The sequence below is a fragment of the Alicyclobacillus tolerans genome, from assembly GCF_900142255.1.
GTDB classification, from domain to species: Bacteria; Bacillota; Bacilli; order Alicyclobacillales; family Alicyclobacillaceae; genus Alicyclobacillus_I; species Alicyclobacillus_I tolerans.
The window spans coordinates 1-57,671 of the sequence record NZ_FRAF01000004.1 but is presented as its reverse complement, the minus strand read 5'-3'; the positions used below and the strand labels follow the sequence as shown (position 1 = coordinate 57,671).

The window sequence follows — 57,671 nt, the reverse complement described above, 5'->3', positions numbered from 1 at the left end:
CCAGACACCGTGCTCAAATGATTGAAATCCGAATCAGGGATTTCCAAATCAAATTCATCTTCAAAAGCGATAGCCAACTCGGTTAAATCCAAAGAATCCGCGCCGAGATCGTCCACATAATGATTTTCTGGGCGAATGGACTCCACATCCACCTGTAATTGATTCGCTGTTACCTGCTTGACACGACGAGTGATTTCTTCCACTGTCCACTGTTCTGCCATATTGAAAACATCCTTTCTTTGTATCAAATGAATATTTTCTGTCTATCTTCAAAAACTTTCAAATCCACCAGTGAGAAGCGTCAAACCGCCGTCAATGCGGATAGTTTGTCCAGTGATAAAACGAGATGCGTCACTCGCCAAGAAAACGGCTGCATCGGCTACATCCCTTGGATTGGCCAACCTTCTTAGTGGAGTGTGACGAATCACATCTTTGCGATACGCTTCGTAATGATTGCCGCCATAATAACGAGCTGAATCTGTGTCCACAACGCCCGGATTCAAAGCGTTGCAAGTAATGTTTTGCGATCCATACTCAGCAGCAATATATCGAACAAGCGATTCCAGCGCAGCTTTGGCGCTTCCTAAAACTGCGTAACGCGGTAAGGTAAAGTCACTGCCCATACTGGACATGGCAATGATTCTGCCATATGAGCCTGTCATGAGCGGCACAGCCTGCTGCACGCAGATGACTAAACTATGTAACACCATTTTATAGGTGCGCTCCAAATGATAATCCTTTAATTCTGCAATGGATTTAAAGGCACTGGCGGCTGCGTTTGCTACAAACACATCCAAACGTCCCCAACGTTGGCGAATCTCTTGAAACATTTGCTCAATCTCTTCTTGCGATTCCATCTCTGCCCGCAAAACCAGACAATCTCTGCCCATTTGACGAATTTCTTCAGCAGTCTCATGAGCGGCAGCTTCATCACGACGATAATGCACTGCCACGTCTGCTCCAGCCATTGCCATAGCTAAAGCAGTCGATCTGCCAATTCCCCGGCCGCTACCCGTGATAAGAATTTTTTTCCCGGATAGTCCAAAAGTTTGCATATACTTTTCTGACCCTGGATTCATGAAAAGTCCCACCCTTCCTACTCTTGATTTACAAAGCGTACGCCGCTTCAAAAGCTTCACGCATCGCTCGAACTGCATTCAATTGACTGGCGTCCTTGGCACCACCCACTCGAAAAATGGGTATGCGTTTAGCTAATACTTCGACATCGAAAGAAGATGTTTCCTGGCCTGTGCAGAGAATAATTTGATCGGCTTCGAGAAGTTTTTCTCCTTCAGGAGTCTGGCCCCATAAACCTGTTTCGCGAATTTCTAGCGGTTGAAATTGCTTAACCAACTTGAGTTCTGGACGATTTAATTCTCTGCGCACAATCCAGCGTGTCGTTTTGCCAATGCCTGTTGCCCATTTGTCCGATCGCGACACAAGCGTAATGGTTCTTTGTACAGGAACACTTACTTCCGTTACGTCATACTGCTTTGCAAAGCGACTCACTTCGGCAGGAGGTGCGGCGGTTTCCAGTAAATACTTGGTTACATCACAACCGATTCCTCCCGTTCCTAGCACCAAAAGACGCTTGCCAAGGATGACTTGTCCAGTCAAAACTTCAGGATAAGTGACCACGTGCGGCAATTCAACCCCTGGAATGGAAGGAATGCGCGGATGGACTCCTGTAGCCACAATCACTGCATCAAACGAGGTCAATTCGCTCGCATGGACATTGTGCGACAAACGCACTTCCACATGCAATTGCTGCAACACATGCTCAAAATAACGCAGTGTTTCATAAAACTCCTCTTTGCCAGGGACACGTGCCGCTAAGCGGAACTGTCCACCAAGTTGCGCTTGACGTTCAAAAAGCACCACCTGATGTCCACGAGAAGCAGCGGCTCTTGCAGCTTCTAAACCAGCAGGACCTCCGCCTATCACGGCAATCTTTTTCTTTTTTTGAGCAAAAATAATTGGATAAAGACTCTCTGCGCCAGTACGCGGATTCACCATGCAACTGACTGGCTGTGGAGGTTGAGCCATTGTGTGATCCAGGCATGCTTGATTACAAGCCACACAGACGTTTAAAAGCTGCCGTTGCTGTGACAATGCTTTGTTAGCAAATTCTGCATCAGCAAGCCAGGGTCTAGCTGGTGCAATAAAATCTGCCCAACCTTGAGAGAGAATGTGTTCAGCTACTTCTGGTGTATTCACGCGATTCGCAACAAGAATTGGGATATTTACCACTTCTTTTATACTTGCTGCTACCGTTGAAAATGCTGCTCGAGGCACTACAGCAGCCACCGTAGGAACCTGAGATTCATGCCAACCTATGCCAATATTCAAAGCATCTACGCCAGCCATTTCTAAACATTTGGCAAATTCCAAAGTTTCATCAGGGTTCGTGCTTCCCGGCATACAATCTAGGCCAGACATTCGAAAAATCAGCGGAAAATTTTCTCCCACCTGTTCACGAATGGCTCTCACAACCTCCAAGCTGATACGCATTCTGCCAGCTAACGAACCGCCATATTCATCCTTACGGTGGTTTGTCAACGGAGAAAGAAATTCGTTCAGCAAATATCCTTCAGACCCCATCACTTCAATGGCGTCATAACCCCACTTTTTCGCTTTCAGAGCTCCACTAGCAAATGCCTGGATGGTTCGTTGAATATCATCGATTGACATTTCCACAGGTGTCTCACGTGTCCAATTGGATGCTATAGCGCTTGGGGCATAGGACGGCATACCTGTCTCTTTAGAAAAAGCATAGCGTCCAGAATGAAATAGTTGCATGGCTACTTTGCCGCCAACTTGATGGATTCGTTGAACCAATTCAGCAAGAAAAAAATCGTGTTCCGAATCGGTGAGACAAAACATATGGTCCCCACCGCCTTCAGGCAACACAGCGACTCCGCCAGTGATCATCAATGCAGCGCCTCCCTTGGCGCGCTCTTCGTAAAAAGCAACGAGACGTTGAAAGACTTCAGGCTCTGCCTCTAACCCTAGATGCATAGAACCCATCAATACACGATGTGGCAAATGAAGTGTGCCAATCTTCCCAGGATTTTTCAAATTTGAAAACTCATTGATCTGCTCTGCAGAATATGACATGGCGGCCCTCCTGCAATTGAAAATAGCAAATATAGGGTGTAAGATATTTTTCGATTTACAAAATATCTGATTCTCAATCTCGACGATCCTCTCTATGAAAAGGACTATACTATATTTTGGCGTAATTTTATAATCAGGTCATAAATTTTTGCCCTAAAATTATCATCAGGTACTAAAAATCTGTGGTTATTCATAGGAGTAGAACAAGGGGGATAGGTCAGATGATGGAAAACCTCTTCCACCATTCCGGATTTCTTGAATCTATAAAGCAGCACGTGAGAAAATTCCCTACCAAAACTGCTGTAGTGGATATCAGCAACCCTCAATCGATAACTATGAGTTATCAAGAATTGCAAGAGACTGCTGAAACGATTGCTGCTAATCTGCTGGCCAAAGGTCTGCAAAAAGGCGAAGCGGTTGCCTACCAATTGCCAAGCGGATGGCAATTTATCGTGATCACCATGGGAATTTGGTATGCTGGCGGCGTGCCATGCCCACTTTTGCCCTCACTTCGCGAACGTGAGGTTCGGTTTATTCTGGATCGTTCCCAAGCTCGCATTTACATTTACCCGGATACATACAGAAACTTTGATTACAGCCAATTGGCGCATTCCTTAGAGGACAAATTTGCGGATCTGCAATTCTTCTGCATTCCTCAGTCAGAACAAATTCCTGCGCTCTCTTCACTAGCTGGACTCGCTGATCCACTTGATCACGAGTACCATTTGCAACCACACGCCCCTACCCTGGACTCTATTGCTCAATTGTTATTTACATCGGGTACAACAGGAGAACCCAAGGGAGCTTTGCATACTTTTTCCACATTGTCTTATGCTTTGTTTCGCCATACGCAAACTTTACGCCTTTCTTACCAAGACGTTATTTGGGTTCCTTCGCCGCTGGCTCATCAAACCGGTTTTCTCTACGGCATGATGCTTTCACTCTTCCTTGGCGCCACTGGCGTGTATCACGCTGCATGGCATGTGGAGAAAGCCAAACAGGCCATTGAGAAGGAAGGAGCCACATTTGTCCAAGCGGCCATGCCCTTCCTCTCAGATATCACACATATGTCAGAGCCACCACAGGGATTGCGCATTTTTGTGGCAACGGGCGCCGCTATACCAAGACAATTAGCTGATTTAGCCAAACAAAAGCTCGCTTGCAAAATTGTTGGCGCATGGGGTTCAACAGAAACCTGCTTAGTTACGGTTGGTCATCCGGACGATCCGGTTGAAAAACTCTGGGGCACGGATGGACGAGTCATGGAAGGAATGTCTATTCGCGTAGTCGACGAGAATGGACAAGTTCTCCCCCCTGGTACAGAAGGTAATTTCCAAGTCAAAACACCCGCTATGTTCATTGGTTATCTGCATCGCCCCGATCTTTATGAGGCTGCTTTGACGAAAGATGGTTATTTTGACACAGGCGATTTAGCCATTGTGGATGAAGACGGATTTATCAAAATCAGTGGTAGAAAAAAAGACATCATCAATCGTGGTGGAGAAAAAATTCCGGTAGCCGAAATTGAAAATCTGCTTTATACGCACCCTTCTATCGCTGATGCAGCTTTGGTCGCCATGCCAGATCTTCGTCTTGGTGAACGTGCTTGTCTCTTTGTCGTTGGCAAAGAAGACAGCCAGCCGTTGAAACTGGAGGATATTACAGGATTCTTACAACAACAGGGTGTTGCTAAAATTTATTGGCCAGAACGTCTCGAATGGATTGCTGAGATGCCTCGCACAGCCAGTGGAAAAATCCAAAAATATTTGCTTCGTCAGCGGCTTCAAGAAAAGTCACTCGACGCATAAAAAAACTGGTTAAAAGTGGACAACGCCTTGGAAAGGATGAAATCAGATTGCATGATGAGATCTCTTTTCAACAAAAACTCCAAGAAGTACAGGATTTTGTTGCCACACGCGGCCGCCTCTTCAGTGAACAAATTGAGGCTTCTGGACATGTTGATAAAAACGTCATTGAAGAATTGCGCCAGCGAGGCTACTTTCGCTTAACTGCTCCAGAAAATCTAGGTGGTCTGGGTTTCAGTATGCATCAATACCTCGAGATGCTCTTTTATTTTGCTCAGCTGCACGGTTCATTGCGGGTGCTTATTCACGTGACCAACAGTTTATGGCGATCACTTGCATCTAAAGCAAGCCAACAACAGTTAGAAAACTTTGTCCGACCTTTTGTCAACAGTGAAAAGTGGATTACTTTTACTCTCACGGAGCCCCATTCCGGATCGGGAGCGGACTTAAAAACAACTGCCCGGCGCGATGGAGATGACTACCTTCTGAACGGGGAAAAATGGATGATTATTTTTTCCGATTTAGCAGATTACTTTTTACTTTTCTGCCGTTTGGAAGATAGCCAGGGTAGCGAAGGTACGCTTGCCTTTCTGGTCCCCCGTGACTCGCAAGGATTAACCATCGAACTGATGCAAGATGCTATGGGAGTTACTGGAACACGTCACGGACATCTATACTTACGTGAATGTCGTGTTTCTGCCAGTATGCGACTTGGAGAAGAAGGCGACGGACTAACCGTAGCTTTTCAAGGTTTTCTAGACCCTAGCCGTTTAGCAATTGGCATGACTTGTGTGGGACTTGCAGATCGAGCCTTGCAATTAGCTGTGCAGCATGCTTCAAAGCGAGTAACATTTGGCAAAACGCTTTTGGAGCGCCCCACCATTCAAATGTGGATTGCGGAAATGGCTACGGATATTGAGGCTGCTAAACAATTGGTGTTTAAAGCTGCCGCAGATTTTGAATCTGGCTTAACCATTGCTCGACAAGCCTCTATGGCCAAACTTTTTGCATCCGAAATGTTGCAACGCGTGACTGATTTGGCCCTGCAAATTCATGGTGGAATTGGGTATTTCAAAGGAGAGATGGAGCGCATCTACCGCGATGCTCGAATGTTACGCTTTGAAGAAGGTACCTCAGAAACACAGAAAATGACAATTGCTCGCAGCGTTATTCGACAGTACCGTCAAAACCAGTCATAAAACTGATTCGCCACAGTAATTCAACTTGAATGGAAGAGAGGCAGAACACATATGTCAAAAATCCCCTACCCATTAGCAAGCCGTGAGAACCATCCTGAGAATAGTGTGGTACAAGTGGGTGATATCCAGATTGGCGGAAAATCTGCAACTATTATAGCTGGTCCATGCTCTGTAGAATCTAGAGACAGCTATGTGGAAATCGCTATTGAATTGCAAAAGGCAGGCGCACAAATTTTGCGTGGAGGTGCTTACAAACCACGTACTTCTCCGTATTCTTTCCAGGGTATGGGTGAAGAAGGTCTGCGAATTATGGCCGAGGCAAGCGATATTACAGGATTACCAACCATTTCAGAAGTTATGGATGTAGAAACGCTGCCCCTCGTTGCACATTATGTTGACATACTGCAAATCGGCGCAAGAAATATGCAAAATTATCCTTTATTAAAAGCTGTCGGAAAAACCAAAAAGCCAGTCATGCTCAAACGAGGTCTAGCGAATACCATTGAAGAATGGCTAATGTCCGCAGAATATATTTTATCAGCAGGAAATCCTTCTGTGATTCTCTGTGAACGGGGAATTCGCACGTTTGAAACAGCTACTCGTTTTACACTGGATTTAAACGCCGTTCCAGTCATAAGAAAACTCTCTCACTTGCCTATTTTAATCGATCCGAGTCATGGAACAGGACATTCTGGATATGTGCCTGCACTTTCTCGGGCTGCTATTGCTGTTGGCGCAGATGGCATTATGGTGGAGGTACATTCCAATCCTGCCGAAGCTCTTTCTGATGGTCCCCAGTCGCTTACAGTTGAAGAATTTCGCAGACTTGCTCCGCACATTCATCAGCTATCCGACTTTTGCCAACCCTTCTTCGAAGAGGCGAAGAATGCGCGGACTGCGAAAATCAGCGTCTCATGACGCAACATTAACGTTTAAAGGAAGCTGCTCCATCATCCACGTAAAATTCGTGACCGTTGACAAATGAGGCTTCATCGCTAGCAAGAAATGCGACAACTTGGGCAACCTGCTCCGCAGTGCCAAACTGTTGTCGCATTTGCGCTTTACGCACATAATTCCATACGCGTTCGTCTTCACGCCACCTGTCAACGAGTGGCGTATCTATCATACTCGGAGCTATAGCCACTACTCGGATATTGTATTTAGCCAAATCGAGTGCAGCCGCCTTTGTCATGCCGACTACTGCCGCTTTCGTTGCGTGATATGGCAACTGTCTACGATCAGCCAAGAAAGCGTAGATAGAGGCTGTATTGATAATTACTCCGCCACGCTCCTTCATAACCGCCGCCGCCGCTCGAATGCCGTAAAAAACTCCATTTTGATTGATGGCTACTGTACGAAGATATTCTTCCAACGGCATCTCCAATAAGTCCAGTTTACCTTCCCCAAATATTCCAGCATTGTTAAACATAATATCAAGTTGCCCATAGTGTTTTACAGTGGTTTCAACTAGTAACTGAACGCTTTCATAGGAAGAGACATCTACCGGAACAAATATAGCTTTACCGCCTTTAGCAAGAATCTCATCAGCGATTTTTTTTCCTCGTTCTTCTTGAATATCTGCTACCGCAAGTGAAGCCCCTTGTTGAGCAAGCAATTTAGCACTGGCCGATCCGATTCCACCGGCAGCACCAGTGACAATGGCAACTTTCCCAGCAAATCTTTGCATATTCATGAGCTACTCCTTATCTTTAACCATATTTTCAAATAACTGAATACGCGTTCTCCATTCCTCGGGTATAGGTAGAGGTTTCTGCGTTTCCAGATCCATATGCACATAGACAGTATGAGCACGGACGAGCACATCTTGATGGCGTTTAATTTCAAAATCTACTTGCAGGCTTGTCCTTCCCATCGATACGGTGCGAACGCCAATAGCCAGTTCTTCATCGTAACGTGCAGAAGAGAAAAACTCTAATTCCGTTTTGACTATGACTGTATTGCGCATTTCTCCTTGGTGAACGGCGACTCCTCGCCTTATGTATTCTGCAAATGCTACGTCAAGATAAGTTAAATAATGCGCGTTGAAGACCACGCGCTGAGCGTCTACTTCATCCCAACGCACGCGCAATCGATGATGAAAACGATAATGATTCAAGATAGGTCACTTGCCCCCTGCCTGGTAAGTTTATTCCTCTGTTATCTTACACGATTCTTTGCGTTGCAACGACATGGATTTTTTCGGCTGGGGGCTTTTATCAAGAATGATCCCCTACAGATGGTTGTAGGGGGTCAAGAGTTCAAATTGATAATTCTCCCATACGTACAAGTTCCACAACCGCTTGCGAACGACCCTTTACATTCAATTTTTTCATCACATTAGAGATGTGATTTCTCACTGTTTTTTCGCTCACGAATAGTTGGGACGCGATTTCTTTTGTCGTTTTGTCCTGTACTAATAATTCAAAAACTTCTCGTTCGCGATTGGTGAGCAATGACTTGGCACTCGCCTCTTTGCCCGAAGACATTTCGCTTATCCCTCCCTGCCGCATCGAGTACAAGAGCGGGATACAGTCAGGGTATAGTATGTGAGACTCGATTTCTCTGTGCATGCCCTCATCAACATAGGCGGAACTGACATATTGTAAGATAAGAAGGGTTTTATACACATGCGAGGAAATGTAATACTCTAGAAAGTAAAATCCATTTGACTTCAGTAATACAGGACGAAGCAAGAGCTTCTATTAAACGTGTGTATAGGAATGCAAATAAGGGGGAACATGCATGACAATGCCGATTTCACGTCGGCCTTTGGGTAATTCTGATACTTTTCTGTCGGCCATTGGCCTTGGATGTTGGCAATTTAGTCTTGGCAAAGGACTGGTGGGAAAGTTTTGGGATGTTCTAGACAAAGAATGCATTCAAGAAATTGTGGATGAAAGCCTTCAGAATGGCATCAACTGGTTTGATACAGCAGAAATATACGGACGAGGAGAATCAGAACGCGCACTTTCACAAGCACTCCTAGCCAACGGGTGTCAACCGGGAGAAGTCTTTATTGCTAGCAAATGGTGGCCGATAGGTCGTCGCGCCAGCCATATTCTATCATCTATTCAAGAACGTCAAGAATGTTTGGCGCCTTATCCTATCGATTTATACCAAATTCACCAACCGTATGCTTTTTCAAGCATTCGAAGTCAAATGGATGCTATGGCTAAATTAGTCGAAAAAGGAGCCATCCGATATGTCGGCGTAAGCAATTTTAACGCCAAGCAAATGCGAATAGCTCATCAAATATTAAGTAAATATGGTATCAAGCTAGTTTCCAATCAGGTAAAATATAGCTTACTCGATAGAAGAATAGAGCGTAATGGCATTATGGACGTTGCAAAGGAATTGAAAATAAGCATTATTGCCTATTCGCCCCTTGAACAAGGACTCTTAACTGGAAGATTTCACGAAAATCCTAGTGCGTCAACAACGCTATCCGGTCCACGCAAATTTCAGGGCAAGTTTAAACGTCAAAATCTGTTAACCACCAAACCTCTGATTGACGTTTTACGATCACTTACTGAAAAATATCAAGCTACTGTCAGCCAGTTGGCACTCAATTGGCTCATTACGGCTCATGGAGAAACTGTACTGGCTATTCCTGGTGCTTCAAAAGTCAAGCAAGCCCGTGACAATGCTGGTAGCCTTCAGTTTCAATTAGAACCGGATGATATAGAGAAAATTGATAAAATCAGTAAATCTATCCAAAACAGATAGAGAATTTTTCTCTGTTTTTCTCTCAGGTTACAACCGTTTGAAAAGATAAGAAGCCCTTAACTTTCGAGGGCTTTTCATCTTTTTCAAATTAAGTATTCAACGCCTGCCTTCTCTACTTTTCAAACTGCGGAAAATAGGACTCTTGTATCTAATTTATCGAGCCGTTGTACCACCATCTACAGCTAGAATTTGTCCAGTGACATAATCGGAAGCTTGACTGGCTAGAAAAAGAGCTGCCCCTTGCAAATCGCGATCGGTCCCATAACGACGAAGTGGAATACCTTGCAAAATAAAATCCCCCCGATGAGCAAGCACATCTTTTGTCATTTTGGTTGGGAAAAATCCGGGTGCTATGGCATTGACATAAATTCCATAGCGAGCCCATTTGACTGCCAAATCTTTCGTCAGTGTAACAATACCACCCTTACTGGCGTTATAAGGTACTGCGTCAAGTCCTTCAGGATCCGTTCCGCGCAATCCAGCAACTGACGCAATATTGATAATTTTTCCCCTGCCCTGTTGCTTCATTTGTCGGCCCGCAAATTGTGACATCAGAAATGTACCCGTTAAATTGGTATCAATGACTTTCTTCCATGCATCCAGAGGAATATCAAGAGCGGGAGCCCCCCAAGAAGCACCAGAATTATTCACCAAAATATCTAGACGGCCAAATTTTTCAAGAGTAGCTTCGACAACTCGCTGAATGGACGCTGATTCAAGTATGTCAAGCTCCATCCCTTCAGCCTGAAATCCTTTTTCCGTAAGTTCCCGAGCAGCCTGAAGGCAATTTTCAACTCGTCGAGAGCAGAGCACAACCGTTGCTCCTGCTTCCGCATAAGCTTCTGCAATTTGCAATCCGAGTCCACGTCCACCTCCGGTGACTATGGCAACTTGACCATCCAATCGAAATAAATTCAATACGCTCATTCACGAGCCCTCCCGACCGTTAGTTAGAAATCGTTCTAAACGCTTTCATTGTGCCATAGACAACAAGCTGCTGGGAAGTCAGACAAGAACAAATTTTATTCTCCTCTTCCTAATTCATCGACAAGAGAATATAATAAAATCGCGTTTCAACTTGTAGTGATGTTATATCGTTATGATATTTCCATACATCAACAAGTCAAGAAACCAAAATGATTTGAAACGAATCTTGAAAATCTAAAAAATGACTCTTCATGAGGAGGTGAATTGGTATTGCGTGGTGGCGTACCCATGTATCAAAAAATTAAACGCCAATTGATTGAACCCATTGAACGTGGCGAATGGCCAGTGGGCCATCCTCTGCCATCAGAAGCCGAATTATCTCAACAATTTCAGGTCAGCCGAACGACGATTCGACAAGCTATTGGAGATTTGGTCTCGATGGGCTATGTCACTCGGCAGCAAGGGAAAGGCACGTTTGTCTCGCAAGCACGGCCGCATATTACGGCAACCAAACTGTATGGCTTTGCAGAAGAATTGAGACAGCGTGGTGAAGAGGTTCAAATTCAAATTCTTTTTATGCGTGCATTTCATTTCATAGACAAAAGTGAAATTGTCCTTCCTTGGACATTGGATGGTCAAACATGGGAACTACAACGGATTGCTCACATTGATGGGCAGCCTGTTTTTTGGGAAACCTCATATCTGCGGTTGCCAAATGACTTAAGCGTAGCTTCTTGGGAAGAAGACAATACTTCATTTGAAAATGTTTATGGATATTTTGAACGTTGTGGCGTTAGAATTGCTTCCGGGTTGCAGACGATTCACGCCGAAACAGCCATGGAAGAGACTGCCGCCCTATTACAGGTAGCAATTGGCTCTCCCTTGCTCGTAGTAGAGCGCATCACGCAAGATGATACGGGTGATCCTGTTGAGTACTCTATTGTCAAATACCCTGCCGCTCTCTATCGATACGAAGTGAAATTGTTGCGCCAGGAGGATAACTTTTCCATATCCTGAGATATTCAGAAGCTTCTTTACAGACCCATTCGTTTATTCGTCTCTTTGACAGAAAGGAATGTGAAGGTTGATGCATACCCCGCCAAGCGTTACAACAGAACCCAATTCGCCTCACAGAAAAAGTTTTTTCGATCATTTACCGCTTCCATCAGTCCGTAACCGTAAAGGATACCACTGGTTTGTGGTTGGAACTGTTTGTATAGGCGCTTTCATGGCTGCGCTAGATGCAAGTATTATTAATATTGCCTTGCCCACCATGCAAAAAAGTTTTCAAGTAACCATGGGCGCTGTCGAATGGGTAAGTTTGACCTATCTTTTAACGCTTGCTGCACTCATCATACCGCTCGGAAGAATGGCCGATATTTTTGGACGACGCTGGATGTATGCCATTGGTTTTAGTGTTTTTATCGTTGGTTCATTTCTTTGCGGCATTTCTCCAACGCTCGCCATCATGAACGGAGCGCGAGTTCTCCAAGCCATTGGCGCCGCTATGCTACAGGCCAATAGTGTAGCCATCATTACTGCCGCTACTCCTTTGTCCGATCGCGGTAAAGCCATCGGTATTCAGGGGAGTGCGCAAGGAATTGGTTTATCGTTAGGTCCTGCCATAGGTGGAGCCATCCTCTCCACCATTGGTTGGCGTTGGATCTTTTTTGTCAATGTACCTGTAGGTATTATTGGTACATTGTTGGGTATTTTGCTCCTGCCAAGAGATGAAGAACGCAAGGAGAAACGAGAACCTTTTGATATCTGGGGAGCTATTGTTCTCGCCCCTACCCTGGTTGGCATCATTTATTTTGTCAAAGAAGGCCAAAGCGCCGGATGGACGTCTCCAATTGAACTGGTTGCACTGATTGTTGGCGTTCTGGGACTGATTCTTTTTATTGCAATGGAATTGAAGAAAAAAACTCCTCTATTGGATTTGAAACTGTTTAAATTCCCGCAAATCACGATTGGAAATATTACTGGCGTGCTGTCTTTTGCGAGTATGTATTCCGTCACCTTGCTCGGACCTTTCTTTCTCGATCGCGTTATGCATCTTGAACCATACCAAGCTGGACTTCTGATGATGATCGTTCCGATTGGTATGACCATTTTTACACCCATATCTGGAATTTTAGCCGACCGCTATGGAGCTCGTATATTGACCGTTTCTGGAATGGCAGCAACGATGTTGGGCGGGCTAGCATTATTTTTAGCGAGTGGAACGCTCACCTATCCAATGCTGGTTGTGGGACTGTTTTTAGTCGGTTCTGGGCTTGGCCTCTTCACCCCGCCCAATAATGCGAGTGTTATGAATGCATCTCCCAGAAATCGATTAGGAGTAACTGGCGGCATTCTCAATATGGCAAGAACACTTGGCATGAGTCTTGGCGTTACACTCGGTGGTGTTTCCTATGAGGTAATGCTCTCTTTGCAAGGCATTCATAATGAATCGACAGCTACCCTGTCCGAAATGAACATTGCCTACCACCAAGCCTTTTTGATCACTGGTGCTGTGGCACTCATTGCTATGTTCTTGTCTTTCAGTAAACGAGCCGCCAAAAAAGTAGAAGAAGCGGCGTAAAGATTTCCTGAATTCCCCTTCTCCTCATGAGGATATTCGACCTGGTACATGCACATGATGAACATGTCAAGGAGATATTGAAATGGAGGAGGGGAAACGTTGAACGTCGATCCAGAATTGGTATGGTATATAGGTATATTCCTCTTCATTTTTTTACTGCTCGGTGTACTCCGAATGGTAATGACCAAATATGACTGGTGGAGCTTTACCAAAGATGAGTTTGCTGTCGCCAATGTACCGGAAGGCGGTATGGCTCATGGAAACGATGAAGCGTACCATATCGCACGTATCACTCAAAAAGCAAGCGGCCATCGTCAAGATACACCAGAGAATATGGCCATACAACTTTTTCGTTGGATGCAGCCCGTTGCCCCCTATTTACCCGCTACTTTAGCTGAACCTGATGTGGTCAATCGAGAATACGCTATTTTGCAAGCTTTTTGTTTTGTAAACGAAATGCGTCAACAAGTGAAAGATGAAAACATCCAAAAGCAAATTGAAAATAAATTCTGGGAACTTTTTCGTGACGCAACTCCTTATACACATGACATTTCGGACAAAATGGACACTTACCACCAAGCAGTCCATACTACAGAATCCAGTAAAGAACAATCTATACTCGTGGGGAAAAAATTTTCCTCCTTTTGTCATCAACCAGAAGATAAACGTCTTCAGCATATGGGCAGTGAAACCTATGAACGTTTAACTCATCGAGTCAAACACCTATTTTCGCTGAAGCAAGTCGTTGCTGTTTAGAAGAGTTTCAAAAAATTGCGAGCAAGCTTGCTTTAAACATACATGACCTCCAAGTCCATCAAAAAGATATCGACTTAGAGGTCATGTAGGGCTTTGAATAATAATGATTAAGCCTAACACAAAACAGGCTATGGTTAGCGAGCCGCAGAGATGGTTTGTTCCAAAACAGGTCTTGCAGCAGGGACTCTTGGATCGACTCGATTCTCTTCAAGTGCGTGTTGCCTGCAAGCTTCCGAACAAAAACCTTGCAATTTCTCTTGACAAGAAGGACAACTCAAATGGCGTCGATGACAATCCAAATAAGCACAATTCACGTGGATGTCCCATGCTGTTCCACAATGTTCACAAGCACTGATGACGACATCCTCTTCGGTACGGTTAATAGGAACTGCCATCCGATTATCGAAAACGTAACATTTTCCATCATATAATTTTCCTTGCACTTCTTCGTCCTGTGAGTAGCGAATAATACCGCCATCTAATTGATAGACATCAGTAAATCCTTTGTCTATTAAATAACTCGTCAATTTTTCGCAACGAATGCCACCTGTGCAATACGTAAGAATTTTTTTCCCTTTTAACATCTCTTGATGCTCATCAATCCACAGTGGAAATTCACGAAACGTCTCCACATCCGGAGTAATTGCACCACGAAAATGCCCAATTTCTGACTCATATCGATTTCGTCCATCAATAACGATAACATCTTCGTTTAAGAGCATTTCGTAAAACTCTCTGGGAGATAAGTGTTTTCCAGTTTTCTTAAGCGGATCGACCGTATCACCGAGTCCAAGATTGACAATTTCCTGTGTTACACGAACTCGCAACTTATCAAAGACAAGTGTATCTGTTACATCCTCTTTGATATCCATATTGGCAAAGCGTACGTCTTTTTTGGTTTCGAGACAATACTGCTGGATAGCTTCCACCGCACCGCAAACGGTACCATTTAATCCTTCACGAGCAATCAGCAACCTCCCTTTCAGTCCCAGCCGCTCGCAAAGAGAACGTTGCCATTCAGCAGTCTCCCGTGGATTCTGAATCTCCACATATTGATAGAACAGCAGTACTCTATAGGATGATTGCAATGGTTTTCCCCTCACTTCAAATTAACAAATGCCTCATAGACTAGACTTAGAAATGGACAAAAGTCTTGTCTATCATCATGAATCATTATATCACGATCCTTTCGAGACGATGAACTTTTACGATTTAAACCAAGACGACAACTCTTTCTCAATACTGCTCTTTACTTCCCGCCATATATACTGAGCTTTAGCAGTTTCATGCGCAGAATCCTTTTGAACATGTAAGGCATCTGTAGCAATCCAGGAAGTCAGAGCAGCCATAGAAATAAAAAAAACAGTTTCAACCTTTCTCGGCAATCGCATCAGTTTATCCCCCAAGATAGATCAAACTCTTAGACTTCATTCTTGCCAAGCTTCCGTTCAGAAAAACAAGGAGATGTCTTTAAGCAGTGAAATCTGCTTGAGACATCTCCCAGGAAAACTTTCGTTACAATAAGATTCCTTATTTATGCAACCATGCGCCAATTGCATGATATGTTACTTGACGATTCATGGCTGCAATGGATGTGGTTAACGGTATACCCTTGGGACAAACCTGAACGCAATTCTGTGCGTTGCCGCACTCCTGAATTCCGCCCTCACCCATTAAAGCTTCCAATCGTTCTTCTCGATGCATGGCGCCAGTTGGATGCGCATTAAACAGGCGAGCTTGTGAAATGGCAAAAGGTCCAATGAACGAATTTCTGTCATTAACATTTGGACATGCCTCAACGCAAGCACCACAAGTAAAGCAACGTGAAAGTTCATAAGCCCATTGTCTATCCACTTCTGGCATACGTGGACCTGGACCCAGATCGTATGTACCATCGATTGGAATCCAAGCCTTCACTTTTTTCAACGCTTCAAACATGCGGCTGCGATCGACAACGAGATCGCGCACTACCGGAAACGTACGGGCTGGACTAACTCGGATAGGCTGCTCCAAAGTATCTACCAGTGCGGTACATGCCTGACGAGGTTTACCATTGATAACCATCATACAAGCACCGCAAATTTCTTCCAGACAATTCATTTCCCAAGTAACCGGAGCTACGCGCTTGCCAGATTTATTGACCGGATTTCTCTGAATAGCCATTAAACAAGCAATAACATTCATTCCTGGCTTGTAATCGACTACGAATTCCTCTTTATAAGGGCTTGAATTGGGTCCATCTTGGCGCTCAACAATGAGGTGCACCTTACGAGTTGCTGTAGTTGTTGCTGTACTCATTCTTTCGTAGCCTCCTTTGTAACCGCATAGTTACGCAGACGAGGTTTAATGAGCGATACGTCCACTTCCTCGTAGGTAATGACAGGTCCATCTGGAGTATATTTTGCCAAGGTGGTTTTCAAGAAATTCTCGTCATCTCGATCGGGAAACTCTGGTTTATAGTGCGCACCACGGCTCTCGTTACGCAACAAAGCTCCATTGGTAATGGCTCGCGCGGAAATTAACATGTTTTTTAAATGGCGAGTAAATTGCGCCATTTGATTTTCCCAGCGCGATTTATCAACAACGCCAACTCGTTTATAGCGTTCCTGTAATTCTTGAATCTTTTCATCAGTTTCTTTTAATTTCTTGTTTTCTCTGACAACCGTAACATTGGCGTTCATCCAATCACCAAGTTCACGATGCAATTGATAAGGATTTTCATCCCCATCCATTTTGAGTATCTCTTCAAATTCATTTTCATATTTTTTGCGATACTGCTCATACAGGGTATCGGGTAAGGCATCCACCGATTTACGGACGTTTTTCGCGTATCGTACAGCGTTAGGACCAGCAATCATACCACCATAAATGCAGGAGAGCAGTGAGTTGGCTCCCAAACGATTGGCACCATGATATTGATAATCACATTCACCAGCCGCAAAAAGACCGGGAATATTCGTCATTTGGTCAATGTCCACCCAAAGTCCGCCCATTGAGTAGTGAACGGCTGGGAAAATTCTCATAGGCACTTTGCGAGGGTCATCGCCCACAAATTTCTCATAAATGTCTAGGATATTGCCAAGCTTAACGTTTAAAACGTCAGCCGGAATATGAGACAAGTCAAGATAAACCTGATTTTGTCCGTCAACTCCCAATCCCATTTCTACACAAACTTTGTGAATGGCACGCGTAGCAATATCGCGAGGAACCAAATTACCGTATTCTGGATACATTTCCTCAAGAAAATACCATGGTTTGCCGTCTTTGTAAGTCCAAATTCGGCCTCCTTCACCACGCGCTGATTCCGACATCAAACGCAACTTGTCGTCACCAGGAATTGCAGTAGGATGAACCTGAATCATCTCAGGGTTAGCGTAAAACACGCCTTGTTGATAAAGTTCAGACTGGGCTGAACCTGTATTGATCATGGAATTGGTACTCTTGCCAAAAATCAGGCCGTTTCCACCTGTGCACATCACGACTGCGTCAGCTCGGAAAGATCGGATCTCCATTGAACGCAAATCTTGCGCAATAATGCCGCGGCACTGACCTTCATCGTCAATGACAGCACCTAAGAAATCCCAACCCTCATACTTTTGAACCAAGCCTGCCACTTCAAAACGTCGCACTTGTTCATCAAGCGCATACAACAGCTGCTGTCCAGTCGAAGCACCAGCAAATGCCGTACGATGATGTTTGGTTCCGCCAAAACGGCGAAAATCCAGCAAACCTTCCGGAGTGCGGTTGAACATGACCCCCATGCGATCCATCAAATGGATAATTGCTGGAGCAGCTTCGCACATACCGAGTACTTGCCGTTGGTTGGCGAGAAAATCTCCGCCATAAACCGTATCGTCAAAATGTTCCCAAGGAGAGTCACCTTCTCCTTTGGTGTTTACAGCTCCATTGATTCCTCCCTGAGCACAAACCGAGTGGCTGCGTTTGACAGGAACCAGCGAAAACAAATCAATGGGCACGCCTGCTTCGGCGATTTTAATCGTAGTCATGAGTCCGGCGAGACCGCCGCCTACCACGATGATTCGTTGATTGCTCATGGCATGTCCCTCCTTAGGCCGGGTGTGTAAAGGCAATGAGAGCATCCACGCCAATGCCGGCTAACACGACAAAAACAACCATGCTCACCCAGGCTGTAATCCGTTGCGCGCGCTGGCCAACGGTGATGCCCCAGTGAATGCAGAATGACCATAATCCATTGGCAAAGTGGAATGTTGAAGCTACGATACCTACGATCATAAACCAGAAATATGCAGGATTTGAAACTAGCTGGTGAACCATGTTGTACGTCGGGGCATTTCCAGAAAACCTCGTGGTCGCCAAGTGATAAATGATGAAGACGAAGGTGATGATGCCCGTAATTCTTTGCAACGTAAACATGAGGTTTCGCCGCCAACTATACTGCCCCGAATTGTATCCGGAAACAAAGGCGACATAGAGGCCAAAAATAGCATGATACGTTAAAGGCAAAAAAATGAAGAAAAACTCAACAAAATGTAATAATGGAATGGATTGAATGGCTGCCACAGCCTGGTTGAAGGCTGCTGCTCCGTCTGTCGCAGTGGCGTTGGTCAGTAGGTGCTCAATCAAAAAGAGCCCAACCGGAACCACACCTGCCAAGGTATGCAGACGCCTGAGAATAAACTCCGCATGACTCTGGGCTTTTGCCACCTGTTTGCCCCCTTTCGTCGGGCTTTTGCGTACCTCTAAATGATAGATTTTAGAAAGTAGTTAGGATTGAACGTATGTGCTTTTCCCAACCAATCTGTCTATCATGGTTTGAAGCCGCAGCCCTGTGCCAAGTAAATTGTAATGATGATATGAAAGGAGATCAAGGAAACACCGGAACTGAACTTATTTCTGCAATTCGTTCGTGTTCACAGTTTGTTCATTTTCTGGCGGCTTTTGCTGTAAGTGATTTAAAATTACTCTTGCAAGATGATCTCCAATGCCTATTTCTCTAAAATCAACTAAACTTGCTTCCCGAATGGCTTTGACAGAACCGAAGTGTTTCAACAATGCTTTTTTTCGCACAGGCCCTATACCAGGAATGCTATCCAACACGGACAACAAGCCTGTTTTGCTGCGTACTTGGCGATGAAAGGAAATGGCATAGCGATGTACCTCTTCCTGAATGCGCTCAAGTAAATAGAAGGCCTGTGAATGCCGATCTAATTCAACTGGATAATCTTCATCACGAAAAAACAGCTGACTGGTTTTATGCCGATCATTTTTCGCCAGCCCACATACAGGCAATTCTAAATCGAGTTCATTCTCCAGCACATCAAGCACTGCCCGTAAATGCCCCTTGCCTCCGTCGATCACAATTAAATCAGGCAGGGGAAGCTGTTCTCGCAAAACGCGTTGATAGCGTCTGCGCACAACTTCACGCATAGATTCATAGTCATCAGGACCTTGAACCGTGCGAATTTTATATTTGCGATACTCCTGACGAACGGGTTTACCGTCGATAAAGACAACCATCGCTGCAACAGGATCTGTTCCTTGAATATTAGAATTATCAAAAGCCTCAATCCGCATTGGCGTTGGAATCGCCAATACCTCTCCCAATTCTTGTACTGCGCCCAGCGTTCTGTCCATATCACGTTCCATCAAGCGCAGCTTCTCAGTCAATGCAATTTCCGCATTTTTCCGAGCCAGATCCACAAGTTGACGTTTCAGGCCTCGTTTGGGCTGCAAACATTTAGCATGCAACCATTCAGCAAGTGTCTGATCAGGGACACCGTCCGGAAGCAAAATCTCCTGAGGTGGTTTGGCGCCATGGAAATAGAATTGTTCCACAAAAGACATGAAATCTTCTTCCGGCTGGTTATAGTGGCGTACGATAGAAACAGATCGCTCAATGAGCTTTCCTGAACGCACGTAGAAAACTTGCACACAAAGTAGTCCACGATCTGCAGCGAAAGCAAAAACATCGCGATCGACCCTATCCGTTACAGTGACTTTCTGTTCTTCCATCACTTTATCTATGCTTTGAATCAAATCACGCAATTCCCTGGCTCGTTCAAAACGAAGTTGTTCAGCAGCTTCTTCCATTTTTTTTTGCAAATCAGCTTGTACTTCTTTGTGACCACCAGATAGAAAACTAGTAATTTCCTTACCAATCGTTTGATACTGGGATGGTTCGACTGGCAATTCGCAAGGTGCTAAACATTGGCCAATATGATAGTAAAGGCAGACTTTCTTTTTTAACGTTTTGCATTTGCGCAGCGGATAGAGCCTATCGAGCAATTTTTTGGTTGTTTGCGCTGCTGTCGCGTTAGGGTATGGACCGAAATATTTTGCTTTGTCATGATGGACACGCCGTACAATCTCTAATTTCGGATGAGGTTCATTCGTCAGTTTGATATACGGATAGGTCTTGTCGTCACGAAGCATGATGTTATAAGGAGGGTTGTACTGTTTAATGAGATTACATTCTAGTACCAGAGCCTCTACAACCGTGTCTGTGACAATATATTCAAAATCGACAATGTTACTCACCAATAACTGCGTTTTTGCGTCATGAGTTCCAGTGAAATATGAACGTACGCGATTCTTCAAAACTTTTGCCTTGCCGACGTAAATCACCTGACCACGCACATCTTTCATAAGATAGACGCCGGGTTTATCTGGGAGCAACTGCAGTTTGTCCTGTATCAACTGACTCACGATTTCACCTCCAGACCACGCAGTTCAGCCACCACACAGGCTGTCTCGTGATGAATGCTTTGCAACCATATTAAATCTCTGCCATGAACCTGAAACATCTCTACTTGACCGTTGAGTGAAAAAACTGTCGGTACTTCGCCAGCCTGGACACTTTCAACTCTAGCCATTTTTACTTGCCATGTTGTATCAGCAGATTTTGACGCAGAATAGGTCCCTATCCACCATGCTTTACCAAGAGTATCTTCTGATAAATAGATTTGATGGGCTGATAACGCATCTTGTGGTGCAGAAAAAAGTATCAACTGCCCCTGGTAACTCAATTTACCCCAACTTTGTGATTTTTTTGGATGAGCTGCTTGCAAGGTTTGGTCTGTACCCGTGAAATAAATTCCATCTTCATCTATTAAAGGAGATTGTATCCAGCCAAACGATCCAGACAAGATTTTTTTCTGTGACAAAGCAGTGAGTGGATTTTCTCCTTGTAATTGATACAACTCAATCGGCAAAGATAAGGAAGCCTGCCCTGATCCTGTCACTTGCATCTCAGACTGAATGAGCAACTGATGATGTCCTACAGCAAATACGTATTGAAGAGGGTGCTGAATATCCATAGGATAAGACTTCACCAAACTTGATTGTTGGCTCTCGATATTGGCCAGATAAACCTGTGTGACTTGGGAATGCGTGATTGAATGACTCCAATTGACAATCGCCACAAGCCAGTAGCCGGTTGAAAATAGTTTCCAACTGTGAATTTTCCAATCTATACCAATTGATTTAGAAACCGTTTGCTTAGAATCTGGCGGCAAAAGATCGATATTGAACTGGCTTTGTCGATTAGAGTTGGAAAGTACCTCTCCCGTTTTAGCCAATTCATACATTGAAATATTGAGTCGAGGCCAATTGTCAACAGGTGTCTGCAAAACAGGAACCACAAACTTGTTTTGAACAACGAGCGCCTGATTTAAAACAGTTGAATTCATACCATCCGGTAACGTATACACGCCAATGGTTTCAAGTGGACTCGCTTGATAAGTAGTCCAATCCAGTGGTTGATGTTCATGGGGCGTAGGAAATCCATAGTTTTTTATATTTTCTATGCTCGATCCGGACAAGCCATAGGCAAGTAAACCGCAAGAAAGCAAGATGACAGCCACGAGTGACCATAATGTCCATACTGAACCTCGCTGACGTTTTAAAGCATGTTGAGCCACTATCATGGCTCGCATTTTTTGCAAGGTCTGAGTCCAAAAAGCTTCTTCTTTACAATCCAATGAAGGTGATAGGGCAAAACCGGTTTCAACCTCTTCATTGATTGTATGATTTGGAGACAAAAACAATTGGCTAGGTATTTGTACTCCAATTCGTTTCGCAATTTGTCGGCTTAAGCGCCTGGCTGTACTCGGACGAGATAATAGAGAACTTTCAAATTCCTGGCGACTTGGCAAATGGGTCACGAGAAAACAGAAAATTTCTTGAGTACGTTCTTTCTGTTCAGTTTTGTCAGTTACCTGAGATGAAACTGATTGCACGATAACTTGAAAATAAATTTCGAGCAACTGTTCTGCTGCCCATTCTCGCCATGATATCGTCGTACGCCCTGTCAGCACCGCTCTCACCTCTGCTTTCCTACAATACAACGGACATCGCATATAAACAATAAAATCCCTGACAAGTCAGGGATTTTATCAGGATGCATAAATGATATGGTGGGTCATGAAGGACTCGAACCTTCAACCTGCCGATTAAGAGTCGGATGCTCTACCAATTGAGCTAATGACCCACATATGGTGACCCTAAGGGGATTCGAACCCCTATTACCGCCGTGAGAGGGCGGCGTCCTGAACCGTTAGACGATAGGGCCATGGCTGCCGGACTAGGACTCGAACCTAGACTAACTGATCCAGAGTCAGTCGTGCTACCATTACACCATCCGGCAATTCGCATCGACAATTGGAGATTATACAGACACCTCCTGCGCTTGTCAATGCTCATTCTAGGTTAGTCCACACGAGTCATAACCTAATTTGATTTTTCTATAAAATTCGCAGCTTCCAATAAACGGTTGTGACATTCCTTGCGCCCCAGTAAAGTCATAACATCAAACAATCCAGGCCCCACAGTAATACCTGTCAAAGCAAGGCGGGTAGGATGGATCAAATCCGCTGCTTTGCATCCGATTTGCTCGCTAGTTTGACGATAAAGCTGTTCGAGAGGCCAAGCTGCAAAAACTGGCAAGGTTGCCAGCAAGTCTGCCAATTGACGCAGACGTTGAGCTGTTTCAGAATGTTGGAAATGCTTTTTGACTCCTTTGTCATCATAAGAAACAGGCGGGCGAAAGTAACACTCCAACATATTCCACACATCTGCTTCCTGACGTGATTTTTGTTGCAAAAACTGAAGCAATGTGCGCAACCAAGCCAGTTTTTCCCGTGATTCCTCAGTTGACACCCATGCTTTTTCTAACAAACCTGGCCACATTTCATACAATAACTGATCGACTGAACGCGTTCGGAAATAATATTGATTGAGCCATTCCAGTTTTTTGACATCATAAACAGCAGCATGTTTCGCCACTCGTTCTAAACGAAAACATTCAATAGCCTCTTCACGTGAGACAATCTCCCTATTTTCTCCTGGCGAAAAACCGAGCAACAATAAATAATTGACAAGTGCTTCTGGCAAAATACCTGCTTCTCGGTACTCCTCCACACTCGTTGCACCATGTCGTTTGCTGAGCTTACTTCGATCTGGTGCAAGAATCATTGGAACATGGGCAAATACGGGAATTTCTGCATGAAAAGCCTGAAAAAGCTGAATATGGCGTGGAGTATTTGACAGATGCTCTTCCGCGCGAATAATATGCGTAATGCGCATTTCCACATCATCAACACATGAAGCAAAATGATAGGTAGGCGTGCCATCCGCTTTCCAAATGATAAAATCATCAATTTCTTCGTTCTGAAAAGTCACATCACCACGAATCAAATCGTGGACTGTAGTTTCGCCATGTACATCCGTCTTCAAGCGAAAAACAGCACGTTCTCCTGCTTCAATGCGACGTGCGGCCTCCTCGGGCGCCAGATGTCGGCAACGCCCACTGTAACGCGGTGCTCGTCCCTCCTTTTGGGCAGTCTCACGCTCTTTTTGAAGCTCTTCAGGAGTACAGAAACAAGGATACGTCAAGCCCTCTTCTTGTAATTTTCGCAAATATGCTTGATAAATTTCCGTTCTCTGCGATTGCCGATAAGGCCCGTAAGCGCCACCCACTTCAGGACTTTCGTCAAAATCCAATCCCAGCCAGGCAAAAGAATCAAGAATTTGACGATAAGACGCCTCGGAGGATCTCGAAATATCCGTATCGTCAATACGCAGTATCACTTTCCCTTGATTCTGCCGGGCAAACAACCAATTAAAGTAAGCCGTTCGAGCCCCACCTATATGCAACGTTCCCGTAGGACTGGGGGCAAACCGGACACGTATAGAAGTTTTATCGGCAGTTCTGATTTCTGTTGTCATGGTTGATTTCCTCACTTTGGTTGAAAAAATGTATGTAAGTCAGTCTCCTCGTTCAAACTATCGACAAAACAACGAGGTGAGATACGTCATGGAAAAAGAACAGCGGCCAAATAACCAACCTGTGCAAAGTAAAAATTCAGGCAGTTATCATCCGGTATCAAATCTTGAAGAGCCAGCAAGTCGGGAACTTGGGATGGTAGAACATCAACGTCTCGATCTCGCTTTAGAAGAATTTCCGGAAGGACCTTACGGAGCGACAACCAACGAGATCAAACTCGGTAAAGTGTCTGAGTGGAAGCCCGGCCAAGCATACTCGGGTCGTTTTCGAGACAGTAATCCTGTCTCTTCAGACCGAACTGTTGCCGAAACAGAACCTCCCTTCGATAGTTCAGAAGGCTCGATAGAAGGACAAAACTAATTCTCAGCTTACCCTGATTCCCCTTGCAAAGCGAGACGCAGCAGAGCTTCCACACACTGCTCGTTCTCGTTTGCAAGACCGATGGAGATGCGGATGTACTCACTGAGTCCAAAGCCAAAACGTACCAAAACACCCTCTGACATCAGCTTCTCAGCAACTTGCCGACCATTTCCCACGCGTACAAGTATAAAATTGGCGTCTGATGGAACCAATGTATAACCCGCTTGTCCGAGTCTTTCGTATTGCTGTTTTCCTTTCCGCACCAGTTGCAATGACTTTTGACGATGTTCCTCATCATAGAGCGCAGCAGCGGCAGCTCTCTGAGCTAAACGATTGACATTAAAAGGTTCACGAATGCGATGAGCGTATTGCCAAATATCTGGGCTACCCAGCGCATAACCAACTCGCAATCCAGCTAAACCATATAGTTTGGAGAACGTGTGAAGGACAATCCATCTTCCTGTCTCGAGCAAATCCTGAGACCAAACCGCTCGATGGGGTGACATGGAATATTCGTCGTAAGCAGCATCCCATATGACAATGACTTGCGGGGGCAAACGCTTGACTAACTCTTCCAGCTGATTCTTCTCAAGTACGGTTCCACTCGGATTATTTGGAGAACATACATACAGCAGTTTTGTGCGTGGATTGACTGCTTCTAAGAGACGTTCCGGGTCAAAGCGAAAACTCTCTGCCTCAAGGGGTACAGTGACCACTTTCGCCCCCATTAACAGTGCGCCTGCTCGATATTGTGAGAATGAAGGAAAAGTGACAATAACCTCATCATCGGGCGAGAGAAACGTTTCCGACAACAGGCGAATGATTTCGTCCGATCCATTTCCAACAAGCACAGCGTCCTTCTCACAGCCATGATATTGGGCAATCGCATCACGTAGATAACTGCTGCTACCGTCTGGATAATGATGCAGTTGACCCAATTCGTCAGCTATTGCTTGCAATGCTTTTGGGGATGGGCCGAGAGGATTTTCATTAGCATTCAGCTTTAAGACAGCCTTTCCACCAAAGCGCTGAACAATCTCATCATCCGTCAGTCCAGCTTGATACGGATCAATCGAGTGAAGAACAGGTCTTACTCGCTGTTTGACAAACATGACGTTTCCCCACACTTTCTCCACACAAATTCACCAGAGTCAGGTCATTATCTGCTAGAATAAACGCATTGTATCACAGCTTATTTCGAGGAGAGAATTTTTATGGTTCATTCGTCCAAATTTCAAATACCTACCTTGGAGGATATTCGCGACGCCGCCAAGCGCATTGAAGGCATCGCTCAAGTTACCCCTCTCGATTACAGCGCTACCTTTTCAGAATTTACGCGTAATAATATCTATATTAAAATGGAGAACCTTCAAAAAACAGGTTCTTTCAAAATTCGAGGCGCATATAATCGCCTGGCTACGATGCCCATTGAACAATTGCAACGCGGTGTGATTGCTGCCTCGGCTGGCAATCACGCACAAGGTGTGGCTTTTGCAGCATCACGTCTCCACGTTCCTTGTACAATTGTAATGCCAGAGAATGCTAGTCTTGCCAAAATTGCCGCTACTCAACGCTATGGTGCCAACGTTGTGCTGTACGGAGAATCTTATGACGACGCCTATCAACAAGCACTGGAACTTTGTCAAGAGCAAAGCCTAAGCTATATTCATGCTTTTGACGATCCGATGATTGTAGCTGGTCAAGGTACGGTAGGTCTGGAAATTCTCTCATCGCTCCCCAAAGTAGATGCGATTGTGGTTCCTATGGGTGGAGGAGGTCTGGCTACAGGAATCGCGATCGCCGTGAAAACGCTATCGCCAAATACGAAAGTTTATGGTATTCAATCAGCCAACGTCTCATCATTTCGACAATCACTGGATATTGGTGAGGTGACTACAGTTCAGGCTTCAGCAACCATCGCAGATGGCATTGCTGTAAAACGTCCGGGAAATCTGACATTCGCACTGGCTCAACAGTGGATTGACGATGTCCTGACTGTCGAGGAAGAGGAAATTTCACGAACAATGGTCATGCTGCTCGAACGTTGCAAATTGGTAACGGAAGGAGCTGCAGCCTCTGCTATGGCCGCTGCTCTATACCATAAAATACCTGAGAATCTCGGCAATGTTGTGGTTGTACTTTCCGGTGGCAATGTGGATGTAACGATACTTTCTAAAATTATTGAACACGGACTCATTGAAGCTGGACGCTATGTCAGATTGTCTGTAACCGTACCCGACAAGCCCGGCTCACTACGCGATGTGCTGGACATTGTAGCGGATTTACGAGCCAATGTACTTAGCGTCCAGCATCATCGAGTGGGGAGCAAAATCCTCTTTGGCTACACTGAGATTGAAATTGACTTGGAAACGCGCGATAAGAGACATATCGAAAGACTGACAGCCGTATTGACATCACGTGGATACCAGCCAACGTTGGTGGATTAGGAAGTCGTGTCCATTTCCACTTGAGCTTGAAATTCTTCGCTTTGTGTACGCACTTTTTCGGCTCGCCGCTTTTTCTTTGGCGGCGGTTCGATAGGTGCGTTTTTAGTCTCCGCTCTTCCTAATCCAGCCGAAAGAGCAAATTGCAGGGCCTGATCAACCGTAAGGGAGCAATCCTGCACCTGGTCACGTTCTACCAGAAATGTCGGCCCGGCAAACTGGAAGGCATTCGGTACATAAACAGAAAGCATTTTCCCTTCCGGATCAATCTCTACTGGCAAAGACTCGGCCGTTACAAAACCGATTACTTTCGTACCCATTTCGGGCGGCCACTCCACCAAGACCACTCGCTGAAACCCTTTTCGTTTGCCCAGTAAATTATCAACTACTTCTTTACTCATAGTATAAAGGGATTTTATAAATGGAATCCTGCTCATGAGTCTATCAATGAGCTCCAGGGCTTGTCGGGATACATAAAATCTTGCCATCGCCCCAACCAAGGTGATGCCCACAATCACGATTAAAAATCCAATTCCAGGAACATAAACTCCGTCTATCCAGTTCACAGCATTGCCAAACAAACTGTCCACTTGATTAAAAACAAACACGACCAACCAAATGACAAAAGCGATTGGCAAAACTGTCACCAGGCCGACGCCAAAATATTGAGCCAGCCGTTTCAACATACTGCGACCCCTCTCTTGCGAAACTTCACCCTGTTATACTTGGTAATCAACACTTACACTCTATTGTACGCCGAAACCCTCAATGTAGGATATAAAAACCTATCGCCATAACAGCATAAGCCCCTACAGCCATGGCACCCTCCAACCAATTCGACTCTCCATCCACCATCAATATGGCTACAAGAAGAATGGCAGCCGTCAAACTGACCAATTCTGGTACAGAAAATTGAAAGAACATAGGATGTCCGACAATGATTGAGAAAAAATATAATACTGGTGCAACAAACATAGCCACTTGCAAGCTGCTGCCGACAGCTATTTCGAGTGACAAATCCATACGATTTTTCCAAGCCATCCAGACCGCAGAAGCATGTTCTGCGGCATTGCCAATAATAGCGACCACAATAACGCCGAGAAACATCTGGCTCCATCCAGCATGGCTTGCCAAATGCTCGACAGAATGGACAAGAAAGTCACTCTCTACACCAACCAAGACAGTGACAATCAGCAATATCAATAAAGAGACAGGAAGATTGACAAAAAGAAGGTTCGAATTCTTGATTCTTCCCGGATCTTCTATATCCTCATTTCTTTCTTCCTCCAAGTCCCCAAGCAATTGGCGATGGGTATAGAGTGAAAACACCAATCCTAAAATATAGACCAAAAACGATACTGAGCATACGGCTCCAGTCATAACGAGCAGTGAGTGATATCGACTGACACTAAAAATCACAGGCAAAAGAAACATAATCGGTATTCCGAGCATCAGCATGGCTGTCTGGCTGTGGGCTACTCGAATATTGAAACGTTGAACAGGATGTTTTAACCCCCCAACTAAAAAACTCAACCCGAGTACAAACAGCAAGTTACCTAAAATGGAACCTGTGATAGAAGCTTTCACCAATGTAGTCAATCCCTGTGACAGTGCAAAACAACCAATAATAATTTCTACTGCATTGCCAAAAGTAGCAGAAAGCAGACCACCTAGTCTAGGACCAACTTTGACTGCAATTTCTTCTGTTGCCCTCCCCATCCAGCCTGCCAAAGGGATAATGGCTAAACAAGCAGCCATAAAATTTAAGCCTGCCGAAGGAACAGTCATATGGCACAAAACGCTCAGCGCCACCAAAAGAAGGGTTGCAGCTAAGAGCAAGAGCGTTTTCAAAGCGGTTCACCTCGTAGATAAAGCAATATATGATACAATAGTTCTCACAGCTTGCAGGAGGCGCGTACCCAATGATTCATTTTCCTTCTGTCAAATCTCTGCGCGGAGAATTAAAACGCAGTGAAATACGCGGCAACATGAGATATCAATTGACAACCAAAGAGTTTATACAACAACGTGAATCTCATACCTACCGTATCGCACTACAAAATATCCTCGGCATGACTGAATGTGATGAGAAAGAGACCAAAAATTTAAAGATGAGTTGGACGAATTCTTCAAAATATGGAAAACTTTATAAAATTGTAGCCAACGCTATGTTTGTGATATTGCCAAACCGTGTAGTCGAACAACGATCTGTGCAATTTTACACCTGGCTATCTCCTGCTTTTGCTGAACAAATGGAAGCTTTGCTATCCAATCCAGTCACTTAATTAAAATTTTACAGATTGAAAATTCGTTCCATATACTCATCTATGACATGAAAGCCTTCGAATATCATCGAAGGCTTAGTTTTGCAATGTAGGCGATATTTTATCGGTTTTTCTTGATATTCTGGCAGACTTACAGTAAAAATATTGATCTTTACATATTTAAAGTTCCACCCACAGTCGAATTATTGAATGGCGCAGTGAGTACATAGCGTGTTTTATCTGAAAATCCCCACACAATCCACATGATTTCATAAACAGGTGTTAAAAAGATATACATCCATACCCAGGCGCCGCTTTTATCATAGGCCTGTAACAATTTTACTTGCCAAAGAATCAGGAATACGATGTTCACTATCGGAATGAGCAGTATTAAAACCCACGCACCATTTTTTCTAATCAATAAAAGTTGTTGAACCCTATTGGCGACAGGCACCCATGCCATCCAAGCAATATCCCGCCGTCCTGCCAACTTTGCCAAGTTCATAAACGCAAGAGCATTCAAAACATAAAAAGTAATAGAAATAAACCCATAAAACAAAATAATGCCTCCCAAACCCATACCTCCCATACAATCGATTTGAAATCTAATGTTAGATATTTATATGACTTATCTGTATGTCATAAATACTGAGTTTTCATATGATTTGTATTTGCCATCACCAGATTTTTCAACCGGGGGTAGCAAAACTGTCAAAACTGAAGTGGTCTGTTTTCTACGTTTTACACTTATCGTGATCGGGAGCATCTCCTATACCGAATGTATCAAACGTGTCAGTCCACTTCAATATATGAATCCCTCCATATGGTATTCTAAAGAACGTTTGAGCCACTGCATTTCAATAAAATACCCTTAAGCGAAATACGAATCCATTGCCCATTGTATAATTTATTTCGATTATTCCTATATGCTTGCAGTGAATTAATCTCTATCCGTATAATAACCTAGAATCGTGCATTAGATTGAGAGGGGCGTACCTGCATGTCTGGCCAATTTACTGTTGATGTTTTTGTGGAAATCCCGAAAGGCAGTCAAAATAAGTACGAATTTGATGAAAAAGAAGGAGCTTTCCGCTTAGACCGTGTTCTTTACTCTCCCATGCACTATCCAGCTGAATATGGTCATATTCCTCATACGCTGGCTAAGGATGGCGATCCGCTCGATGCGCTTGTCTTAACATCTGTACCGACGTTTCCTGGATGCCTCATTGAAACCCGAGTTGTGGGTGTGCTGGTTATGTCAGATGAAAAAGGCCAAGATGAAAAGCTGATTGGTGTGGCAGAAAAAGATCCACGCTTTGCACAAATTCAGACACTAGAAGACATTCCACCGCACATTCTCAAAGAGATAGCCCATTTCTTCCAAGTATATAAAGATTTAGAAAATAAAGAAGTAAAAATTGAAGGATGGAAAGGAACTAAAGAAGCTCAAGAAATCCTTCAAGACGCTATCAATCGCGCAAAACATTAAAGTAAGAATGAAAATAATCATCAAATTTTGGGCAGAACAGTTTCTGCCCTTTTTCATATCTTTAGGTCTGATTCATTTATCCAGCTATTCAGGCAAACGTTTGTAAAGGAGAAGATTGCATGACTATACAGTTCCCAAGAATTGTATCACTTTGTCCTAGCAATACTGAGTGGATTGATGCATTGGGTCTGATAGACGCAGTGGTTGGTGTAGATGATTATTCTGATTATCCTGACCTATCAAACCATCCTGCGAAACGTCTTGGTCCTGACCTGCATATCCGAATGGAAGAAGTCATCTCACTAAATCCTGATTTGGTAGTAGCATCGCTTTCTGTACCAGGAATGGAAAAGGTGATTGAACAACTTCAAGAGACTGGATTACCCTATATCGTAATTTCTTCACATCGGTTAGAGGATATCTGGAATGATGGTCTTAAAATTGCTGACGCTCTTGATATGAAGGAAATCCGTTTGCGTGCTCATCAGTTACAAGACAATTTAAAGAGGAGAGTAGAACTCATTCGAGAGCAAGCAGAAAAGTTCACTGTAAATAAAAACAAACTGAGCGTCTATTTTGAATGGTGGCCCCATCCAATATTCTCACCTGCTAGAGATAATTGGCTTAGCGATGTATGTGAAATCATCGGTGTGAAAAATTGCTTTCACGATATCCCTGGACAACAGATGAAAGACGAGACAGGTGAACAAGTTGTAGCAGCCGCTCCCGATGTGATGGCAGCCATTTGGACCGGTATTCCTCAACACAAGGTTCCGGCCAAAAAATTATTGTCCAGATCTTGGGTTCCAAAAATACCAGCTTTTTCATCAAGAAGAATCTATATTCTCTCAGAAGGACTATATTGTCGCCCTTCCCCCCGTTTAATGGAAGGCATTGAACAATTGTTTAGACTGCTTCACACGAGTCAAGAAAACCTGTCTTCACAGGATGCAGAACAATACGGACCTATTCGCTATCCGTTTCTAGAACTATCAGATTCAAAAGATGCTCTTGATACTCTGAATATCTAAAGTTTTTATAACAACTCAAATCTATCAGTAAGACTGCCAATCGTCGGAATCTGGATTTTCAGGGCGCCGTCTTTTTATCACCCAAGACTTCCCTTTTCTTATCCCTATAATCATGAGACAAATTAAAATAATTGCGTAAGAAATTTTTAAAGCATAGGGAACATGGAGGGAGGAATGCAACCAATCTGCAATTTCATAGGCTGCAATAGCAATAGCAGCAAACATCCAATTAGGAAAACCGTAATTCATCAAACCCCTCCATTTCGCTCTATTCATTATACACTATTGATAAACTCTATCGGGACAACTTTCTTGTTCCTATGACGTTTGGTCATTTTTCTTGCATTCGCTATACTACTTTAAGAAGCAACTATGCTCAAAGGAGAGAATTAAATTGGCAGGTCAAGCTCATGCAATTCACTGTCCGAAATGTGATAGCGTTCTGTTTCGAGAAGAAAAAATTGTTGAACTCGATTCTAGTGTGGTTATTCGAGAGGATTTACCTGTAAGTGCACGGGCCGTTAAAACTCAATATCGTTATGTATGCTTATCTTGTGGAAATCTTTTACATCATGAGTGGACAGGCACACACCCATCTTAATCGTCAAACTTAATGTAGAACAGAATTTTCAAAAAAGCGGCGTAATCTATACGCCGCTTTTTACAATGCTTACACTACTGTATCAATTTATTCAAATGATAAGGAACCTGATTTACTCTCTATTTTCGCATGAAATTCCTAATTGGAGGGCAAAGTAAAATCGGATGGATTGCCTATAGAGAGGATGAAAGTTTTCGATGCCGGGACGCCACGCAAGAAAACATCGTACACCTGTTAAAAAAATTAGTTCCGTTTTTTTTCTTGCCGGAGCATTGGTCACCGGAACCTTATTGGGTTTACATAAATTCCCCAAACACACGATTCATGCAGCACATTCCCAATCGCAGACATCGCGTCTCCAGATGAACGAGCCCTATCAACTGCTGATTCTTGGCACAGATGCTCGACCAGGTGACAAAAATGGCAACAGTGACGTCCTTATGATCATGCGTGTCGATCCTGAAGCTCATCGAATTGCACTACTCTCCATTCCTCGCGATACACAAGTGGCATTCCCAGATGGCCGATACCGAAAGATTAACGAATCCATGCAAATCGGCGGTGCCACTTTAAGTGAGAAAGTCGTAGAAAAACTAATAGGCTTACCTATAGATGGTTATGTAGTGGCTCATTTCGACAGTGTTGTTCAACTTGTTAACTTGCTGGGTGGAATCACACTGCATATTTCTAAACCCATGCACTACGATACAGGCGATAAGGTACACCATCGTATATGGCTCAATCCTGGTTTACAGCATGTAGATGGAGAAGATGCCCTAGGTTTTGTGCGCTTTCGCCACGATGAATTGGGGGATATCGGAAGAACAGAACGGCAACAAGAATTTATACAAGCCATTTATCAGCAAATTTTACAACCCAAAAACTTATTACACCTTCCTGAAATATCCAAAATTATGTGGAACTCTGTAGATACCGACCTCTCTATGTGGGATGTTATTAAAATGATTGGACACATGGAACAGTACAAAAACTATTCCATCATTCATGAAACACTTCCTGGTTCCTTTCATAATCCTAATCCACTTTATGCTGGAGACTTGAGTTATTGGGTAGTCAATCCGCAACAAGCCAAATTTGAAGCTCACAGATTTTTGCTTAACGGAATTTGCAACACGCAGACCATCCAAAATCCTTCTGAGACAAATAATTGGAAACCACCGCATCACTAAATGGATGGCTTCTTGGTCAGGCTCAACCGCGATCGCGCGTGACAATGACTCTGCGGTCAGGTTTGGGAAGAGATAACTTTTTCCCTCCCCAGGTCAAATGGCGATTTGCCTGATAACTCCATATAGTGGAGATTAATATGCCAATGGTTTGACCGACCAGCACTTGTATACCTATCATTTCCAAACCGCGCATGATCCAAGTCGTCAATGCGACACTTACAGCAGATATCGCCATAAACAGCAACATCCGAATCCAACCGGGCTTGTGTTCTTTTTGCTTAGCATCACGCCAAGTTAAAGCGTCATTCCATATGTAATTGTTCACCATAGCCATTAAAGATGCCAAAACGGAGGCCAAAACATGATTCATTCCAAGCAAATAAATAAATCCGGCCATCAGTCCTAAATTGACCCATACACCACTGAAGCCAATCATTGCGAAAAGTGGAAAACGACGATCTTCCTCACTTTGCCACATCAATTTCCAAAGATGAATCAGGTAATTCCACTGTTCACGGATACTCATCTTTGACTCTCCTGCGTCTCTAGCTTTAAATTGATAGGGTATCTCATGAACTGTACGATAGTTAGCTTTCATCAAAATTTCTATAAGTATTTTCCAGCCAAGTGGTTGTAATTTAACCCCTTGTACAACTGTACGTTTAAATCCAAAAAAACCACTCGTACAATCAGAAATAGGCCTTAAGCGCTTGAGTAATAACCGTCCAATAGAACGTGCTCCGAAAGAGATCAGCTTTCGCACTCCGACTAAACCGCCATCTGAACCGCCTTCAACAAAACGGCTAGGAATAACAATATCAATACCTGCTTTTAATCGCTCCACCATAGTGGGCAAAAGTTCAGGTGGATGCTGTAAATCAGCATCCATAACAATAATCCATTCCGATTCTGTTTGGTGAATGCCTTCGACAACAGCTGTACCAAGACCCTTTCCATTCTCACGATGGTAATAGCGAACGCGTTGGTCCAGAGCGGCCATTTTTTCCAATCTTTGTGGTGTTTCATCCGTACTATCATCAACAAAAAAAATTTCATAATCAATATTTGTATCTGCAAGTGCTTGATGAATCTGCTGCACTAAATTTTGAACGTTATCTTTTTCATTAAACGATGGTATGACCAAAGAAAGTTCCAACCGCCACCGTTCCTCTCCAATACTTCATCTTATATATCATACCATAGTCAGGATGCTGGAGAGGAGAATTTTTTTCTTACATAGGCCAATATCCGTGAAGTGTCCAATCAGAAAGAGGAGGTAAATCGCAAGGTGAATTAGAAGATAAAAAGGGCCAAGGATAATAGGGATGTAAAGCAGGATAGCTGGAAGTCATCCAATAGACAAATGTATTTGACGATCTCGATTTACTGATTTGTTGACGCAAATTCCATGGCAAAATGTAAACTTTTCCTCCTAAACAATAAGGCAGACTGACTGCAATTTCCGTTGAAAAATGCCCTTCCTTTACGGACGGATTATCATGTTCACGCATTCTTATCGTCTCCTCATAACTGTAGACGTCCTGCAACATGCCGTTTGCCATCCGTCAAAGCATGCACAATTACATTATCTTATGTTGTGCAGCAACTTACGGTCACAAGTGAGACGAAAAGAGATTAAGAAGAGATGTCTGTAGTTTGGCGAGTTTTGCGTTCAATCGGTTGCATTTCCATAAATTCTACAACTCTGCCCATCAAACGAATAAATTGTTCAGCATCTTCAGATCCTAATTCTGTAAGCAATTGTCGAGCAATATTACAGCGCTCCTGTTGCAATCCACTTAAAATTTCAAATCCTTTGTTTGTAATTTCGTGAAAGACTACCCTTCGATCTTCTTGAGAACGTTTTCGTTCAACCATTTGCATCTTAACTAATTCATCACACACTTGCGTCACTGCTCCAGGACTCAGATCAGCCACTCGGGCTAAATCAGACGCTTTTGTTTTACCTTCCTGATATAAGTGACGTAACAAATAGGCTTGAGTGGGTGTTAACCCAAAACGCTTAATGGGTGAATGAGCCTGTAATACCCGCGACAGTTTGGTCAAAACTTCTTCAAAAGTGCGCACTTGTTCTTCTGAAATGGCGCTGTGCATCATATTTCACCTCGTGAGTCATCATTACCACCAGTTTAGTCCTCTAATGCCTGACCAGCAAGTCAAGAGTAGGTGCGCTTTTTAGTTTGCTGATGAAGCCAGTAGCCCCCGGCCCCTACAATAAGAATGGGAATGATACCCACCAAGAGATACAAATTATTCCCCATAATTCCTGCATACACTAAGGATACCCCTATATAATACGGAACAATAGAAATCGCTGCAGTCCACACATAAGTCCAAAGACTAACAGATGACATCATACCAGCGGCGTAATTTACAACAAATGCAGGAATCGGCAGTAATCTAGCAAAAAGTAAGCCTAATCCACCTTTTCGCTCGACCCATCCATTCACCTGCTGCCACTTTTCCTCCGATACAAAGCGTCGAATGACCGGCACTCCTAGCGTACGTGCCAAAATGTAAATCAAAAGAGCACTTAAAGTTGAACCCAGCCATGCATAGAAAATACCCCATCCTATACCATAAACCTTTAAATACATGACCAAAAGACCTTCTGATGGAATGGGTGTCATGCAAAAAAAGACCATCAGCAAGATAGCCGCACCAATCCCCAGCCATCCCCAGGATTTGAGTATATTGGACAGTTGATGATGACGATCAGCATACAAAGCTGCAACAAAAATAGCGACTCCAACCAAAAAAATGGCCAGACTCTTCCACGATAAAGCCTTACCTATAGTTGACATTCGGCTTCGCCGCCAATTCTTCTTTAAGTATATATTTACACAGTATCAAACTCTGGCGGCCGAGGCAACGATACGCTCGGCCGCATGAATTTTGAAACTAATCCTCTCCTGGTTCGTCTGCTCGATGCACAAAATTCGGAATTCTTTTTTTCGATCCGTTAGGAATTTCTGCTTCTTTCTCTGCAGAAATATCAAAAAAATGTTCTTTTTCTTCATCAGTATGCCTGAGACCTTCTAAATCGACGCGGCGATAAGAATAACCTGGTACTCGATGAGAACGGATATTGGTCAAAGAATTCGCCTCCTTTGCAAACTTTATCATCTCGCGTCCTGTTTTCAGACATACGTTTTACAAGATGTTAAAATCTAGCCGACGCTCTTCTATTCATATCCTGGTTTCATTCAGGGAAAAGTAAAAAAGGAGGTGTTTGGGTTTGAATGAACAAACGATGACGGAAAAACCATTTAGTTTGATCACTCGGGAAGAATTAAAATCCATGGTAGATGCAGGTATGACTGACGCTCAAATTGCCGTTCAATATGGTGTAACCGCCAATGAAGTCAATCATAAGCGAAGACTTATGAATCTCTTGCAAGGACAATTATCTGCAGCCGAACTTGCAGAAGCTGTCCACATAGCAGAAGCCGTCAAGCACCTGCCTTGGAAAGGAATTGAAGAAGTTAAATCCGTTGTAAAAAAATATTCTTCACAGCAAAAGCCTTGGTAGTGATTCTTTTACTTATTCCGTTCTGGATGTCCATACTATTGAATTGCGGTTATCAATCGGCATGTCGACTCCATCGACATCATAAACCATTGATAAACAACCTATCATGGTGGAACCAGGAGCAAGCGAGCCAAATCCAGAATTTTCTTTCTGATGAACATTTCCCCCCATCACCACATTGCATTTTCCCATGATGAGGAAGGAACAGGAGTCGAGATGGTCAATTTTCATCATCCATGATTTTAAATTTGCAAATGCATTTTGATCCTCCAACTGTCTCACTTCCTAATTATGTATACCTTAACTACGTCAGAATATCATTCAAATTGAATCGGAACATACTCATCAAAATCATCGCCCGGTTGGGCGATTTTTTGAATACGAACCAACAATACTCCATCTTTGAAATGGGCAATAACTTTATCAGAATGAACGCGAACTGGAAATTCTATTATCCGTTCAAAAGGTCCGTGATGCCGCTCAATTTGCAGAGCGGTGTCATCTTTACCACTGAAATCGGTTGAACGACCTCGAATAATCATTTGTCTATCGCTGACTCGTATTTTAATGTCATTTGCACTCGAGGCGCCGGGTACATCAAGCACAACTACCAATTCATGACCGCGATCGTACATATCCACTGGAGGATACACCTCATGGCCTCCTGAAAATGGAGAGGGATTACCCTGTTGCATTTGAGGAAATGGCATATTCTTAAAAAAATCTTCTCCCAGGAGTTTTCTCCAATCCCGTAAATCCCCCATATTTTTCAACATTTCAAAGGGATTAGAAAAATTTCCCCAACCAAAATTAGAGTCGTTCTGATTGGCCATTCATGCTCCCCCTGCCTCTACCTTTCACCATGATGATGTACACTCGGGTTTTGCAAGGTTTTCTCAGAGTCAATATGATCTTCATCCTTTAAAAAACTTAATGTACGGTAGATTTGAGTTTGATGGCCTTGCAAACTTCCCCATCCCTCATTCTTTTTTGTATGCGAAACCATGTGCGAAATAAAATTGTCCCCATAGCTAACTAAAGAACCTTTTTTGACAGATTTGACACTCCAATCCTGTCCATAGAATTTCATTTATTCACCTACGTCCTCTTTTTGATTCGGCGCCTTTGGCAGATGCGCTTCCATGCGCTGAAGCATCTGTTGCAACCAATCTTCTGTCGGTCGTTCTACATTCCCAGGGTGATCAAGTATATCGGGATCGTGCAAGAAACTTTTCATATCTTTGAGAACTGCATGATCGCCACTTACCGAACCGAATCCTTGATTGGTTTTTTTATAACTCCGAAAATGAGATGGCCAATTATTGCCCATATTGAGACATGATGCTCCTTCTATTTGTCCAATTCGCAGTGTACCTATGGCAAATGTCGGGGAAAAAAACTCACGCATACGTTCTCTACCTTCTTTTTGACTGTGGATGAGACCCATCACTGGAGAAACGGTAACCGCTGCCAGTTGCAAATACTCTTCCTTCATAATCCTGATGCTCAGTATTTGAATTCAGAGGCTTGGCTTCTGTCTGGTCCACCCAATGAGAAGAAGCTAAATTCTCTATGGATTTTGGAGATTGTACAACACGTGGACTAAAATTATTGCCTAAATTTAGCGATCCACTTAATTCTTGTACATCGATACTCTCCAGCTTAAAAATCAGTTCGTCAAAATTTGCTTCATTAATGTGAAGTTCTTGAATATTTACGCGAGATGATTCGCGATTCAACAAACTTTGCAAAATATTTTTCAGTTCTTCTTGCTGTTGTTTAATCTCGTCTAATTGCGCTTTGGTGCTACGCTTCTTTTTCCACAGCATAGACGTCCACCACCTTTTCGCCAATTGGCCAATGAATGGGACAAATACGCTTGCTGCGTGTCCATGCCATGATTAATCTATGCCCGCGTCCTTGAAAATAGGACAATTGAAACTTAAAGTACTGTCTTACTTCTTCCAAACAGGGCTGAATAGTTTTGAAAACTGCAGAACGCATGTGAATATAAAACGGCGCGGTTGTCATATTGACTAACCGCACCATCCAAATCATGTTTGTTCAACTCATATCCACTCAACACTTGCTAAAACCGCAAGCTTCACATTCATAACAGCCACCTGTACGAATCAGCGTATGTTGGTGACATTCGGGACACCAGTCTTTGGCAAGCGTATACGTGCGCAACTCACTCTGCACCAACGCTTCTTCTGTTACAGTAGCTTCTAAAGCATCCAGACTTGACCCTTTTAAGCGACGCAACGGAAAAGTCTCAGCGTGCTGAATCAACGACTTGGCAATAGCATCAGGCACTGAAGTGATACGATTATCTCCAAAGCCAACTGCGTTAGATCCGCCAATGCCCGAGAAGTGCTTGACCAGTTCCGCCTCCTTATTCGGATTAGCCGAATCGCGAAGATAGAGAGTAATAGCTCGACCTAAAGCCTCGTTTGCCGCATAGACGTCCGATCCAGCTTTACCAATATTGACAAACATCTCCACCGCCACATGCTCTGTCGGATCGTCATTAATTGTAATAAACGCTTTACCAAGCGGTGTATTTTTGCGATACGTGGCTCCATATAGAACATCCGGACGCTTGCGCTTTCGGTAACCTGTAGCTGCCGCCGCTTCTACACTTGCTCCTTCTTGAGGGAAAACTTCACTTTCCATCTTTGTCTCTTCTTCTTTGAGAGACAGCACCTGTTCCGATCGCGAACCATCACGATAAATGGTAATTCCTTTACAACCAACCTCGTAAGCCAAATCGTAAAGTCGTAATGTATCCTCAATGGTATATGAATGGGGAGCATTACATGTTTTCGAAATGGAACTATCAATCCATTTTTGTAAAGCACCCTGTACGCGCACATGATCTTCCGGAGCGAGATCCATCGCGGTCACAAAATAATCCGGCAACTCTTGATTGGGATGCTTTTGATGAAACTCATTAACAATCTCAGCACTTTCCTCAAACATCCCAAGTCGAGAATTGCGGAAATAAGACCAGGCATAATACGGCTCGCAACCTGTCGAACAACCAACCATTGTACCTGTAGTTCCTGTAGGAGCAATTGTCATCGTGGTGACATTGCGAACACCAAATTGACGAATAGCCTCTACAACATGAGGTTTTTCACGCGCCATCTGTTTCATATAACCGGATGCCAGAAATTTATCTGCGTCAAATGCGGGAAACGGTCCATTTTCTTTAGCCAACTCAACAGATTCTAGATAGCACCATTCAGCCATCAATCCCATCAAAATATCTATAAATTTGACTGAATTCTCCCCACCATAGCGATATCCACAATAGAGCAACAAATCATGCAGCCCCATAATGCCAAGTCCAACACGTCGCTCCCGCAACTGATTCTGTCGATTAGCCTCAAACGGATAATAAGTTGCATCGATAACAGCATCCTGAAAACGAAGCCCAGTACGCGTTACCCATTCCAAATCTTCCCATAAAACGTGATGGAGAAGAAATTCTGCTTCCGAGTCCGAAAAGTGCTGGCGAAGCAACGATAGAATATACTGTTCTTTTTCCTTGTCAGCGAATTCATGTCGTTCGGCAGTATCGCGGAATCCGACAGCAAATTTGCTTAATACAACCGCCCCTAAATTGCAAATGCCGTTTGCAGGGAGTGGTTGTTCACCGCAAGGGTTTGTCGCTACTAAAGGATTAAAATAATATGAATTGGATAAACGATTAGCGCGCCCTAAAAAGACAACTCCCGGTTCAGCAGACTTCCAAGCTGATACACATAATTCTCGCCATAATTCCTCGGCTGGCAATTCTTCTGTAATCTGCAGAGTACCTCCATGGGCTGCCCAGGACTCGAAGTCCCCATCAAATTGCGTCATATCTGCGAGAGGTACAAAGCCAAGTGACCATTGTCCTCCTGATTTACGGGCTTCCATAAACTGTTCAGACACACCAACTGAGATATTGGCTCCCGTAATGACTCCCTCTACCTGCTTGCAACGAATAAATTTTAAAATATCTGCGTGTCTGTCGTTCAATATCAACATCAGGGCTCCACGTCTAGAGCCGCCCTGCAAGGTCAACTGACACCCTACACTCATAATTTCTCCCACGCCTACCGGACCAAAGCCGTAACCAAACACCTCATTGCCCTTGTCATAGAGTAATCCCCACGAATAGGCGCCTGAAGAACGGCCATTCACACCTCGCACATAACTGTAGCGTGGCCGTAACGATGAAAGATTAATTGTCACACGCTTTCCGTCACCCATTTTTTCCCACATATCACCCAATGTAGACGCAATCGTCCCCCGCTGATCTCCAGGATAAAGGACACTTCCAACAACATCGCTAAGAATTTGTACACCGCTATACAACAATTCGTCATAGAGCTGACGAGCATTGACGGTCTCCAAGTCAATTATCGGTAAGCCAGCTGCCAACCAATCCTCAATTCGACCGTTCCACAATTCATCGTATCCTTCTACTGAAGTATCAGGAAAAACAAACGTCCAATTCGCTTCTTCTTCCACAGCCCGCAAAAATTCTTTATTCACACGTACCACTTTCGTACTGTTGGGATATTCTGTTGCCAAAAAATCTCGAATGTCTGCATGCCAAATATCCAACATTAACTGTAAATGCGTATTGCGTTTCTCATTGGAAACAGGTACTAAGGTTCCCTGAGGAGGAATACGAGAAAGATTCATTCCAACCCCGCCTGATCGGGCTTGAATTTCTAGAGTCTGTCCAAACGATTCTGCATAATCGCGCGGTGTAGGTCCCACACTGGGAATGACAAAACAGTTGTAACTGGTCGTCTTCATTCCTGTTCCCATAGAAGCATTAATGCGCCCGCCTGGAACATATCGCCAGCGACTCTGCAACTGATAGAAATCTTCCTCAAACTTACCCGGTTGCAGCGTGACGCTTGCAGCGCCGCGTGCAATTCGCCGCCACATTTGGCGCGGGGCCGTTTCAAGCAGTACATCTACCTGCTGTACAGGCAGTTCTTCCCGAACCCCATCCCGCAGTTCAACAACAACCTGGGATTGATCGGATGAAATCGAAACAATACGCGCCAACTCATGATAAGCACGTTTTTTATCCAGCACTGCTACAACTAGAGATCCTTCCGCTAAGGATTCCTTCCTGACATCCTTCATCAGGTAACGATCAGCCACAATTCGTTCACCTGTAGCATGCAGCCAATCCTCATCTGTAAACGGAAGCATACTTGTATCCTTTGTAACACTCACCCGGCATTCTCCTCTGCTCCATGCTTGTCTAAAAGTTATGTAACATTTTTCTCCATCAATGCAAGCACTTCTTTGGCAAAAGTCTCCACATCACGAAACTGGCGATATACACTGGCGAAACGGACATACGCCACTCCATCAATCGACCGCAATTCTTCCATCACTCGCTCACCAATGGCAGATGAAGGTACTTCCCGTTCGTATTCAGCCCGCAAACTCTGTTCAATGTGCGTGACAACTTCATCAAGCTTATCGGCAGAGATAGGGCGTTTCTCACAAGCACGTTGCAACCCGCGATAGAGCTTGTCCCGATCAAATTCTTCACGCATTTTATCTTTCTTGACAACCACTAGAGGCCGTAATTCCACGCGTTCCCAGGTTGTGAAACGTTTACTGCATTCCACATTGACACACTCTCGTCTTCTGCGGGTTGCTGAATCTTCTTCGCTCGATCTCGATTCGATAACACGGGAATTTTCGCTACCACAAAACGGACAGCGCACAGCTTTCCACTCCTTACATCTCAGTAAAAACCAGCGGGGAGTCACTCAAATGGACACTATATATAGTGCGATGATGGAAACACCGACGATTATAAACCCTAAATATAGCGTGCGCAAGAATTGACAAATTTCAACTTTTGAGATCCAATATTTCTGCAGAAATTTCCGCCACCGAAGAAAATGTCTGCAAATTCCCTGAAAGATGGCCATAAATTCTCTGCCAGTCCTGCATTTCTCTTGCATTTAAATGCACGCCGCTCTCTACCCAAAAAGTGCGGATGCCAGTGGTAAGACCAGCCGCAATATCTGTCCAGAGATTATCGCCAACAATCAATGTTTCTTCAAGAGAAACGGCATAGCGTTGACTTGCATAGTGAATCATATAAGCGTTTGGTTTACCCACTGTTACTGCTTCCACACCACTCGCAATAGATACAAACGCTCCAAGCGCTCCATTCCCTGGTTGAAAGCTGCCGCCTTCGAGCGGAATACGAATATCTCCATTGGTCAGCAACAAACGTCCCGTAAGCGCAGCAATACGACTCAGACGTCCCAAAGACTGATAAGTTGCGTCCATATCCAATCCAATCACAGCGGCAGTAAACGATTCCCAATGAAACTGTTCCCATTTTTCATGGCCAGCATAAAATGGGATAAATCCTGCTTCAAGAAGCGCCTGGCGCAACCCGTTTTTTCCTATATACGCCACATGGCTACCTTTCTCCAACCGCCACTCTGCACTTAAAAAAGCTGCCGCCGCTTCTGCGGCGGTGCAAACTTCATCCGAATTCGCAAAGATACCTAAAGAACGCAGGTGATTGGCTGTTTCCTCCGGAGTACGAGTGGCGTTATTCGTAAAAAACACTGGCTTTATCTTTAATTGACGCAACCGTTCTACAAACTCTGGAGCTCCAGATATGACTTGTTTTCCGCGAAAAAGGGTCCCATCAAGATCTAACAAAGCTAACGAAATTCCTAAACCAGCTTTTTTCTCTTTTTTTGGATGCATGTTTTCTCCCTCCACGCATCCATCATGGACGAGACTTCCTAGCCGCGCAAGTCACTCTTCTATCAACATCCGATTCATTCACAATTGACAACTTATCGCATAGATGCCATGTTTTTGCCTTTTGCCCAGACATCCGGAGGCGTGAACTGCCGTAAGGCAACCGCCGTTTCCCTAAGCCAATGCACTCGTTGGCGTTGCCACTCCTGAAGCAATGTTTGCCATTCAGAATATTGTTTTCCTTCCGATACTTGAGGCAAAAAAGTCGATATGGCTCGATCCGCTCCACGCGCAACATAAATAGCCATCACCGTCATTTGCAGCAACAACGGTGTATAATGAACCGGATCGGTCGTAGCGTAATGCAATCGAGTCAATGAGCCAGCTGCAAGATCTCGATAGTAACTGGACGCTGCTAGTGATGTGTAAATATTGGATTGATTTGACATCTTTTCTCCAACTGGTGTTTGCAGCATCTCTTCAAAAATGGAGCAGAATACTTGATGTGCGTAAATGCTGTGTTTAATATTCTGCAGCGCTGGAGCGTAGGTGGATTCAACTGCATAATCCATGGCGCATTCCTCCAAATTTTTTCAGGCCCATGCTAGGCACAATTCATTTATATGTCACGGCTCATACACAGGTGACAGAAGGAATTGGTCAGCGTGTATGCGAAATCTAGACAGACGAGAGGCCATGATGATCAATGTAAGATTGCAAAATGCAAATGGGGTGCACGATTGCAAAATTTACTACCTTGGCAACAAATCAGCCAACATGTATGGCAAATAGACGTGCCAACAAACACATTGCCGCCTGAATCAAGCACAAATCTTTATCTCATTGCTGACGCAGGTTACGGTTTATTGGTCGATCCAGGTTCTAACCGTCCAGAAGTTGGGCAAACCATACAAGCAATCGCCGACCAATTGCGTATTGAGCTATGGATCGGAGTGATGGCGACACACTACCATCACGACCATACGGACGGACTTGGACTGTTGTCGAAAAGGTTAAATTGTCCAGCGTATCTCCACAAACTAGAAATTGACAAATATTGCGCAGAACATTCGGGGGAAATGAGACCGCTAGAACTCCCTGACAAGTTTCAATGGGCATCCATCGAAGTGAGCATTCAACATTCGCCAGGTCATACACACGGGCATGTTTATGTACAGATAAATCCAGATAACGTAATTTGCGTTGGAGATCATCTCAGTGCCACAGGCACAGTTTGGGTTGGCCCTCCCGACGGTCACATGGACGATTTTTATGAATCACTGGAATGGCTTATCCAAGCAGAAGGGAGACTGGCTCTACCAGGACATGGACACCCCATCTCCCATCCACAACTGGCTGCTCAAACAATGTTGGATCGGCGATTGCAGCGAGAACAGGACATTTTAAAACTGTTGGTGTCAGGAGAAAAAAGTTTGGACGATTTGCAAATGGCTCTCTATCCAAACTTGCCTACCGCGGCCAAAATTTTTGCCAAACGCACCCTACTCGCGCACCTTGTTCGTCTTGAATCGACAGGAGAAGTAAAGCGCTCATTTTGTCCTAAAAATAAATCCACTCTATTTTTTAGAACAGGAAACTACTAGGAGGATTTCTTGTGTCATCAGTACAGTCCATCGGATCGAACAAATGGAAAACTGTCCTAAACACCCGCCGCATAGGCTGGTTCATTTTGATTGTCGCCCTTTTATTCCGAGTTGGCAAAGCTTACGCCACAAAATCCATTCCTATCTACGGCGACATGGTTCACTACAACCATTCGGCATTATTTTTGCTGCTACACCATGTATACACCTATTGGGGGAGCGGACCTGCTGCACAAATCACCCCAGGTTATCCACTTTTTTTAGCTGCTATGTACGCTGTAGGTCGTCTCTTCAGTCCCAATGTTCATGTATGGATTCATATGGCTTTAATGGGTCAGGCTGTTTTGTCAGCCTGGAGCGTTTATTTACTATATCGACTGTCTCTCCGTTTGACTCCTGCTTGGGGAGCGGCACTCGCTGCTCTGCTTTTTCTGACTTACCCAACAGCCATATGGAGTCCGCTGACTTTACTTACTGAAACACTTTATGTTTTTACGCTGTTGCTTTTTGTGACCGCCTTTTTTCGTGCACTCGAAAAAACATTACTCAGACGTTTTTTTCTTGCTGGACTCTTGCTCGGCTTATGCACCCTTGTACGACCGACTGTATTTCCACTCATCATCGCTCCAGTTTTACTGTTCTTACAATCCGCGTACAGACGGCAGATGGGTCGAAGCTTGCGCAACTGGGCTATTTATGTCATCGGATTTATCTTGCCAATGTTTCCCTGGTGGATTCGCAATGAAGTTGTCTTTCACAAACTTATTTTGACAGATGAAGATGCAGGAAATCCTCTGCTGTATGGAACCACAAGGCGCTTTTTGAACGATCCGGCGCTTGGACGCGGCCTATCGCCAAAACAACAAGAACACCTTGCTCTTGTACGTATAGGTCAACAGTTTGCTCATCATCCATGGCAATCATTACAATGGTATACGGTGGACAAACTACAACTGCTCTTTTCTACGCCATGGTACCTTGGTCAGCCATCCCATACGTTCACAGGCCACTTATTGAACTTCTGGTTACACGCTCACTTAGTTTGGGTTATTCTTGGAAGTATAGGTCTAATATTGGGATTACAAAAATTAATGGGACGTTGGCTTACAGCATTGGTTTTCTATTTTGTTCTTGTCCAACTGCCATTTATTCCAATTAATCGATATGTATATCCTGTCATGCCATTTTTCTTTATTGGCGTAGCCTATTTCTTGTACTTTGCCTATACTCGTGGTCAGAGACAACTTTTAACCAACCAACAAAATAGGAAAGACCCGCAGGATGAAGACAAAACATGGGGGCTCAATACGTAATGAAAGTAGCTGTACTTATTCCCTGCTATAATGAAGAATTGACCATCGATAAGGTCGTTCGAGATTGGCGCAAGGCGCTGCCTGAAGCAACCGTTTACGTGTACGACAACAATTCCCGCGACAATACTGCGCTTATTGCTAAAAAAGCAGGAGCAATTGTACGCCGAGAGACGCGTCAAGGAAAAGGCAATGTCATTCGTTCCATGTTTCGAGATGTCGATGCTGATATTTATGTCATGATTGATGGAGATGATACCTACCCGGCCAGTGCCGCACGAACTTTGATGCAACCTATTCTGGAAAATGAAGCGGATATGGTCATTGGAGATCGACTATCGAACGGATCTTACAGTGCTGAAAACAAACGCCCTTTACACGATTTTGGAAATCGTATGGTACGTTCCCTGATTAATCGTCTATTTGATTCCAATCTACGGGATATTATGACTGGGTATCGTATCTTTAACAGACGATTTGCCAAAACCATGCCCATTAAAAGTGAAGGGTTTGAAATTGAAACAGAGATGACGTTGCACGCTTTGGACAAAAATTTTCGCATTGTTGAAATTCCGATTGATTATCGTGATCGGCCAGAAGGCAGCGTTTCCAAATTGAATACATTTCGCGACGGGATACGCGTATTAAAAACAGTTTTTCGCATTTTCAAAGACTATCGACCACTTGCTTTTTTTACTGCTGTGGCCCTCATCTTCTTTGTTTTAGGTTTAATAGTGGGTATCCCAGTCATCAGCGAATTTATCAGCACACATCAAATTGCCAAAATCCCATCTGCTATTTTGGCAGTCGGTCTGATGATATTAGCAACTAATTCCTTAACTTGCGGCTTTATTCTGGATACCATAGTCAGTCAACATCGCGATGAATACGAGTTGATGCTTAACCAACACGCTTGGCAACATCCTTTATTTGAAGAGAAAGAGAGGATACATTGGTGAATTATTTATTGATTCTCTGCAATATCATCTTGCTGGTTGGAGGCCAAACGCTATGGAAAATTGGCATCGGAAAGCAACATCTTGACAGTTTAAAAGCAGTCATTTTGGTCATGTTTTCCCCTTGGGTGATTGCGGGTCTCGTCTTATATGTGATTGCTACAGTGATTTGGATTTATTTATTATCCAAAATGTCTCTCTCCCTCCTGTATCCTATGCAGAGCTTGGCATATGTAGCAGCAATTCTAGTTTCTATCTTTATTTTTAAAGAACACGTATCTGCTTGGCGTTGGGCAGGAGTAGCGGTCATTTTAGCTGGTGTGTCACTTGTTGTAAAGTAAGAGAAATCACAATCCATGATTTCTCTTACTTTACAAATCCATCTATCCAGCTTATCCAAATCAAATATGAACTTCTCCTGTGAAAACCTCTACTGCCTCTCCAGTCATCAAAACTCGTCCATTCCGAATCTCAATACGCAAATCTCCACCAAGCAAATGAACGGTAACTTGCTCAGCCAAAAGTCCTGCAGCTACTCCTGCAGCCACACTTGCACAGGCCCCAGTACCGCAAGCAAAAGTAATTCCAGAACCTCGTTCCCAAACACGAAAATCTAGTTCATACGGTGTTTTTGGCGTGACAAACTCAACATTGGTCCGATGAATAAAACTCGGATGATGTTCAATTTTTGGGCCAATCTCCTCAACAGGATACTCTTTGGCATTCTCGACAAATTGAACAAAGTGTGGGTTACCAACGGACACCAAGTAACCTGAATAAATGTCACCATTAACCTCTATACTTGCGCGTCCTGCACGATCTGCTTCACCACGAAACCCGACTGCTTCTGGACCAAATTGGACAGTCCCCATATCCACTGTTACGCTGGGAACGTAACCCTTTGCGTCCGGATATACTGTTGCGTCAACTATGCCTGCTTTGGTCTCAATCTGAAAATTCGTTTGTCCGTGCACATAACCGTGCTCATAAGCGTATTTGGCGACACAACGAAGACCATTACCACAGTTTTCTGCTTCAGAGCCATCTGCATTAAAAATGCGCATACGTATATCAGCACGCTGAGAAGGGCCAATTAAAATCATTCCATCAGAACCAATCCCTTTACGAACATCACTTAATTGAACAGCCAAATCAGAAAGTTGATAGTTGGTCAGTTTTTCCTCAAACTCAGATATATAAATGTAATTGTTGCCGAGTGCATGCATTTTAGTAACTTTCATCGATTCTCTCCCCCATGAATCATTCAGCAATACTTTACACGATATCAACCGCATCATAACCTCATTATTGACTCCAATTCAAACCGATGCAAGAGGAAATGCACTTGCATAGAACAATCGCAATGTGCTATAATTTTCACGTTGTCTTTTCGTAATTACATGCGGCCATGGCGGAATTGGCAGACGCGCTAGATTCAGGTTCTAGTGGGGGCAACCCCGTGGAGGTTCAAGTCCTCTTGGCCGCACCAATTAAACCCTAAGGCTTTTGAGATAAGTACTCAAAACCTTAGGGTTTTTAGATGTAAGAAGTTGGCTATTGGATATAAATGCAAATGAAAAATGATATGTTAACAACATGACAAATCATAAAGATTTTTTAATATTCCACTTTCGTACACTGCCTGAAGCAAAAATCCCCCCCAGTCTTCATGTTCAGTCAGCATTTCAATGGAACAGACTACAAAATCAAACTAACCGCAAACAAAATTTATGATAAAAGTTTTAGAAAACTAAAAATCGAGCAAACTGATTTCCATGACATCTCAAAAGGAGTTGAATAATCTTGACGATGAATGAAAATTCCAATGAAGAATATCGTTTTGCCAATATTCCCACAAATCTGCTTGAGAAAATTCGTCAACTTGAAACTGAACTTGCTGCTGAATTAGACGAATCGATTGTCCTTTTAGCATACGAGAAAAAACATAGAAGTCGTTTGCAAGCATGATCCATTTCTCTATTCAGGTCATCACCTGAATAATGGGTTAGAAATCCAGTCGCTTGCAAACTACTACTTTTCTTTCTATGATTGAATAGATCACAGTTTGTAAGCTTGGAGTGGGTACAACATGAGAGAGTATTTATTAGAATTTTGGACGGATAGAAGGGTTATGTTTCTTTCACTTGTTTTTATCGCATCAATTATTCTCACTTTCTCCCTTCACCACTCACTGAAGCTATGGATCGCCTTCCTTTCTGGTGCTGTTGCTTGGTATTTTATTGAATATATCGTACATCGTTTTATTTTACACGGTATTCTCTCTAAAATTATGCCTAGAGCCTATGAGGGGCACGTCCGGCACCATACGCATCCTGAAGAGATGAAAACTCTGCTCACCCCTAATCAATATAATATTCCAGGCTACCTAGGCATTTTTTTACTATGCATATGGATTTCGCATTCCTTAGATATCAGCTTTGCCTTTTTAACGACACTGTCTATCTGTCAACTTTATTATGAATGGTCTCACTTTGTTTCCCATCGACCCATCGTGCCACTTACACCTTGGGGAAAATGGATGAAAAAATTTCATCTTCTTCATCATTTTCAAAACGAACATTACTGGTTTGGTGTTACCAACTCTACTTTGGATGCACTGGTAGGAACCAGTCCCGATCCGAAAATAGTAGAGCGTGTTTCATCTGCAGATAAAAATCGCTATCGATATAGAGACAAGAAAAAAAACGTCCCTATTGAAAATCAAGATGGTTACACCGCCCAGTCCAGTGAAGCGCCATCCAATTTATAATGGAAATCGTCACATTAACTAGAAGGGCTACTCAGCTAGCCCCTTCTTTAGTTTAATTTCAGAAAAAATTGCTGTAGGCCTCATCAGTATGATTTCATCGAATTCGCCCCCAGCATCAATTCATGACTACGGTACTGAGCCTCATCGATAACAATGAGAATCATAAGCGATACATTCTTTCTACAGTTTCCTAATCATACGACAGCCACAAACCCCTGCCTTTAGATAGGTCAGGGGCTGTGGAATCTAGTAGCTATTTTTCTATTTCAAAATATACCTTATCTAAATGTCAATTTCCTGATCCTGAACCGTAGGTTGTAGCTGTGGTAGTTCCATCACTGTTGTGAATTTCCATTATCAACTCTTTTGTATAATGAATTTCAGATTTCTGTAAACGTAAAATAGATTCATCGAGTACAGGTAAGGCATTATGATAGGGATGTTTGGACCAGTTGTCGAGCGACTCATTTTTATTCAATTTTGCGATTTTTGCATCGATGGAAGTCAATCTTTTTTGATCTTTATCATGATCGCGAATCGCCTTGGCAAGTAGTCCTTTCTGGTGTGGATGGTGCTCATATTCTATGACTAACTTCCATGCGTCTTCATTTAATTTCAATACATTCAGACGTTTTTTTTCTAAACGTTTTAACTCTGCATTTTTCTGGGTTGTGGATAATGTCATTTTGGGAAGATTGCCTTTTTGTTGGACAAGATTTTGTTCAGACGCATAAAGTGCTGAAATTTGTGCACTGATATCTTGAATTGTAGCAAGAAGTTGCGCAGGATTTCCTGACGGGACATTCTCTGTGTTCACTTGGCTAAGTAATTGGGTTTCTATATTTTGATTTTCTTGGTATTTTTGTGCAAACGATGCATTCGATGTATCTGCAAACACCATTGAACTTGCCATTGACATGGTCACGAGTAAAGTGCCCAAACTGAGCATAAACTTAGTTCTTTTTTTCATTTTGATTCCTCCTATACAGGTGTAAGATAGAAAACATGTAAAATTCATTTCTTGTATCAAAAGATAGACAATCCATATGTCAACTGTATGTCAATCAGCTCACTCCAAAATTATTTTTCTATTACTCGCAAACATAAAGCGGAAAACGCAAAGTAAATATAGTACCAACACCAACCGTCGATTGAACCTCAATAGTTCCTTGCATTTTTTCGACTAAATATTTAACAATCGTCAAACCTAAACCAGTTCTCGCAACTGAAGAAGTTCGTGAAACAGACCCAGTAAAAAATCGCTCCCAAATGTGATCAAGCATCTCTTCAGGAATACCTTCCCCCGAATCTGAAATGCAAACTTGCAATTTTTCGTTTTCTATAGAATTGATGATTTCAATTTTTCCTTGTGAAGTGTGACGTATGGCATTATCCAATAAATTAAAGAGGATTTGTGTTAGCCGTTCAGGATCCCCCCAAATTTCAATATCCTCAGGAGTTTCAACCATGCGAAACTCAAGATTTTTTTGTTCAATACGCGCACGGATTCGATGAATAACATCCTCAACAAGAGGTGTCCAGGAAACTGCATGACAATTTAAAGTTAAATGACCTGTCTCAATTGCAGACAAATCTAACATACTATTTAAAATATTATTGAGTCGATTTAATTCTTTATAAATAATTTCAAGATATTTTCTTTGATCAGTAGCTGGAATAACACCTTCTAATATGCCTTGAACAAATCCGCGAACTGAGGTTAGCGGAGTTCTAATTTCATGCGAAACATTGGCGATGAGATCTTTACGCATTTCTTCTAATTTTGATAGTTTTACTGCCATTTGATTAAAAGTTATGGCTAGCTGCCCTACTTCATCATTTCCTTGCACGGGAACTCTTTGATTAAAATTTCCCTGACCAATAAATTGAACAGCTTGTGTAATTTTCAATAGCGGATGGGAAAATTTTCTTGAAAAATAATACAGAATACCTATCGTTATTATTAAAATAGGTATAGCAATGAGAACAATAATTTGGGTCACTTGATTGGCTTGAAGACTTTGAATGGGCGTATGCAGGAATAAGGCTCCTATAATAACTCCTTGTTCTCGAATAGGCAGCCCTATGGTGAACATGGACTCTCGATTCACTTTACTAAAAGGACCTACAATCTGTATGATTTGTCCATTGACTACTTTTTTAACCGCAGATGTGTTGTAAATATCACGATTCCGAATCAGTTGGCGAGATAATTGCTGAATTTTTCTTAAATCATTGCCTTGATTCAAAAGAAGCAAATTAATGGTTACATCATCTCGTTGTTTCAATCTGGCCAATTGTTTTTTGAATCGTAAATTTGATTGTGGTATCTGATTGGCCCTTTCAATTTCAGGCAGAAGAATCTCAGCATCACGATGAAGTACAACAAAACGTTGTTCGACAAGGTAATGACGAATCTCCATATTGATAACAAAAGATAACAATGTAAAAGCAAGGAAAATAACACTCATGTATACAACAAGAATTCTACGAAACATAGAAGTCAGCATGACTTGTCCCCCACCTCAAATTTGTAACCAATACCACGTACTGTAGAAATTTGATAATGAGGATTGCTAGGAATTTTTTTGCGAAGACGTTTTACAAGTACATCAACTGCACGATCTTCACCTAAAAAATCGATACCCCAAACTAAATCGATTAATTGTTGCCTGGTTAATACTTGATTGGGATGTTGAGTCAAAATAGATATAAGTTGATACTCTCGTGGACTGAGTTCTAGTTTTTTATCTTTGATATAAACTTCATGTGCTTGGTTATCGATCTTAAAATCATGGTAACGTACTGTGCTTAACTGTGTTTGCATTTGTGACAAATAAGAGCGACGAAGTAAAGAAACCACTCTAGCCGTCAGTTCATTGGGATCAAAAGGCTTAACAATATAATCATCTGCCCCCAACTTGAAACCTTCTAATTTGTCAGACATTTCCCCTCTTGCCGTGACCATTAAAACAGGGACAGGATGATTCTTCTGTATGATTTGGCATAATTCCCAACCATCCATTTCCGGCATCATCAAATCCAATACCACAATGTGGATATTCTCTGTTTGTAATTTCGAAAGTGCTGAATTTCCATTATGAGCTGTACTGACTTGAAATCCTTGATTCTGCAAGTACATCCGGATTAGATCGATAATATTCGGATCATCATCAACAACCAATACTCTAAAATCATTTGCGCAAAAGGTTTTCATCCACATATCCCTCAATTATTGACAGCGTAAAAAATTTAATTTTTTATTCTGCATCACAGAGACTTGCTCCTCTTTTGAATTAGATATCTACTTTGATAAGCATTAGAAAGATAAACAAAAAAACGCCGCAAGTTTTCGAAGTGTCCACTTCGGCGTTGAGAAATTTTCTATAATTTATTTTAGATACGAATCTGATGTCTTCATGCTTGTTTTTGTGTTGAAACAGTAGAATTGCTCATTTGTCCAGAACGATGAGGACGTAACAGAACCAAGCCACATATAAATGCGATGGCATAGAATAAAATAAAGAATTGAAAACCTTTATCCGTTGAATTTACCAGGGCGCTTTTGATATTTGTACTTAAAACGCCTGCCGTGCCAAGAAACGCTTGCGACGCAACAGAGGGTGGCACACTGACCTCTGCAACAACTAACGCCAATGTCAGTGACAATGACATCCCAACATTTCGAAACGTATAAAACATACCTGAAGCAGCACCGGTCTGTTCCCGAGGCGCAGATGAAAGCACGGCCTTTGTAAGCGCCGGCCACCCTAGACCATTAGCAGTAGACATCAAAAGTTGTGGAAGAATGATTGCCATTACACTCAATTGCGGGCCTAGACTGCCTAGGAAATACACTCCAAGCCCCAAAAAGAACACCCCTACAAGCACCAACCGTGCCGGCCCAAAACGATCAGCCGCTGCCCCACCTAATGGTCCCATCACAAGCTGAGGTGCGGATAACGGAATCAACAACAAACCTGCTGACAAGGGACTTAAACGCAACGCACCCTGCAAATACAACGTTAACAGAAACGTTGTTGCAAAGTAACCAATCGAGTAACTGAATGTAACGCCAAGTCCTGCTGAGTAATGACGATGTTTGACTAGCGAGAGATTAAATAGAGGCGCTTTCACACGTAATTCTATCCAAACAAACGATATGAAAAGTACCAGCGTCAAAACAAATAACCCAAGAGTGCGCAGCGATAACCAACCCCAGGACTGTCCTTCGGAAAGTGACACAAGCAATCCTACAAGCCCTAGACCAAACGTGATCATACCAAGCCAATCTGATTTGACCTGTTGCTTAGGTGACACATCCGCACGAAGTACGATCATAGCGGCAATCATGCCTATGATGGCAAATGGAATGGTTACAAAAAAAATAGAGCGCCAGCCAAAAGCGTTTATCAGCGCGCCACCTGCAACAGGTCCTACGATAGAGCCTATTACCCAAGAAGTGGAATTAATCCCCAACGCCTTACCAAGTTCATTAGCAGGAAACGCTTTAACAATGATGGGTGTGGCAGTGGCTAGAGCTAATGCAGCTCCTGTTCCCTGAATAAAACGATATACAATGAGTGCACTTCCAGAATTCGCAATACCACATAAAAACGTGGCCACTGTGAAAATTGCAAGACTAGCTATAAATATTTTTTTAGTACCTATGAGGTCCGACCATCTACCTGCAGGAAGAAGAAAAACCGTACTGGTGATAATGTACGACGTAATCGTCCAAAGTCCAGTTACAACTGAAATATGGAGACCAGACATAAGCCGGGGCAAACCAATAACGACAATTGTGGCATCCACATTCGTTATAAACGAAACTAAAGTAACAGCTGCAAGTATAGACCACTTCAATCTTATATCTGATTGCGCCACAAAACACCATCCTTTCAAATGGAAAGACATTTACTTATAGTAACTTGAGCGGTCTAGGTTTGACAATAGATGATTTGTACATGACTATGGCCTTGAAAATGTCATTTAAAATTCTTACATGATTGAATAAAACGCCAAAATATTTTTGATTTTCAACACAATCCAACAAACCGGAACATATGTTTGCATCCAAAGAATATTATGCTATGCTTAGGATTAGAATGTACGCATGAATGGAGTTTTGTAGCGATGGATATTAGCAAACGTCAGAAAGAAATACTTGATTTTATAGAAAAATGTATAGAAGAAAATGGATATCCGCCATCCGTTCGAGAAATCGGAGAGGCAGTAGGACTCGCTTCTAGTTCAACCGTCCACGGTCATTTAGAACGGTTAAGCCAAAAAGGATATCTACGAAGAGATCCAACTAAACCTCGTGCAATCGAATTATTAAAGAAGCATACTCAAATCGCGAAAAAAACTTCAGCAAATTGGGAATCGTCTTCTGCAATTTACTATGCTCCCATTATTGGAAAAGTAACCGCTGGTAAACCCATCACAGCTGTAGAGCATATAGAGGGTTATTTCCCTTTGCCAGATACGTATCATTCTCCTGAACAAATTTTTTTACTTAAGGTTCAAGGTGACAGCATGATTGAAGCTGGTATTATGGATGGAGACTTACTTTTTATTCGCCAACAGTCAACTGCTCAAAACGGTGATATTGTCGTAGCAATTACGGATGATGAAGAAGCAACTGTAAAAAGATTTTTTAGAGAAATGAACAGAATTCGACTTCAACCAGAAAACTCTTCGCTACAACCCCTTTATTTCAATCATGTAAATATTTTAGGAAAAGTAATTGGGTTATATCGTTCTCTTTCATGACTTTATATTTTATGAACAATAAAATATAAACTACGATTTACTTCTACATCATATAGAAAAGCCACTTATTCGATTAAAAATCAAGATAACTTTTTTGATATTCGACTGTTTGAGTTATATGATTTTTCAGAAAGAATACTGAAGCAAGTTTAGAACTTTATATAAAGTATTTTCATAACTCATAAACATGAATGAATAAAAGTCTGAAAACCGTTTAAAATCACATCATAGAATGGGCAGCAAATTTATAAAACTAGGACAGCATGCTGCCCATATCCTACATACAAAAGTTAGCCCAATAAGCCAGATGTCTGACTCAGCGCACTTCCCAGCTGATTGACTGGATTGGAGCTACTTCCTGAGGAACTTAGACTACTACTCAACTGGTTTGCTCCCTGACTTAATGCGCTTCCCAGCTGATTGACTGGATTGGAGCTACTTCCTGAGGAACTTAGACTACTACTCAACTGGTTTGCTCCCTGACTTAATGCGCTTCCCAGCTGATTGACTGGATTGGAGCTACTTCCTGCTGAAGTTCTACTACTACTCAACTGGTTTGCTCCTTGACTTAATGCACTTCCCAGCTGGTTCCCAAGTTGTTGAGACCCTTGGCCTAAAGCATTTGTCAAAGAGCTTGTTAGATTAGAAAGTGTACTTTGTACACTGGAAAGTGGATTAGCGACTCCAGGTATTGATTTCATATTCCATACTAGAACATTCCCGGTTGTATCACCATGTATCCATAAGTCCAGAAAAACCTTGTTTTATCAGGGTTTTCTGGACTTTTTATGTTCAGAGGTTTTGCTCAGTTTGGAACAAATTCGTTACTTTTTCGTTACTCATTCGTTACCGTGATCTCGTTCATACACTTCATAGTTGTGCAGCTGTTCCTTCATCTCTGTGATCCACGATGCGTCCAGCCGACTCCCTTTTCTCGACTCATCACCTAACCCAAAGTACGTCTGCACCGTCCACGGCGGCAAATAGACGTCTTCTGCATCGATACGGATATACTGATCACTTGCGCTTCCATTGGATTTCGGTGAAAAATCACCACAGGTTTGCCCATACTCAGCATCCGCGCCCGTCCATTGCCGTTGTGCCTGACAAATCGTTCTTCCCTGTTCTTCCACAAGAAAACGGCACGCCCCACAATCTCCGCAAGTTCGTTTACGTATGTCAGCATT

At 43.2% G+C, this 57,671-nt stretch carries 62 protein-coding genes, 4 tRNA genes and 1 pseudogene (1 of these 67 running past the window's edge); 23 read left to right on the top strand and 44 right to left on the bottom strand.

The window, feature by feature from the left end:
- The 3 genes in view from acpP to BUA75_RS03210 are tightly spaced (at most 48 nt apart) and all read right to left on the bottom strand, a layout consistent with a single transcriptional unit that may run on beyond the window.
- Positions 1-221 carry the 5' portion of an acyl carrier protein gene (gene acpP, locus BUA75_RS03220; protein ID WP_072873147.1) on the bottom strand. It extends 46 nt beyond the left edge of the window, so 221 of the gene's 267 nt are visible here — the first part of the coding sequence; it begins with the start codon at positions 219-221; the stop codon falls past the left edge of the window.
- 48 nt (positions 222-269) lie between these two features.
- Positions 270-1,079 carry an SDR family oxidoreductase gene (locus tag BUA75_RS03215; protein ID WP_083574038.1) on the bottom strand — a complete coding sequence of 270 codons (810 nt, stop codon included), beginning with the start codon at positions 1,077-1,079 and terminating at the stop codon, positions 270-272.
- A gap of 28 nt (positions 1,080-1,107) precedes the next feature.
- A complete protein-coding gene (locus BUA75_RS03210; protein ID WP_072873146.1) occupies positions 1,108-3,117 on the bottom strand; it encodes an oxidoreductase in 2,010 nt (669 codons plus the stop codon).
- Between the two features lie 221 nt (positions 3,118-3,338).
- Between BUA75_RS03210 and BUA75_RS03205 the strand changes: the two genes are divergently transcribed.
- From BUA75_RS03205 to aroF, 3 genes are read left to right on the top strand one after another with little or no spacing between them, the layout of a single operon-like run.
- Positions 3,339-4,925 carry an AMP-binding protein gene (locus BUA75_RS03205; RefSeq protein WP_242650238.1) on the top strand — a complete coding sequence of 529 codons (1,587 nt, stop codon included), beginning with the start codon at positions 3,339-3,341 and terminating at the stop codon, positions 4,923-4,925.
- A 47-nt stretch (positions 4,926-4,972) separates the two neighbouring features.
- Positions 4,973-6,121 (top strand): acyl-CoA dehydrogenase family protein, encoded by a 1,149-nt coding sequence (locus BUA75_RS03200; RefSeq protein WP_072873145.1) that lies wholly within the window; start codon positions 4,973-4,975, stop codon positions 6,119-6,121.
- 51 nt (positions 6,122-6,172) lie between these two features.
- Complete coding sequence (aroF, locus tag BUA75_RS03195) at positions 6,173-7,039, top strand: 3-deoxy-7-phosphoheptulonate synthase (protein ID WP_072873144.1); 867 nt, start codon at positions 6,173-6,175, stop codon at positions 7,037-7,039.
- A gap of 7 nt (positions 7,040-7,046) precedes the next feature.
- On the opposite strand, the gene BUA75_RS03190 is transcribed toward aroF, so the two are convergent.
- The 3 genes from BUA75_RS03190 to BUA75_RS03180 all read right to left on the bottom strand — a co-directional run bounded on the left by BUA75_RS03190 (position 7,047) and on the right by BUA75_RS03180 (position 8,607).
- Positions 7,047-7,808: an SDR family NAD(P)-dependent oxidoreductase gene (locus BUA75_RS03190; RefSeq protein WP_072873244.1), complete on the bottom strand. Its 762-nt coding sequence runs from the start codon at positions 7,806-7,808 to the stop codon at positions 7,047-7,049.
- Between the two features lie 9 nt (positions 7,809-7,817).
- Positions 7,818-8,237, bottom strand: a complete 420-nt coding sequence (locus BUA75_RS03185; protein WP_072873143.1) for an acyl-CoA thioesterase — start codon at positions 8,235-8,237, stop codon at positions 7,818-7,820.
- A gap of 142 nt (positions 8,238-8,379) precedes the next feature.
- Positions 8,380-8,607, bottom strand: a complete 228-nt coding sequence (locus BUA75_RS03180; RefSeq protein ID WP_072873142.1) for a helix-turn-helix domain-containing protein — start codon at positions 8,605-8,607, stop codon at positions 8,380-8,382.
- 256 nt (positions 8,608-8,863) lie between these two features.
- On the opposite strand from BUA75_RS03180, the gene BUA75_RS03175 reads away from it, so the two are divergent.
- Positions 8,864-9,847 carry an aldo/keto reductase gene (locus BUA75_RS03175; RefSeq protein WP_207549695.1) on the top strand — a complete coding sequence of 328 codons (984 nt, stop codon included), beginning with the start codon at positions 8,864-8,866 and terminating at the stop codon, positions 9,845-9,847.
- Between the two features lie 153 nt (positions 9,848-10,000).
- On the opposite strand, the gene BUA75_RS03170 is transcribed toward BUA75_RS03175, so the two are convergent.
- Positions 10,001-10,774, bottom strand: coding sequence for an SDR family oxidoreductase (locus tag BUA75_RS03170; RefSeq protein ID WP_072873141.1), 774 nt, complete (start codon positions 10,772-10,774; stop codon positions 10,001-10,003).
- A gap of 264 nt (positions 10,775-11,038) precedes the next feature.
- On the opposite strand from BUA75_RS03170, the gene BUA75_RS16365 reads away from it, so the two are divergent.
- The 3 genes from BUA75_RS16365 (at position 11,039) to BUA75_RS03155 (ending at position 14,114) form a co-directional block, all read left to right on the top strand.
- Positions 11,039-11,791, top strand: a complete 753-nt coding sequence (locus BUA75_RS16365) for a GntR family transcriptional regulator (RefSeq protein WP_129583501.1) — start codon at positions 11,039-11,041, stop codon at positions 11,789-11,791.
- A gap of 70 nt (positions 11,792-11,861) precedes the next feature.
- The gene (locus tag BUA75_RS03160) at positions 11,862-13,358 is read left to right on the top strand and encodes an MFS transporter (protein WP_072873242.1); all 1,497 of its coding nucleotides are present in this window, start codon (positions 11,862-11,864) and stop codon (positions 13,356-13,358) included.
- A gap of 99 nt (positions 13,359-13,457) precedes the next feature.
- A complete protein-coding gene (locus BUA75_RS03155) occupies positions 13,458-14,114 on the top strand; it encodes a hypothetical protein (RefSeq protein ID WP_072873139.1) in 657 nt (218 codons plus the stop codon).
- Positions 14,115-14,248: 134 nt separating this feature from the next.
- Here BUA75_RS03155 and trhO read toward each other — a convergent pair whose 3' ends face one another.
- From trhO to gltX, 11 genes are all read right to left on the bottom strand, one after another.
- Positions 14,249-15,202, bottom strand: coding sequence for an oxygen-dependent tRNA uridine(34) hydroxylase TrhO (trhO, locus tag BUA75_RS03150; protein ID WP_072873138.1), 954 nt, complete (start codon positions 15,200-15,202; stop codon positions 14,249-14,251).
- Positions 15,203-15,319: 117 nt separating this feature from the next.
- Positions 15,320-15,505, bottom strand: a complete 186-nt coding sequence (locus tag BUA75_RS03145) for a hypothetical protein (protein WP_072873137.1) — start codon at positions 15,503-15,505, stop codon at positions 15,320-15,322.
- Positions 15,506-15,644: 139 nt separating this feature from the next.
- On the bottom strand, positions 15,645-16,412 hold the full coding sequence (gene sdhB, locus BUA75_RS03140) for a succinate dehydrogenase iron-sulfur subunit (protein WP_072873136.1): 768 nt from the start codon (positions 16,410-16,412) through the stop codon (positions 15,645-15,647).
- A complete protein-coding gene (gene sdhA / locus BUA75_RS03135) occupies positions 16,409-18,169 on the bottom strand; it encodes a succinate dehydrogenase flavoprotein subunit (RefSeq protein WP_072873135.1) in 1,761 nt (586 codons plus the stop codon). The genes sdhB and sdhA overlap by 4 nt, the downstream gene beginning before the upstream one ends.
- A 13-nt stretch (positions 18,170-18,182) precedes the next feature.
- Positions 18,183-18,800, bottom strand: coding sequence for a succinate dehydrogenase/fumarate reductase transmembrane subunit (locus tag BUA75_RS03130; protein WP_072873134.1), 618 nt, complete (start codon positions 18,798-18,800; stop codon positions 18,183-18,185).
- Between the two features lie 183 nt (positions 18,801-18,983).
- Entirely contained in the window at positions 18,984-20,801 is a 1,818-nt protein-coding gene (gene uvrC, locus BUA75_RS03125) for an excinuclease ABC subunit UvrC (RefSeq protein WP_072873133.1), read from the bottom strand.
- Complete coding sequence (locus tag BUA75_RS03120; RefSeq protein ID WP_072873132.1) at positions 20,798-22,420, bottom strand: hypothetical protein; 1,623 nt, start codon at positions 22,418-22,420, stop codon at positions 20,798-20,800. Before BUA75_RS03120 ends, uvrC begins: the two co-directional genes overlap by 4 nt.
- Positions 22,421-22,508: 88 nt before the next feature.
- Positions 22,509-22,584, bottom strand: a tRNA-Lys gene (locus BUA75_RS03115).
- 5 nt (positions 22,585-22,589) lie between these two features.
- Positions 22,590-22,665 (bottom strand) — tRNA-Glu (locus BUA75_RS03110).
- Position 22,666: 1 nt separating this feature from the next.
- Positions 22,667-22,740, bottom strand: a tRNA-Gln gene (locus tag BUA75_RS03105).
- An 83-nt stretch (positions 22,741-22,823) separates the two neighbouring features.
- Positions 22,824-24,320, bottom strand: a complete 1,497-nt coding sequence (gene gltX / locus BUA75_RS03100) for a glutamate--tRNA ligase (RefSeq protein ID WP_072873131.1) — start codon at positions 24,318-24,320, stop codon at positions 22,824-22,826.
- 88 nt (positions 24,321-24,408) lie between these two features.
- Here gltX and BUA75_RS03095 point away from each other — a divergent pair, with 88 nt between their 5' ends.
- Positions 24,409-24,738 (top strand): hypothetical protein, encoded by a 330-nt coding sequence (locus BUA75_RS03095; RefSeq protein WP_072873130.1) that lies wholly within the window; start codon positions 24,409-24,411, stop codon positions 24,736-24,738.
- A gap of 8 nt (positions 24,739-24,746) precedes the next feature.
- Here the strand turns inward: BUA75_RS03095 and hisC are convergent, their stop codons facing one another.
- Positions 24,747-25,874 (bottom strand): histidinol-phosphate transaminase, encoded by a 1,128-nt coding sequence (gene hisC / locus BUA75_RS03090; RefSeq protein ID WP_242650237.1) that lies wholly within the window; start codon positions 25,872-25,874, stop codon positions 24,747-24,749.
- Positions 25,875-25,952: 78 nt separating this feature from the next.
- On the opposite strand from hisC, the gene ilvA reads away from it, so the two are divergent.
- Positions 25,953-27,185: a threonine ammonia-lyase gene (gene ilvA / locus BUA75_RS03085; protein WP_072873128.1), complete on the top strand. Its 1,233-nt coding sequence runs from the start codon at positions 25,953-25,955 to the stop codon at positions 27,183-27,185.
- Here the strand turns inward: ilvA and BUA75_RS03080 are convergent.
- Entirely contained in the window at positions 27,182-27,868 is a 687-nt protein-coding gene (locus BUA75_RS03080; RefSeq protein ID WP_072873127.1) for a DUF502 domain-containing protein, read from the bottom strand. The two genes, ilvA and BUA75_RS03080, sit on opposite strands and share 4 nt — an antisense overlap.
- A 79-nt stretch (positions 27,869-27,947) precedes the next feature.
- Positions 27,948-29,033, bottom strand: a complete 1,086-nt coding sequence (gene cax, locus BUA75_RS03075; RefSeq protein WP_072873126.1) for a calcium/proton exchanger — start codon at positions 29,031-29,033, stop codon at positions 27,948-27,950.
- Positions 29,034-29,104: 71 nt separating this feature from the next.
- Between cax and BUA75_RS03070 the strand changes: the two genes are divergently transcribed.
- Positions 29,105-29,467 carry a hypothetical protein gene (locus tag BUA75_RS03070; RefSeq protein WP_072873125.1) on the top strand — a complete coding sequence of 121 codons (363 nt, stop codon included), beginning with the start codon at positions 29,105-29,107 and terminating at the stop codon, positions 29,465-29,467.
- A 151-nt stretch (positions 29,468-29,618) separates the two neighbouring features.
- Here BUA75_RS03070 and BUA75_RS03065 read toward each other — a convergent pair whose 3' ends face one another.
- Positions 29,619-30,020: a DUF5684 domain-containing protein gene (locus BUA75_RS03065; RefSeq protein ID WP_238413436.1), complete on the bottom strand. Its 402-nt coding sequence runs from the start codon at positions 30,018-30,020 to the stop codon at positions 29,619-29,621.
- A gap of 426 nt (positions 30,021-30,446) precedes the next feature.
- Here BUA75_RS03065 and BUA75_RS03060 point away from each other — a divergent pair, with 426 nt between their 5' ends.
- Both BUA75_RS03060 and BUA75_RS03055 read left to right on the top strand, forming a co-directional pair.
- The gene (locus BUA75_RS03060; protein ID WP_072873123.1) at positions 30,447-30,935 is read left to right on the top strand and encodes an inorganic diphosphatase; all 489 of its coding nucleotides are present in this window, start codon (positions 30,447-30,449) and stop codon (positions 30,933-30,935) included.
- 119 nt (positions 30,936-31,054) lie between these two features.
- On the top strand, positions 31,055-31,966 hold the full coding sequence (locus tag BUA75_RS03055; RefSeq protein ID WP_072873122.1) for an ABC transporter substrate-binding protein: 912 nt from the start codon (positions 31,055-31,057) through the stop codon (positions 31,964-31,966).
- A 24-nt stretch (positions 31,967-31,990) separates the two neighbouring features.
- On the opposite strand, the gene BUA75_RS03050 is transcribed toward BUA75_RS03055, so the two are convergent.
- Entirely contained in the window at positions 31,991-32,215 is a 225-nt protein-coding gene (locus BUA75_RS03050; RefSeq protein WP_072873121.1) for a hypothetical protein, read from the bottom strand.
- Positions 32,216-32,360: 145 nt separating this feature from the next.
- Between BUA75_RS03050 and BUA75_RS03045 the strand changes: the two genes are divergently transcribed.
- Positions 32,361-32,567: a hypothetical protein gene (locus tag BUA75_RS03045; protein WP_072873120.1), complete on the top strand. Its 207-nt coding sequence runs from the start codon at positions 32,361-32,363 to the stop codon at positions 32,565-32,567.
- A gap of 197 nt (positions 32,568-32,764) precedes the next feature.
- Positions 32,765-33,757, top strand: a complete 993-nt coding sequence (locus BUA75_RS03040; RefSeq protein ID WP_072873119.1) for an LCP family protein — start codon at positions 32,765-32,767, stop codon at positions 33,755-33,757.
- A 22-nt stretch (positions 33,758-33,779) separates the two neighbouring features.
- On the opposite strand, the gene BUA75_RS03035 is transcribed toward BUA75_RS03040, so the two are convergent.
- The 5 genes from BUA75_RS03035 to BUA75_RS03015 all read right to left on the bottom strand — a co-directional run bounded on the left by BUA75_RS03035 (position 33,780) and on the right by BUA75_RS03015 (position 36,874).
- A complete protein-coding gene (locus BUA75_RS03035) occupies positions 33,780-34,913 on the bottom strand; it encodes a glycosyltransferase (RefSeq protein ID WP_072873118.1) in 1,134 nt (377 codons plus the stop codon).
- A 76-nt stretch (positions 34,914-34,989) separates the two neighbouring features.
- Positions 34,990-35,268 carry a hypothetical protein gene (locus BUA75_RS03030; RefSeq protein WP_072873117.1) on the bottom strand — a complete coding sequence of 93 codons (279 nt, stop codon included), beginning with the start codon at positions 35,266-35,268 and terminating at the stop codon, positions 34,990-34,992.
- 124 nt (positions 35,269-35,392) lie between these two features.
- Positions 35,393-35,872 carry a MarR family winged helix-turn-helix transcriptional regulator gene (locus BUA75_RS03025; RefSeq protein WP_165611931.1) on the bottom strand — a complete coding sequence of 160 codons (480 nt, stop codon included), beginning with the start codon at positions 35,870-35,872 and terminating at the stop codon, positions 35,393-35,395.
- A 62-nt stretch (positions 35,873-35,934) separates the two neighbouring features.
- Positions 35,935-36,582, bottom strand: coding sequence for a TVP38/TMEM64 family protein (locus BUA75_RS03020; protein WP_072873115.1), 648 nt, complete (start codon positions 36,580-36,582; stop codon positions 35,935-35,937).
- A 97-nt stretch (positions 36,583-36,679) separates the two neighbouring features.
- Positions 36,680-36,874 (bottom strand): hypothetical protein, encoded by a 195-nt coding sequence (locus tag BUA75_RS03015; RefSeq protein WP_072873114.1) that lies wholly within the window; start codon positions 36,872-36,874, stop codon positions 36,680-36,682.
- Positions 36,875-37,016: 142 nt separating this feature from the next.
- Here BUA75_RS03015 and BUA75_RS03010 point away from each other — a divergent pair, with 142 nt between their 5' ends.
- A complete protein-coding gene (locus BUA75_RS03010; protein WP_072873113.1) occupies positions 37,017-37,310 on the top strand; it encodes a helix-turn-helix domain-containing protein in 294 nt (97 codons plus the stop codon).
- A gap of 12 nt (positions 37,311-37,322) precedes the next feature.
- Here BUA75_RS03010 and BUA75_RS03005 read toward each other — a convergent pair whose 3' ends face one another.
- The 9 genes from BUA75_RS03005 to BUA75_RS02960 all read right to left on the bottom strand — a co-directional run bounded on the left by BUA75_RS03005 (position 37,323) and on the right by BUA75_RS02960 (position 44,641).
- Positions 37,323-37,583, bottom strand: a complete 261-nt coding sequence (locus BUA75_RS03005; RefSeq protein ID WP_072873112.1) for a hypothetical protein — start codon at positions 37,581-37,583, stop codon at positions 37,323-37,325.
- 44 nt (positions 37,584-37,627) lie between these two features.
- The gene (locus BUA75_RS03000; protein WP_072873111.1) at positions 37,628-38,143 is read right to left on the bottom strand and encodes an Hsp20/alpha crystallin family protein; all 516 of its coding nucleotides are present in this window, start codon (positions 38,141-38,143) and stop codon (positions 37,628-37,630) included.
- A 257-nt stretch (positions 38,144-38,400) separates the two neighbouring features.
- Positions 38,401-38,718, bottom strand: coding sequence for a hypothetical protein (locus BUA75_RS02990; RefSeq protein WP_072873109.1), 318 nt, complete (start codon positions 38,716-38,718; stop codon positions 38,401-38,403).
- A 7-nt stretch (positions 38,719-38,725) separates the two neighbouring features.
- Complete coding sequence (locus BUA75_RS02985) at positions 38,726-39,139, bottom strand: hypothetical protein (RefSeq protein ID WP_072873108.1); 414 nt, start codon at positions 39,137-39,139, stop codon at positions 38,726-38,728.
- Entirely contained in the window at positions 39,117-39,368 is a 252-nt protein-coding gene (locus BUA75_RS02980) for a hypothetical protein (RefSeq protein ID WP_072873107.1), read from the bottom strand. The genes BUA75_RS02985 and BUA75_RS02980 overlap by 23 nt, the downstream gene beginning before the upstream one ends.
- Before the next feature lie 21 nt (positions 39,369-39,389).
- Positions 39,390-42,536: an adenosylcobalamin-dependent ribonucleoside-diphosphate reductase gene (locus BUA75_RS02975; protein WP_072873241.1), complete on the bottom strand. Its 3,147-nt coding sequence runs from the start codon at positions 42,534-42,536 to the stop codon at positions 39,390-39,392.
- A gap of 59 nt (positions 42,537-42,595) precedes the next feature.
- A complete protein-coding gene (gene nrdR, locus BUA75_RS02970) occupies positions 42,596-43,063 on the bottom strand; it encodes a transcriptional regulator NrdR (RefSeq protein WP_072873106.1) in 468 nt (155 codons plus the stop codon).
- Positions 43,064-43,193: 130 nt separating this feature from the next.
- On the bottom strand, positions 43,194-44,072 hold the full coding sequence (locus BUA75_RS02965) for an HAD-IIA family hydrolase (RefSeq protein WP_072873105.1): 879 nt from the start codon (positions 44,070-44,072) through the stop codon (positions 43,194-43,196).
- Between the two features lie 92 nt (positions 44,073-44,164).
- Positions 44,165-44,641, bottom strand: coding sequence for a hypothetical protein (locus tag BUA75_RS02960; RefSeq protein WP_072873104.1), 477 nt, complete (start codon positions 44,639-44,641; stop codon positions 44,165-44,167).
- Positions 44,642-44,809: 168 nt separating this feature from the next.
- On the opposite strand from BUA75_RS02960, the gene BUA75_RS02955 reads away from it, so the two are divergent.
- From BUA75_RS02955 to BUA75_RS02940, 4 genes are read left to right on the top strand one after another with little or no spacing between them, the layout of a single operon-like run.
- Entirely contained in the window at positions 44,810-45,673 is an 864-nt protein-coding gene (locus BUA75_RS02955) for an MBL fold metallo-hydrolase (protein ID WP_165611930.1), read from the top strand.
- 11 nt (positions 45,674-45,684) lie between these two features.
- Positions 45,685-46,986, top strand: coding sequence for a glycosyltransferase family 39 protein (locus BUA75_RS02950; RefSeq protein WP_072873102.1), 1,302 nt, complete (start codon positions 45,685-45,687; stop codon positions 46,984-46,986).
- Positions 46,986-47,942, top strand: a complete 957-nt coding sequence (locus BUA75_RS02945; RefSeq protein ID WP_072873101.1) for a glycosyltransferase family 2 protein — start codon at positions 46,986-46,988, stop codon at positions 47,940-47,942. The genes BUA75_RS02950 and BUA75_RS02945 overlap by 1 nt, the downstream gene beginning before the upstream one ends.
- Positions 47,939-48,280 carry an EamA family transporter gene (locus tag BUA75_RS02940; RefSeq protein ID WP_072873100.1) on the top strand — a complete coding sequence of 114 codons (342 nt, stop codon included), beginning with the start codon at positions 47,939-47,941 and terminating at the stop codon, positions 48,278-48,280. Before BUA75_RS02945 ends, BUA75_RS02940 begins: the two co-directional genes overlap by 4 nt.
- 60 nt (positions 48,281-48,340) lie before the next feature.
- Here the strand turns inward: BUA75_RS02940 and dapF are convergent, their stop codons facing one another.
- A complete protein-coding gene (gene dapF, locus BUA75_RS02935; protein ID WP_072873099.1) occupies positions 48,341-49,180 on the bottom strand; it encodes a diaminopimelate epimerase in 840 nt (279 codons plus the stop codon).
- Positions 49,181-49,341: 161 nt separating this feature from the next.
- On the opposite strand from dapF, the gene BUA75_RS02930 reads away from it, so the two are divergent.
- From BUA75_RS02930 to BUA75_RS02925, 3 genes are all read left to right on the top strand, one after another.
- Positions 49,342-49,428, top strand: a tRNA-Leu gene (locus BUA75_RS02930).
- 314 nt (positions 49,429-49,742) lie between these two features.
- Positions 49,743-49,907 (top strand): hypothetical protein, encoded by a 165-nt coding sequence (locus BUA75_RS15820; protein WP_165611929.1) that lies wholly within the window; start codon positions 49,743-49,745, stop codon positions 49,905-49,907.
- Positions 49,908-50,028: 121 nt separating this feature from the next.
- The gene (locus BUA75_RS02925) at positions 50,029-50,709 is read left to right on the top strand and encodes a sterol desaturase family protein (RefSeq protein WP_072873098.1); all 681 of its coding nucleotides are present in this window, start codon (positions 50,029-50,031) and stop codon (positions 50,707-50,709) included.
- Positions 50,710-50,998: 289 nt separating this feature from the next.
- Here BUA75_RS02925 and BUA75_RS02920 read toward each other — a convergent pair whose 3' ends face one another.
- The 4 genes from BUA75_RS02920 to BUA75_RS02905 form a co-directional block, all read right to left on the bottom strand.
- On the bottom strand, positions 50,999-51,679 hold the full coding sequence (locus BUA75_RS02920; protein WP_072873097.1) for a hypothetical protein: 681 nt from the start codon (positions 51,677-51,679) through the stop codon (positions 50,999-51,001).
- A 121-nt stretch (positions 51,680-51,800) separates the two neighbouring features.
- Entirely contained in the window at positions 51,801-53,219 is a 1,419-nt protein-coding gene (locus tag BUA75_RS02915) for a sensor histidine kinase (protein WP_072873096.1), read from the bottom strand.
- Positions 53,213-53,926 (bottom strand): response regulator transcription factor, encoded by a 714-nt coding sequence (locus BUA75_RS02910; protein ID WP_072873095.1) that lies wholly within the window; start codon positions 53,924-53,926, stop codon positions 53,213-53,215. Before BUA75_RS02910 ends, BUA75_RS02915 begins: the two co-directional genes overlap by 7 nt.
- A 200-nt stretch (positions 53,927-54,126) precedes the next feature.
- The gene (locus BUA75_RS02905) at positions 54,127-55,575 is read right to left on the bottom strand and encodes a DHA2 family efflux MFS transporter permease subunit (RefSeq protein ID WP_242650235.1); all 1,449 of its coding nucleotides are present in this window, start codon (positions 55,573-55,575) and stop codon (positions 54,127-54,129) included.
- A gap of 270 nt (positions 55,576-55,845) precedes the next feature.
- Here BUA75_RS02905 and lexA point away from each other — a divergent pair, with 270 nt between their 5' ends.
- A complete protein-coding gene (gene lexA, locus BUA75_RS02900; RefSeq protein ID WP_072873093.1) occupies positions 55,846-56,484 on the top strand; it encodes a transcriptional repressor LexA in 639 nt (212 codons plus the stop codon).
- Positions 56,485-56,774: 290 nt separating this feature from the next.
- Here lexA and BUA75_RS16060 read toward each other — a convergent pair whose 3' ends face one another.
- The gene (locus BUA75_RS16060) at positions 56,775-57,185 is read right to left on the bottom strand and encodes a hypothetical protein (protein WP_129583498.1); all 411 of its coding nucleotides are present in this window, start codon (positions 57,183-57,185) and stop codon (positions 56,775-56,777) included.
- A gap of 138 nt (positions 57,186-57,323) precedes the next feature.
- Positions 57,324-57,671 (bottom strand): annotated as a pseudogene (locus BUA75_RS02895) (hypothetical protein); the annotation flags it as partial.

What these genes read in the sequence shown, in the direction of transcription:
- BUA75_RS03190 (WP_072873244.1), bottom strand. Translation starts at nt 7,808, where the DNA reads ATGCAAAGATTTGCTGGGAAAGTTGCCATTGTCACTGGTGCTGCCGGT.
- ilvA (WP_072873128.1), top strand. Translation starts at nt 25,953, where the DNA reads ATGGTTCATTCGTCCAAATTTCAAATACCTACCTTGGAGGATATTCGC.
- BUA75_RS03180 (WP_072873142.1), bottom strand. Translation starts at nt 8,607, where the DNA reads ATGTCTTCGGGCAAAGAGGCGAGTGCCAAGTCATTGCTCACCAATCGC.
- BUA75_RS02990 (WP_072873109.1), bottom strand. Translation starts at nt 38,718, where the DNA reads ATGCGTGAGTTTTTTTCCCCGACATTTGCCATAGGTACACTGCGAATT.
- BUA75_RS03000 (WP_072873111.1), bottom strand. Translation starts at nt 38,143, where the DNA reads ATGGCCAATCAGAACGACTCTAATTTTGGTTGGGGAAATTTTTCTAAT.
- aroF (WP_072873144.1), top strand. Translation starts at nt 6,173, where the DNA reads ATGTCAAAAATCCCCTACCCATTAGCAAGCCGTGAGAACCATCCTGAG.
- BUA75_RS03205 (WP_242650238.1), top strand. Translation starts at nt 3,339, where the DNA reads ATGATGGAAAACCTCTTCCACCATTCCGGATTTCTTGAATCTATAAAG.
- BUA75_RS16060 (WP_129583498.1), bottom strand. Translation starts at nt 57,185, where the DNA reads ATGAAATCAATACCTGGAGTCGCTAATCCACTTTCCAGTGTACAAAGT.
- BUA75_RS02960 (WP_072873104.1), bottom strand. Translation starts at nt 44,641, where the DNA reads ATGGATTATGCAGTTGAATCCACCTACGCTCCAGCGCTGCAGAATATT.
- BUA75_RS02910 (WP_072873095.1), bottom strand. Translation starts at nt 53,926, where the DNA reads ATGAAAACCTTTTGCGCAAATGATTTTAGAGTATTGGTTGTTGATGAT.
- BUA75_RS03170 (WP_072873141.1), bottom strand. Translation starts at nt 10,774, where the DNA reads ATGAGCGTATTGAATTTATTTCGATTGGATGGTCAAGTTGCCATAGTC.
- BUA75_RS02915 (WP_072873096.1), bottom strand. Translation starts at nt 53,219, where the DNA reads ATGCTGACTTCTATGTTTCGTAGAATTCTTGTTGTATACATGAGTGTT.
- BUA75_RS03210 (WP_072873146.1), bottom strand. Translation starts at nt 3,117, where the DNA reads ATGTCATATTCTGCAGAGCAGATCAATGAGTTTTCAAATTTGAAAAAT.
- BUA75_RS03050 (WP_072873121.1), bottom strand. Translation starts at nt 32,215, where the DNA reads ATGAATTACGGTTTTCCTAATTGGATGTTTGCTGCTATTGCTATTGCA.
- BUA75_RS03060 (WP_072873123.1), top strand. Translation starts at nt 30,447, where the DNA reads ATGTCTGGCCAATTTACTGTTGATGTTTTTGTGGAAATCCCGAAAGGC.
- BUA75_RS03040 (WP_072873119.1), top strand. Translation starts at nt 32,765, where the DNA reads ATGCCGGGACGCCACGCAAGAAAACATCGTACACCTGTTAAAAAAATT.
- BUA75_RS02980 (WP_072873107.1), bottom strand. Translation starts at nt 39,368, where the DNA reads ATGATTTGGATGGTGCGGTTAGTCAATATGACAACCGCGCCGTTTTAT.
- gltX (WP_072873131.1), bottom strand. Translation starts at nt 24,320, where the DNA reads ATGACAACAGAAATCAGAACTGCCGATAAAACTTCTATACGTGTCCGG.
- sdhB (WP_072873136.1), bottom strand. Translation starts at nt 16,412, where the DNA reads ATGAGTACAGCAACAACTACAGCAACTCGTAAGGTGCACCTCATTGTT.
- BUA75_RS02920 (WP_072873097.1), bottom strand. Translation starts at nt 51,679, where the DNA reads ATGAAAAAAAGAACTAAGTTTATGCTCAGTTTGGGCACTTTACTCGTG.
- BUA75_RS03160 (WP_072873242.1), top strand. Translation starts at nt 11,862, where the DNA reads ATGCATACCCCGCCAAGCGTTACAACAGAACCCAATTCGCCTCACAGA.
- BUA75_RS02965 (WP_072873105.1), bottom strand. Translation starts at nt 44,072, where the DNA reads ATGCATCCAAAAAAAGAGAAAAAAGCTGGTTTAGGAATTTCGTTAGCT.
- BUA75_RS02945 (WP_072873101.1), top strand. Translation starts at nt 46,986, where the DNA reads ATGAAAGTAGCTGTACTTATTCCCTGCTATAATGAAGAATTGACCATC.
- BUA75_RS03145 (WP_072873137.1), bottom strand. Translation starts at nt 15,505, where the DNA reads ATGCGATTGCCGAGAAAGGTTGAAACTGTTTTTTTTATTTCTATGGCT.
- BUA75_RS03215 (WP_083574038.1), bottom strand. Translation starts at nt 1,079, where the DNA reads ATGAATCCAGGGTCAGAAAAGTATATGCAAACTTTTGGACTATCCGGG.
- dapF (WP_072873099.1), bottom strand. Translation starts at nt 49,180, where the DNA reads ATGAAAGTTACTAAAATGCATGCACTCGGCAACAATTACATTTATATA.
- BUA75_RS02975 (WP_072873241.1), bottom strand. Translation starts at nt 42,536, where the DNA reads ATGCTTCCGTTTACAGATGAGGATTGGCTGCATGCTACAGGTGAACGA.
- lexA (WP_072873093.1), top strand. Translation starts at nt 55,846, where the DNA reads ATGGATATTAGCAAACGTCAGAAAGAAATACTTGATTTTATAGAAAAA.
- BUA75_RS03055 (WP_072873122.1), top strand. Translation starts at nt 31,055, where the DNA reads ATGACTATACAGTTCCCAAGAATTGTATCACTTTGTCCTAGCAATACT.
- BUA75_RS03080 (WP_072873127.1), bottom strand. Translation starts at nt 27,868, where the DNA reads ATGTTGAAACGGCTGGCTCAATATTTTGGCGTCGGCCTGGTGACAGTT.
- BUA75_RS02985 (WP_072873108.1), bottom strand. Translation starts at nt 39,139, where the DNA reads ATGCTGTGGAAAAAGAAGCGTAGCACCAAAGCGCAATTAGACGAGATT.
- BUA75_RS03070 (WP_072873125.1), top strand. Translation starts at nt 29,105, where the DNA reads ATGATTCATTTTCCTTCTGTCAAATCTCTGCGCGGAGAATTAAAACGC.
- BUA75_RS03095 (WP_072873130.1), top strand. Translation starts at nt 24,409, where the DNA reads ATGGAAAAAGAACAGCGGCCAAATAACCAACCTGTGCAAAGTAAAAAT.
- BUA75_RS02925 (WP_072873098.1), top strand. Translation starts at nt 50,029, where the DNA reads ATGAGAGAGTATTTATTAGAATTTTGGACGGATAGAAGGGTTATGTTT.
- BUA75_RS03030 (WP_072873117.1), bottom strand. Translation starts at nt 35,268, where the DNA reads ATGCGTGAACATGATAATCCGTCCGTAAAGGAAGGGCATTTTTCAACG.
- sdhA (WP_072873135.1), bottom strand. Translation starts at nt 18,169, where the DNA reads ATGAGCAATCAACGAATCATCGTGGTAGGCGGCGGTCTCGCCGGACTC.
- BUA75_RS03175 (WP_207549695.1), top strand. Translation starts at nt 8,864, where the DNA reads ATGACAATGCCGATTTCACGTCGGCCTTTGGGTAATTCTGATACTTTT.
- BUA75_RS03020 (WP_072873115.1), bottom strand. Translation starts at nt 36,582, where the DNA reads ATGTCAACTATAGGTAAGGCTTTATCGTGGAAGAGTCTGGCCATTTTT.
- BUA75_RS03025 (WP_165611931.1), bottom strand. Translation starts at nt 35,872, where the DNA reads ATGCACAGCGCCATTTCAGAAGAACAAGTGCGCACTTTTGAAGAAGTT.